The sequence below is a fragment of the Maribacter taeanensis genome, assembly GCF_047345145.1.
Lineage (GTDB): Bacteria > Bacteroidota > Bacteroidia > Flavobacteriales > Flavobacteriaceae > Maribacter_C.
On record NZ_JBLFER010000001.1, the window covers coordinates 1 to 57671 of the forward strand.

At 37.6% G+C, this 57671-nt stretch carries 60 protein-coding genes (1 of these 60 running past the window's edge); 27 read left to right on the top strand and 33 right to left on the bottom strand.

The features are described 5' to 3' along the window. Positions 1-546 precede the first annotated feature (546 nt). Positions 547-1203 carry a class I SAM-dependent methyltransferase gene (locus ACKWCD_RS00005; protein ID WP_413981866.1) on the bottom strand — a complete coding sequence of 219 codons (657 nt, stop codon included), beginning with the start codon at positions 1201-1203 and terminating at the stop codon, positions 547-549. A gap of 337 nt (positions 1204-1540) precedes the next feature. Between ACKWCD_RS00005 and ACKWCD_RS00010 the strand changes: the two genes are divergently transcribed. The 10 genes from ACKWCD_RS00010 to ACKWCD_RS00055 all read left to right on the top strand — a co-directional run bounded on the left by ACKWCD_RS00010 (position 1541) and on the right by ACKWCD_RS00055 (position 13666). After that, entirely contained in the window at positions 1541-1969 is a 429-nt protein-coding gene (locus tag ACKWCD_RS00010) for an HYC_CC_PP family protein (protein ID WP_413981867.1), read from the top strand. A gap of 116 nt (positions 1970-2085) precedes the next feature. Continuing rightward, positions 2086-5844, top strand: a complete 3759-nt coding sequence (locus tag ACKWCD_RS00015; RefSeq protein WP_413981868.1) for an efflux RND transporter permease subunit — start codon at positions 2086-2088, stop codon at positions 5842-5844. After that, positions 5844-7064, top strand: a complete 1221-nt coding sequence (locus tag ACKWCD_RS00020; RefSeq protein WP_413981869.1) for a TolC family protein — start codon at positions 5844-5846, stop codon at positions 7062-7064. Before ACKWCD_RS00015 ends, ACKWCD_RS00020 begins: the two co-directional genes overlap by 1 nt. 10 nt (positions 7065-7074) lie before the next feature. Then, positions 7075-7299 (top strand): heavy metal-binding domain-containing protein, encoded by a 225-nt coding sequence (locus tag ACKWCD_RS00025; RefSeq protein WP_413981870.1) that lies wholly within the window; start codon positions 7075-7077, stop codon positions 7297-7299. 80 nt (positions 7300-7379) lie between these two features. After that, positions 7380-8108, top strand: a complete 729-nt coding sequence (locus ACKWCD_RS00030; protein WP_413981871.1) for an acetolactate decarboxylase — start codon at positions 7380-7382, stop codon at positions 8106-8108. A 108-nt stretch (positions 8109-8216) separates the two neighbouring features. After that, positions 8217-9989, top strand: coding sequence for an efflux RND transporter periplasmic adaptor subunit (locus tag ACKWCD_RS00035; RefSeq protein ID WP_413981872.1), 1773 nt, complete (start codon positions 8217-8219; stop codon positions 9987-9989). Positions 9990-10021: 32 nt separating this feature from the next. After that, the gene (locus tag ACKWCD_RS00040) at positions 10022-10891 is read left to right on the top strand and encodes a class I SAM-dependent methyltransferase (RefSeq protein ID WP_413981873.1); all 870 of its coding nucleotides are present in this window, start codon (positions 10022-10024) and stop codon (positions 10889-10891) included. Positions 10892-10973: 82 nt separating this feature from the next. Beyond that, on the top strand, positions 10974-11996 hold the full coding sequence (locus ACKWCD_RS00045; protein ID WP_413981874.1) for a sulfotransferase: 1023 nt from the start codon (positions 10974-10976) through the stop codon (positions 11994-11996). After that, entirely contained in the window at positions 11993-13264 is a 1272-nt protein-coding gene (locus ACKWCD_RS00050) for an ArnT family glycosyltransferase (RefSeq protein ID WP_413981875.1), read from the top strand. Before ACKWCD_RS00045 ends, ACKWCD_RS00050 begins: the two co-directional genes overlap by 4 nt. Further along, positions 13265-13666, top strand: coding sequence for a GtrA family protein (locus tag ACKWCD_RS00055; protein ID WP_413981876.1), 402 nt, complete (start codon positions 13265-13267; stop codon positions 13664-13666). 321 nt (positions 13667-13987) lie between these two features. Here ACKWCD_RS00055 and ACKWCD_RS00060 read toward each other — a convergent pair whose 3' ends face one another. The 3 genes from ACKWCD_RS00060 to ACKWCD_RS00070 are packed head-to-tail and all read right to left on the bottom strand — an operon-like array spanning position 13988 to position 15158. Beyond that, positions 13988-14197, bottom strand: coding sequence for a GDCCVxC domain-containing (seleno)protein (locus ACKWCD_RS00060; protein ID WP_413981877.1), 210 nt, complete (start codon positions 14195-14197; stop codon positions 13988-13990). Continuing rightward, entirely contained in the window at positions 14197-14793 is a 597-nt protein-coding gene (merTP, locus tag ACKWCD_RS00065) for a mercuric transport protein MerTP (protein WP_413981878.1), read from the bottom strand. The genes ACKWCD_RS00060 and merTP overlap by 1 nt, the downstream gene beginning before the upstream one ends. Beyond that, positions 14790-15158: an ArsR/SmtB family transcription factor gene (locus ACKWCD_RS00070; RefSeq protein ID WP_413981879.1), complete on the bottom strand. Its 369-nt coding sequence runs from the start codon at positions 15156-15158 to the stop codon at positions 14790-14792. The genes merTP and ACKWCD_RS00070 overlap by 4 nt, the downstream gene beginning before the upstream one ends. Before the next feature lie 191 nt (positions 15159-15349). Here ACKWCD_RS00070 and ACKWCD_RS00075 point away from each other — a divergent pair, with 191 nt between their 5' ends. From ACKWCD_RS00075 to cls, 6 genes are all read left to right on the top strand, one after another. Next, positions 15350-15667 carry a DUF6660 family protein gene (locus ACKWCD_RS00075; RefSeq protein ID WP_413981880.1) on the top strand — a complete coding sequence of 106 codons (318 nt, stop codon included), beginning with the start codon at positions 15350-15352 and terminating at the stop codon, positions 15665-15667. A gap of 61 nt (positions 15668-15728) precedes the next feature. Further along, positions 15729-17909, top strand: coding sequence for a TonB-dependent receptor (locus ACKWCD_RS00080; protein ID WP_413981881.1), 2181 nt, complete (start codon positions 15729-15731; stop codon positions 17907-17909). 11 nt (positions 17910-17920) lie between these two features. After that, positions 17921-18337: a Fur family transcriptional regulator gene (locus ACKWCD_RS00085; RefSeq protein WP_153755334.1), complete on the top strand. Its 417-nt coding sequence runs from the start codon at positions 17921-17923 to the stop codon at positions 18335-18337. Between the two features lie 56 nt (positions 18338-18393). Continuing rightward, on the top strand, positions 18394-18765 hold the full coding sequence (locus ACKWCD_RS00090) for a DUF3703 domain-containing protein (protein ID WP_413981882.1): 372 nt from the start codon (positions 18394-18396) through the stop codon (positions 18763-18765). Further along, positions 18765-20732, top strand: a complete 1968-nt coding sequence (locus ACKWCD_RS00095; RefSeq protein WP_413982996.1) for a heavy metal translocating P-type ATPase — start codon at positions 18765-18767, stop codon at positions 20730-20732. The genes ACKWCD_RS00090 and ACKWCD_RS00095 overlap by 1 nt, the downstream gene beginning before the upstream one ends. Positions 20733-21205: 473 nt before the next feature. Beyond that, on the top strand, positions 21206-22612 hold the full coding sequence (cls, locus tag ACKWCD_RS00100; protein ID WP_413981883.1) for a cardiolipin synthase: 1407 nt from the start codon (positions 21206-21208) through the stop codon (positions 22610-22612). On the opposite strand, the gene ACKWCD_RS00105 is transcribed toward cls, so the two are convergent. The 10 genes from ACKWCD_RS00105 to ACKWCD_RS00150 form a co-directional block, all read right to left on the bottom strand. After that, a complete protein-coding gene (locus tag ACKWCD_RS00105; RefSeq protein WP_413981884.1) occupies positions 22607-23614 on the bottom strand; it encodes a 2-hydroxyacid dehydrogenase in 1008 nt (335 codons plus the stop codon). The genes cls and ACKWCD_RS00105 overlap by 6 nt on opposite strands. Beyond that, a complete protein-coding gene (locus tag ACKWCD_RS00110) occupies positions 23595-24251 on the bottom strand; it encodes a hypothetical protein (RefSeq protein ID WP_413981885.1) in 657 nt (218 codons plus the stop codon). The genes ACKWCD_RS00105 and ACKWCD_RS00110 overlap by 20 nt, the downstream gene beginning before the upstream one ends. A 10-nt stretch (positions 24252-24261) precedes the next feature. After that, a complete protein-coding gene (locus ACKWCD_RS00115; RefSeq protein ID WP_413981886.1) occupies positions 24262-24693 on the bottom strand; it encodes a hypothetical protein in 432 nt (143 codons plus the stop codon). 73 nt (positions 24694-24766) lie between these two features. Continuing rightward, complete coding sequence (locus tag ACKWCD_RS00120; protein WP_413981887.1) at positions 24767-25207, bottom strand: Hsp20/alpha crystallin family protein; 441 nt, start codon at positions 25205-25207, stop codon at positions 24767-24769. 102 nt (positions 25208-25309) lie between these two features. After that, positions 25310-25741, bottom strand: coding sequence for a hypothetical protein (locus ACKWCD_RS00125; RefSeq protein WP_413981888.1), 432 nt, complete (start codon positions 25739-25741; stop codon positions 25310-25312). Positions 25742-25745: 4 nt separating this feature from the next. Next, positions 25746-26150, bottom strand: a complete 405-nt coding sequence (locus tag ACKWCD_RS00130) for a hypothetical protein (protein ID WP_413981889.1) — start codon at positions 26148-26150, stop codon at positions 25746-25748. Between the two features lie 12 nt (positions 26151-26162). After that, complete coding sequence (locus ACKWCD_RS00135) at positions 26163-27011, bottom strand: universal stress protein (protein WP_413981890.1); 849 nt, start codon at positions 27009-27011, stop codon at positions 26163-26165. 64 nt (positions 27012-27075) lie between these two features. After that, positions 27076-27912, bottom strand: a complete 837-nt coding sequence (locus ACKWCD_RS00140; RefSeq protein WP_413981891.1) for a universal stress protein — start codon at positions 27910-27912, stop codon at positions 27076-27078. A gap of 3 nt (positions 27913-27915) precedes the next feature. After that, a complete protein-coding gene (locus ACKWCD_RS00145) occupies positions 27916-28764 on the bottom strand; it encodes a universal stress protein (protein WP_413981892.1) in 849 nt (282 codons plus the stop codon). Positions 28765-28858: 94 nt separating this feature from the next. Further along, a complete protein-coding gene (locus tag ACKWCD_RS00150) occupies positions 28859-29704 on the bottom strand; it encodes a universal stress protein (RefSeq protein ID WP_413981893.1) in 846 nt (281 codons plus the stop codon). A gap of 110 nt (positions 29705-29814) precedes the next feature. On the opposite strand from ACKWCD_RS00150, the gene trxA reads away from it, so the two are divergent. Next, positions 29815-30114, top strand: a complete 300-nt coding sequence (gene trxA, locus ACKWCD_RS00155; protein WP_413981894.1) for a thioredoxin — start codon at positions 29815-29817, stop codon at positions 30112-30114. Positions 30115-30123: 9 nt separating this feature from the next. Here trxA and ACKWCD_RS00160 read toward each other — a convergent pair whose 3' ends face one another. From ACKWCD_RS00160 to ACKWCD_RS00175, 4 genes are all read right to left on the bottom strand, one after another. Next, complete coding sequence (locus ACKWCD_RS00160; protein WP_413981895.1) at positions 30124-30627, bottom strand: ClbS/DfsB family four-helix bundle protein; 504 nt, start codon at positions 30625-30627, stop codon at positions 30124-30126. Between the two features lie 152 nt (positions 30628-30779). Then, positions 30780-31619: a universal stress protein gene (locus ACKWCD_RS00165; protein WP_413981896.1), complete on the bottom strand. Its 840-nt coding sequence runs from the start codon at positions 31617-31619 to the stop codon at positions 30780-30782. A gap of 80 nt (positions 31620-31699) precedes the next feature. Further along, positions 31700-32752 (bottom strand): response regulator, encoded by a 1053-nt coding sequence (locus tag ACKWCD_RS00170; protein WP_413981897.1) that lies wholly within the window; start codon positions 32750-32752, stop codon positions 31700-31702. A 43-nt stretch (positions 32753-32795) separates the two neighbouring features. After that, the gene (locus tag ACKWCD_RS00175; RefSeq protein ID WP_413981898.1) at positions 32796-34031 is read right to left on the bottom strand and encodes a PAS domain-containing sensor histidine kinase; all 1236 of its coding nucleotides are present in this window, start codon (positions 34029-34031) and stop codon (positions 32796-32798) included. A gap of 231 nt (positions 34032-34262) precedes the next feature. On the opposite strand from ACKWCD_RS00175, the gene ACKWCD_RS00180 reads away from it, so the two are divergent. Beyond that, positions 34263-34529, top strand: a complete 267-nt coding sequence (locus ACKWCD_RS00180; RefSeq protein WP_413981899.1) for a hypothetical protein — start codon at positions 34263-34265, stop codon at positions 34527-34529. A 10-nt stretch (positions 34530-34539) separates the two neighbouring features. Further along, positions 34540-34944 carry a hypothetical protein gene (locus ACKWCD_RS00185; RefSeq protein WP_413981900.1) on the top strand — a complete coding sequence of 135 codons (405 nt, stop codon included), beginning with the start codon at positions 34540-34542 and terminating at the stop codon, positions 34942-34944. An 80-nt stretch (positions 34945-35024) separates the two neighbouring features. On the opposite strand, the gene hpf is transcribed toward ACKWCD_RS00185, so the two are convergent. Then, entirely contained in the window at positions 35025-35324 is a 300-nt protein-coding gene (hpf, locus tag ACKWCD_RS00190; RefSeq protein WP_413981901.1) for a ribosome hibernation-promoting factor, HPF/YfiA family, read from the bottom strand. 125 nt (positions 35325-35449) lie between these two features. On the opposite strand from hpf, the gene ACKWCD_RS00195 reads away from it, so the two are divergent. After that, positions 35450-36073 carry a WG repeat-containing protein gene (locus ACKWCD_RS00195; RefSeq protein WP_413981902.1) on the top strand — a complete coding sequence of 208 codons (624 nt, stop codon included), beginning with the start codon at positions 35450-35452 and terminating at the stop codon, positions 36071-36073. A gap of 145 nt (positions 36074-36218) precedes the next feature. Here the strand turns inward: ACKWCD_RS00195 and ACKWCD_RS00200 are convergent, their stop codons facing one another. The 3 genes from ACKWCD_RS00200 to ACKWCD_RS00210 all read right to left on the bottom strand — a co-directional run bounded on the left by ACKWCD_RS00200 (position 36219) and on the right by ACKWCD_RS00210 (position 38135). Continuing rightward, positions 36219-36581, bottom strand: coding sequence for a hypothetical protein (locus ACKWCD_RS00200; RefSeq protein ID WP_413981903.1), 363 nt, complete (start codon positions 36579-36581; stop codon positions 36219-36221). Between the two features lie 41 nt (positions 36582-36622). Further along, complete coding sequence (locus ACKWCD_RS00205; protein WP_413981904.1) at positions 36623-37024, bottom strand: DUF302 domain-containing protein; 402 nt, start codon at positions 37022-37024, stop codon at positions 36623-36625. Between the two features lie 316 nt (positions 37025-37340). Then, complete coding sequence (locus tag ACKWCD_RS00210; RefSeq protein WP_413981905.1) at positions 37341-38135, bottom strand: DUF6544 family protein; 795 nt, start codon at positions 38133-38135, stop codon at positions 37341-37343. Between the two features lie 169 nt (positions 38136-38304). Here ACKWCD_RS00210 and hemN point away from each other — a divergent pair, with 169 nt between their 5' ends. Together hemN and ACKWCD_RS00220 are read left to right on the top strand one after the other, a co-directional pair. Continuing rightward, a complete protein-coding gene (gene hemN / locus ACKWCD_RS00215; protein WP_413981906.1) occupies positions 38305-39666 on the top strand; it encodes an oxygen-independent coproporphyrinogen III oxidase in 1362 nt (453 codons plus the stop codon). Positions 39667-39726: 60 nt separating this feature from the next. Continuing rightward, positions 39727-40551, top strand: coding sequence for a universal stress protein (locus ACKWCD_RS00220; protein WP_413981907.1), 825 nt, complete (start codon positions 39727-39729; stop codon positions 40549-40551). Between the two features lie 77 nt (positions 40552-40628). On the opposite strand, the gene ACKWCD_RS00225 is transcribed toward ACKWCD_RS00220, so the two are convergent. From ACKWCD_RS00225 to ACKWCD_RS00265, 9 genes are all read right to left on the bottom strand, one after another. Then, a complete protein-coding gene (locus tag ACKWCD_RS00225) occupies positions 40629-41120 on the bottom strand; it encodes a GTP-binding protein (RefSeq protein ID WP_413981908.1) in 492 nt (163 codons plus the stop codon). Positions 41121-41138: 18 nt separating this feature from the next. Next, positions 41139-41843, bottom strand: coding sequence for a sulfite exporter TauE/SafE family protein (locus tag ACKWCD_RS00230; protein WP_413981909.1), 705 nt, complete (start codon positions 41841-41843; stop codon positions 41139-41141). A 1-nt stretch (position 41844) separates the two neighbouring features. Next, positions 41845-42291, bottom strand: a complete 447-nt coding sequence (locus ACKWCD_RS00235; RefSeq protein WP_413981910.1) for a FixH family protein — start codon at positions 42289-42291, stop codon at positions 41845-41847. Positions 42292-42390: 99 nt separating this feature from the next. Beyond that, complete coding sequence (gene ccoG / locus ACKWCD_RS00240) at positions 42391-43809, bottom strand: cytochrome c oxidase accessory protein CcoG (protein WP_413981911.1); 1419 nt, start codon at positions 43807-43809, stop codon at positions 42391-42393. Between the two features lie 129 nt (positions 43810-43938). Then, positions 43939-44898 (bottom strand): cbb3-type cytochrome c oxidase N-terminal domain-containing protein, encoded by a 960-nt coding sequence (locus ACKWCD_RS00245; protein WP_413981912.1) that lies wholly within the window; start codon positions 44896-44898, stop codon positions 43939-43941. After that, positions 44895-45086: a CcoQ/FixQ family Cbb3-type cytochrome c oxidase assembly chaperone gene (locus ACKWCD_RS00250; protein WP_413981913.1), complete on the bottom strand. Its 192-nt coding sequence runs from the start codon at positions 45084-45086 to the stop codon at positions 44895-44897. The genes ACKWCD_RS00245 and ACKWCD_RS00250 overlap by 4 nt, the downstream gene beginning before the upstream one ends. Before the next feature lie 90 nt (positions 45087-45176). Beyond that, a complete protein-coding gene (gene ccoN / locus ACKWCD_RS00255) occupies positions 45177-47372 on the bottom strand; it encodes a cytochrome-c oxidase, cbb3-type subunit I (protein WP_413981914.1) in 2196 nt (731 codons plus the stop codon). Between the two features lie 2 nt (positions 47373-47374). Then, positions 47375-47653, bottom strand: coding sequence for a cbb3-type cytochrome oxidase assembly protein CcoS (gene ccoS, locus ACKWCD_RS00260; protein WP_413981915.1), 279 nt, complete (start codon positions 47651-47653; stop codon positions 47375-47377). Between the two features lie 311 nt (positions 47654-47964). Continuing rightward, entirely contained in the window at positions 47965-50361 is a 2397-nt protein-coding gene (locus ACKWCD_RS00265) for a heavy metal translocating P-type ATPase (RefSeq protein WP_413981916.1), read from the bottom strand. Positions 50362-50485: 124 nt separating this feature from the next. On the opposite strand from ACKWCD_RS00265, the gene ACKWCD_RS00270 reads away from it, so the two are divergent. From ACKWCD_RS00270 to ACKWCD_RS00290, 5 genes are all read left to right on the top strand, one after another. Beyond that, a complete protein-coding gene (locus ACKWCD_RS00270; protein ID WP_413981917.1) occupies positions 50486-51175 on the top strand; it encodes a Crp/Fnr family transcriptional regulator in 690 nt (229 codons plus the stop codon). A gap of 69 nt (positions 51176-51244) precedes the next feature. Next, positions 51245-52165 (top strand): universal stress protein, encoded by a 921-nt coding sequence (locus ACKWCD_RS00275; RefSeq protein ID WP_413981918.1) that lies wholly within the window; start codon positions 51245-51247, stop codon positions 52163-52165. Positions 52166-52822: 657 nt separating this feature from the next. Further along, the gene (locus ACKWCD_RS00280; protein ID WP_413981919.1) at positions 52823-54544 is read left to right on the top strand and encodes a GMC family oxidoreductase; all 1722 of its coding nucleotides are present in this window, start codon (positions 52823-52825) and stop codon (positions 54542-54544) included. Positions 54545-54547: 3 nt separating this feature from the next. Then, entirely contained in the window at positions 54548-55261 is a 714-nt protein-coding gene (locus ACKWCD_RS00285) for a gluconate 2-dehydrogenase subunit 3 family protein (protein WP_413981920.1), read from the top strand. 7 nt (positions 55262-55268) lie between these two features. Next, complete coding sequence (locus tag ACKWCD_RS00290) at positions 55269-56090, top strand: sugar phosphate isomerase/epimerase family protein (RefSeq protein ID WP_413981921.1); 822 nt, start codon at positions 55269-55271, stop codon at positions 56088-56090. Positions 56091-56149: 59 nt separating this feature from the next. Here ACKWCD_RS00290 and ACKWCD_RS00295 read toward each other — a convergent pair whose 3' ends face one another. Beyond that, a complete protein-coding gene (locus ACKWCD_RS00295; protein WP_413981922.1) occupies positions 56150-57070 on the bottom strand; it encodes a glycoside hydrolase family 16 protein in 921 nt (306 codons plus the stop codon). Between the two features lie 35 nt (positions 57071-57105). Further along, positions 57106-57671 carry the 3' end of an arylsulfatase gene (locus tag ACKWCD_RS00300; RefSeq protein WP_413981923.1) on the bottom strand. The gene runs 1228 nt beyond the window's last position, so the window shows 566 of its 1794 coding nt (coding positions 1229-1794); its start codon lies beyond the right edge, outside the window; it ends in the stop codon at positions 57106-57108.

Below are 57671 nucleotides of genomic sequence, written 5' to 3' on the forward strand. Positions count from 1 at the left end.
GGTTCGCACCATCCTTTTGACTTATCAACAATATTCCAAGTTATGAGTCTCCCCCAGACCCCCTCTTTTCAACATCATCATCATAATAGATTTCATCTATGCAACAAAACTAAAGGCCGTCGCTGTTACCTTTTTTTGTTGCTTACTCAGTTACAATATTCAGGCTTGCTAAGACGTATAAAAAAGAGACCCCACTTTTGGTGGGGTCCTGGCTTTATGCCGTTGTGCAAGAATGGATGTTGTTTTTTCGCTGTCAAAAAAAGGTAGCAGTGGCGGTTCGGGTAGTAGGTCGAAAGCTTTGAAGTTGTGAAATTTTAAATCCTTTTGAATCTGAACAAAACGCTATATTTCAAATTCAGGTAGAATAGAATTTCAATACGTTTTAATCTGGTAATGATGGACCGATAAAACTAGTTGTATGTCAAGTAAATAGTTACACAATAAGGTTAAAAGTATTCTCCAAGAATTAAGAATCCTATCCTAATACTGTTAAATCCGTTTCTATTTTCATGATTATTAATAGAACAGTTTTCATTTAGTTGAGAATCAAACATCCTTTGGTTTTAATTCCAAGCCTGTGTACAGTTTTAGTATTGAAGAACCGTATTTGGGGAATGACAGTTCTTGTTTTACTTCAAAGTGTTTGAATAACATTGGCAGAACAATCTCACGTCTGTCCTCGAAATCCTTTTTAGCACTTTTCCCTGTCAATAGGTTAAAACCAAAATCAAGAATAGGTGATTTGCCTGGTGTTACTAACATAAAACTGCCGTTTGGCCTTAGAGTTCTTTTGACTTCCAAACATACTGCCTCTAAATCAGAAACAAATTCTAAAGCGCTAACTGCTACAATACTATCAAATGAATTGTCTTCCCATATCATCTTTTCCGCTCCACCAGAAACGAGTTCCGCTTTTACATTATATTCAAGGAGCTTTTCTGCCACTTCATTATGTTTGTCATGAATATCAATTCCATAAATATTATGGGCGTGTTTTGCTAGTTCAGGTAAAAAAACTCCACTTCCATATCCGATTTCAAGCAAATGTCCCTTACTCTTTTTAGCGAGCATTCTAATAATTAGGCGAAACCTTGCCTTCATAATAATTCCCAGGAATGGTTTGAAATTCCAATCACCATGATCGACATCACCTGTTTTTATTAAATATTTTTCGGGAAGTAAATTTAATTTTGTCGAACGCATTTCTTTAAAGAGATTTAGTCAAACCGAGGCGTTCAATTGAAGGGTGGGGGCACTTCAAATATATTTTAAATAATAATGTTTCGCTAATTAGTCTTGGCAAAAGAAGACAATTTTACATTTGTCGGATAAAAATAACGATTTGACTGATTTCAAAAGAGAATATTAGCTCCACAAAAAATCTACAAGAATTAACACAACAACCATAATGTTCAAAATTATAAAATTTAAAAAAACACTTTAAAGAACTCGTATTCAGTGTTTTAATATAAATGAGAAGTGAAATAATTTTAGTTAAAAAACCCAGATAATCGAATTATTTACTAGTTTTGTTTAACGAATGAAAGAAACGCTACATAAAATAACCGCTACTCTAATGGCACTTATTGTGCTATTATCCACAATGTCTTTCTCTTTGGATATGCATTACTGTGGCGACCGTTTGGTAGATTTTAGTATGTTCGATAAGGTAGATACTTGCATGATGAAAGCAGAAAAGTCGAAAGACTCTAGTGTCTGTGAAGTTATGGAAATGGAGACGAAGACAGGCTGTTGTTCTGATTTAGAAGTTACAATAGAGGGTCAAGATGATTTAAAAATCTCATTCGACAAACTTACCTTTGAACAGCAACAATTTGTTTTTTCTTTTACGTATTCCTTTATTAATCTCTACAAAGAGGCAGACGAAAATAAAGTTCCTTTCAGAGATTACGTACCACCTCCCTTACTTCGGGATGTTCAAATTTTAGACCAGACTTTCCTTATTTGATTATTAGACAGAATTAAGTACGCCCTGCGATAGCTATCGTTTAGGGCTCAGTTTGTATTTGTTTTTCTGAATATCAGAATATCAAATCTTTCATACCTGTTTAATTATTAAATCACATGCTTAATAAAGCTATCAAATTCCTTATCGAGAACAAGTTAGTTGCAGTACTAATGCTCGTCTTATTTGTAGGTTGGGGTATCGTAAATGCACCGTTTGGTTGGAATACAGGCTTTCTGCCTTCAAACCCGGTAGCAGTAGATGCTATTCCTGATATAGGCGAAAACCAACAAATTGTTTTTACCAAATGGGAAGGTCGTTCTCCACAAGATATTGAGGATCAAATTACGTATCCACTAACTACTTCATTGCTTGGTATACCAGGGGTAAAAACGATTCGTAGTTCTTCTATGTTCGGTTTTTCGAGCATCTATATCATTTTTGATGAGGACATCGAGTTCTATTGGTCGCGTAGTCGGATTTTAGAAAAGCTAAATTCATTGCCGGCTAATCTATTGCCAGAAGGTTTAAAACCAGCTCTAGGGCCTGATGCTACTGGATTGGGTCAAATCTATTGGTATACTTTAGAAGGACGTGACGAAAGGGGTAATGTAACTGGTGGATGGGACTTACAGGAACTGCGCAGTATTCAAGACTATTATGTGAAATATGCACTTTCAGGTGCTAGTGGAGTATCAGAGGTCGCTTCTATTGGTGGTTATGTACAGGAATATCAAGTTGACGTGAATCCTGAGAAAATTCGCCAATATAAAATAAGCCTTAGCCAAATTGTAAAGGCAGTAAAGGAGAGCAATCAGGATATAGGAGCGCAGACATTAGAAATAAACCAAGCTGAATACCTTGTTCGCGGCTTGGGCTATATCAAGACCATTGCGGATTTAGAGAATGCGGTTGTTTCTTCTGAAAATTTCACATCACTTCGAATTAAGGATGTAGCCAACGTAAGTCTTGGGCCAGCAACTAGACGTGGTATTCTGGATAAGGGAGGAGCGGAAGTCGTCGGTGGTGTCGTTGTTGCCCGTTATGGTGCAAACCCTATGGAAGTCATCACGAATGTAAAAGCCCAAATCGATGAACTTAAAGATGGACTACCCTCAAAAGTATTGGCAGATGGCCGTACCTCTCAATTGACCATAGTTCCTTTTTACGACCGTACAGAGCTGATTGAAGAAACCCTCGATACCCTCAATGAAGCATTGACGTTAGAAATACTAATTACCATTTTGGTAATTATCATAATGGTCTTCAATTTAAGGGCGTCTATTTTAATTTCTGGACTATTACCAGTTGCTGTTTTGATGGTTTTTGTTGCCATGAAAATCTTTAATGTAGATGCCAATATAGTTGCGCTTTCAGGTATCGCCATTGCTATTGGCACCATGGTCGATGTTGGTGTTATTCTAGCCGAAAATATGATACGGCATATGGATGATAAAAAATTACGCTTTAGTGAAAGCGGCATGGCATACTCTACAAATGAAATCATCTATAATGCCACCTCTGAGGTTTCTGGAGCAATCTTAACGGCAGTCCTAACTACCATTATAAGCTTTGTACCTGTATTTACTATGATTGGTGCAGAAGGAAAGCTATTCCGTCCCCTTGCATTCACAAAAACAATGGCCCTGACGGCTTCATTGGTTATTGCCTTATTCATAATCCCACCATTGGCGGCATATTTATTTAGAAAGAAGAACCTAAAAGCTTCGTTTAGCTATGTACTTCAAATTTCGCTTTTAGTATTGGGAGCAATTACTATGATTTCAGGCTATTGGTTAGGGATTGTTTTGATTGCTTTTGGAGTAACGGGACTTTTAGATTTAAGAGGTAATCTTGACAAGAAAAAAGTAAATCTCATTAATATTATTATATCCTCAGCTGCTATCATTTTTCTGCTAGCAGAATATTGGAGACCCTTAGGCTTTGATAGAAGCGTATTTGTCAACTTGATTTTTGTAGCACTAATTTGCTTCGGAGTTTTAGGGATATTTTCTGTACTGAGAAGGTATTATGGTCAGATTTTGGAATGGGCATTAGCTAATAAACTCTTCTTCCTAATCATTCCTGCAATGGTTCTTATTTCTGGTGTCTGGATTATGAACAACACTGGAAAGGAATTTATGCCATCCCTGAACGAAGGCTCGTTCCTTTTAATGCCCACCTCTTTACCGCATGCAGGTGTGGAAGAAAACAAAAGGGTATTGCAACAATTGGATATGGCAGTCGCTACCATTCCCGAAATAGAGACGGTGGTCGGAAAATCAGGAAGAACAGAATCTGCGCTCGACCCGGCACCGTTATCCATGTATGAAAATATGATTCAGTACAAATCTGAATACATGCATAATGAGAAGGGTAAAAAGCAACGCTACAAAGTAAATGAGGATGGGCTTTATATACTTAAAGATGGTACTCTAGTAATCAATCCAAATACGGATATAGATAGTGAAAATTCGAATTACGACGCATCGAAATTAAAAGACCCATTTGCTATTCATTCGAAACATTTAGTTGAAGATAGCAATGGCGAATTCTACCGGAACTGGCGACCAAAAATTAAAAACCCAGATGATATATGGAATGAAATCGTTAAGGCGACAAGATTACCAGGGGTAACTTCCGCACCGAAATTACAACCCATTGAAACCCGACTGGTCATGCTGCAAACAGGAATGAGGGCACCCATGGGAATCAAGGTAAAAGGACAGGATTTATTGCAAATAGAAGCCTTTGGCTTACAGTTAGAAGGTATTCTGAAACAAGCCGATGGTGTCAAGGAGCAGGCTGTTTTTGCAGACCGAATTGTGGGTAAGCCTTACTTGTTAATCGATATCAAACGAGAGCAACTGGCGCGATATGGAATATCGATTATTGATGTTCAGCAAGTTCTAAAAGTAGCTGTTGGCGGAATGCCTTTGACGCAGACCGTTGAAGGTCGTGAGCGTTATGGTGTTCGCGTGCGCTACCCGAGAGAATTACGCGGCAATGAAGAAGACCTTAAAAAGATTTATGTCCCAGTTGAAAAGGGAAGTCCCGTCCCATTGGGCGAACTTGTTGACATACGCTACGAACAAGGTCCACAAGTGATTAAAAGTGAAGATACCTTCCTAATCGGATACGTACTATTCGATAAGCTTGATGGTTTTGCCGAAGTAGATGTCGTAGAAAATGCTCAGGCTTTAATAAAAGAAAAAATAGCAACTGGGGAATTAACTATTCCTAAAGGAATCAGTTATCAATTTACTGGAACCTATGAAAACCAGTTGCGAGCAGAGAAAACACTTTCTGTTGTGGTTCCGTTGGCACTAGCAATAATTTTCTTGATTTTGTATTTCCAGTTCAAATCTGTTTCTACTTCACTTATGGTCTTTACAGGAATCACAGTGGCTTTTGCAGGTGGTTTCATTATGATTTGGTTGTATGGTCAAGACTGGTTCTTCAATTTCAATCTGTTCGGAGAGAACATGCGTGACCTATTCAATATGAAAACCATCAATCTGAGTGTGGCAGTATGGGTCGGGTTCATTGCACTTTTTGGTATTGCTACCGATGACGGAGTAGTAATGGCAACCTATCTCACGCAAACCTTTGACCGTGACAAACCAACAGATGAAAAGGGTATTAGACATTCAGCATTAGAAGCTGCGAAAAAACGAATACGTCCTTGTCTGATGACTACGGTAACTACAATTCTTGCTTTACTTCCTGTATTGACATCTACAGGAAAGGGAAGTGATATTATGATGCCAATGGCCATCCCAATTTTTGGGGGAATGGTGATTGATATTACCTCCTATTTTATTGTACCGGTATTGTACAGTTGGAGAGAAGAATTAAAACTAAAAAGAGCAAACTAATGAGAACTATAAATATTGTTATCTGTTTTTTGCTTGTTTCCGCTTTTTCGAGCGCTCAACAATTACAATCATTTATTAGCGAGGCACTAGATAATAGTCCAGAGATTCAGGCGTATAATCTTCGTCACAACATAGCTGAAGAAAAAGTAAACGAAGCTGATTGGATTCCCAATACAGAATTCAGCGCAGGGTATTTTGTGAGTGAACCTGAAACTAGAACTGGTTCGCAACGTGCTCGATTTTCGGCGAGACAAATGTTGCCATGGTTCGGTACGATTACGGCTAGAGAAAATTACGCAAGCGCAATGGCAGATTCAGAATATGTAGAAATCGTGATTGCAAAACGTAAACTGGCACTTTCGGTTTCTCAATCCTATTATAGACTCTATAGCATAAAGGAAAAACAAAAAGTACTTGATGAGAATATTCAGTTATTGAAAACCTATGAAAAATTAGCACTTACCTCTGTGGAAGTTGGAAAAGCATCTGCAGTAGACGTATTGAAATTGCAGATTAGACAAAATGAGTTGCAGCAGCAAAAAGAAGTTTTAGATGAGGGGTATTCAGGCGAGCAAACAATCCTTAATAAATTGCTTAATCGAGATGGGGAAACAGAAGTAACTGTTCTTGAAAACTTAATGCCCCCAGATGAAGATAGCGTGTTCGCTGAGGATGCTTTAATGCTAAATCCAGAATTGCTCAAATATGACAAACTCTATGAATCCGTAGTACAATCAGAAGAATTAAATCAAGCAGAGCGCAATCCTATGATTGGTTTTGGATTGGATTATATGCCAGTTTCTGAGCGACCTGATATGAGTTTTAGTGATAATGGTAAGGATATTTTTATGCCGATGGTTTCTGTTTCTGTGCCTCTTTTTAATAATAAGTACAAGTCTACTTCAAAACAGAACGAACTAAAACAGCTTGAAATTAGAGCTCAAAAAGACAGTCGCCTAAATGATTTGGAGTCTGCTTTTGCTCAAGCGATATCATCGCGCAATCAAGCTAGAATTAAATACAATACACTCGAGAAAAACTTGAAGCAAGCTAATGATGCGGAAGAAATCCTTCTTAAAAATTATGAAACGGGAACTATTGATTTTAATGATGTACTCGATATTCAAGAGCTACAATTAAAGTTTCAAATCAATCAAATAAGTGCAGTCGAAACTTATTATGCGCATAGCGCAATAATCAATTATTTAATAACTCAATAAATACAAAATAATGAAAAAGCTTATAGTAACTCTAGTAGGGATAATAGTCTTTACAACGATTTCAGTAGTCTCATGTAAGGAAGATAAAGCAGCAAGAGATAAGAAATACAATACTGCTTATGTATGCCCTATGCATTGCGATGATAGTGGTAGAGACGAAGAAGGCACATGTGTCGTGTGTGGAATGACTCTTGTAAAAAATGAGGAGCATTACGAAGACGGACACACTCACTAGGAAAAATTATAAAGTCAATGGATCAGGTTTGTTGAGAGAGAATACTAAGCCTCTTTGCGTTGCTAAACAAATAGAAGAAAATGAATATTAATAATCACACCTATTACCAATTACTTGGAGTGGCACTGTTGAGTTTTTTAATTATGTCTTGCACTAAAATATCTACCAATGTGAAAGTTAAGCATTCGGGAGCTTTGCGAAACATAATGTCAGGAAATATAGAGGCTACAATTTCATTAGATACCCTATCACAAAAAGAACATTTTTATGCTCTTGGCGCAGTAGCAGATTTAAAAGGTGAAATACAAATATTTGACAGCCAACCACATAATAGTGTTGTAATTGATAATAATATCAGTATCACCGATTCTTATGCCATGAAAGCTGCTTTACTGGTTTATGCGGAAGTTGAAACATGGAATGGTTTTAATATTGAGAATGTCAAAACGAAAGTTGATCTAGAAAAGAGAATTTTTGAAACTGCGAAATCCAATGGTATTAATGTGCAAGAACCTTTTCCTTTCTTGTTAGAAGGCGAAGTCTCTTCTTTAGATTGGCATGTGATAAATTGGAAAGATGGGGATACAGACCATAATCACGACAAGCATAAGCAATCGGGATTGAACGGAAGTCTGGACAACAGCGCGGTAGAAATCATAGGCTTCTATTCTACAAAACACAAGGCCGTCTTCACACATCATTCCACCAATATACATATGCACTTTAAAACAGAAGACAATAAATTATCAGGACATGTTGACGATTTGATTTTAAATAAAAAAATGTCATTAAAACTACCAAAAAGATGAAACAGCTTTTAGATTTTAAAGATCGTAATAAAAATAGATTTCCATCAAATAGTCTTCTTTCTGCGATAATTATGCACGAACCGTCGGAAATAATTAAAACTATTTAACATGAAAAAAAACATCTTGTACTTCGGTATTGCGGTAATGATTGGACTACTTGGGGGTTACTTAATATTTGGTGCTAGTGCCGATAGTGCTAATAAAACGGTAGATAATCACGACCATTCAGAAACATCGGCTAATCAAATGTGGACATGCTCAATGCATCCGCAGATTATGCAACCGGAACCCGGAGATTGCCCAATTTGTGGTATGGAATTGATTCCTGCAGAAGCAAGTTCTGAAGGCTTAGCTGCAAATCAAATCAAGATGACCGAAAACGCATTGGCATTAGCAAATATTGAAACCACCATTGTCGGTAATCTTAAGGAAAGTAATGATGATGGGGTAATTTCACTGTCTGGTAAAATAGCTGCAAATGAGGAAAACAATGCTATTCAAGCAAGTTATTTTGATGGTCGCTTGGAGAGATTAAATGTAAGTTTTGAAGGGCAAGAAGTAAAAAGAGGGCAATTATTAGCAACAATTTACTCACCAAATCTTGTAGCTGCTCAACAGGAATTAATTACAGCGACTTCTTTAAAACAATTTCAACCGGCTTTATATAAAGCTGTTCGTAATAAGTTGAAACTATGGAAACTTTCTGAAAGTCAAATCGACAATATAGAGTCGACAGGAGAAGTGCGTGAAAACTTTCCATTATACGCAACGGTTTCAGGAACAGTAGCGATGGTAATGGCAGCAGAAGGTGATTATTTAAAACAAGGTCAGCCTATCCTAAAAGTAAGTAACCTCAATTCAGTTTGGGCAGAATTTGATGCTTATGAAAATCAAATTTCACAGTTTAAAAAAGGACAGAAAATAAAGGTTACCACGAGCGCATATCCTAAAAAGGAATTTGATGCAGTCATATCATTTATTGACCCTGTGTTGAATAGTAGTACAAGAACTGTGACGGTGCGCACAACCTTAAAAAACAATGAAAATTTGTTCAAGCCTGGAATGTTTGTTTCCGGAAAAATAAAAGGCACAGCCAAAGCTGTGGAAGAGTCATTGAATATTCCAGCAAGTGCTGTTTTATGGACAGGAGAACGCTCTTTGGTATATGTAAAACTAAATCCAAATGAGCCTGTTTTTGAAATGCGAGAAGTTACTGTAGGCCTTCGTAACGGAGATAATTTTACAGTTACTTCAGGATTAGAAAATGGAGAAGAAATTGTGACCAATGGCACTTTTACAGTAGATGCAGCGGCCCAATTACAAGGCAAGAAGTCAATGATGAACAAGTCTGGTAGGAAAACAATGACAGGTCATGAAGGCCATTCGGGAATGCGAGGTGGTTCAGAATTTAAATCCAATACGATTCCAACAATGAAGATGAAATTACCAAAGGCATTTCAAACAGCTTTTCAAGCTGCGTTAAAATCTTATTTTAAAATGAAAGATGCCTTTGTTGCTAGTGATGAGAATCAGGTATCTGCTTTGGCAAAAACGACATTTGAAAAAATGAAAGCCATAGAAATAGAAGGTTTGGGCAAAATGGAAAAATCGCATCTATCCAAGAGTATTGAAATGTTTAGTGCTATCTCATCAAATTCAGACTTAAAAACCCAAAGAGCTCAATTGGTTGTTTTAAATGAAAATATTGTGGCCCTTGCAATGAATATCAAATCGCCATTAGAAACATTGTATTTACAAAAATGTCCTATGGCCAATAATGGCCATGGAGCAATTTGGTTAAGCACGCAAAGCGATATTAAGAACCCCTATTATGGTGAAGCCATGCTGACATGTGGGAGTGTGATTAAGACCATTGAATAAAAGTTGTCATATCTAAAGACACGAAATATATTATGAGAAAAATCTGTAAGTCCATAAGCGATTGCCCAGATGAAAAGAAAATATTTCTGAATAAAAACGGATATGAAATATTTGAATGTACAACCTGCGGTCATAGATTTCACCGTGTAGATGATTCTGAAATACACCTTGAAAAAGTATACTCCGATAGTTATTTCTTCGAGGGTAAATCTGGGTATCCCAATTATTTGGATGAAAAGGAAATCCTGATAAAACACGGCAATCGCTATGCTAAATTAATGTCAAAATATATTGACAAACCAGGTAAAGTATTGGATGTAGGCAGTGCAGCGGGCTTTATACTTAAAGGGTTCGAGAACGAGGGTTGGACTTGTTATGGTGTAGAGCCAAATAAAACAATGGCGGAATATGGTAAAGATGAATTTGGCTTCGACATACAAGTTGGGGATCTAGAGTCTTATGAAACCAATCAAAAATTTGATTTGATAACATTAATCGAAGTGATTGGTCACTTTAACGACCTTGATATAGCTCTACAGAAGGCTCATAGCTTTTTAAGACCCAATGGTATTATTCTAGTTGAATCATGGAACCGAGAAAGTCTGATTGTGAAATTAATTGGTAAACACTGGCATGCATACTGTCCACCAAGTGTTGTTCATTGGTTTTCTGACAAAACGATAACTGAACTTTTTGATTTTTATGGTTTTGATCGCATAAAAAAAGGATTCCCCTTCAAACGAATAAAATTAAAGCATGGGATTGCTCTAATCGATACCAATACACCAAATTTTTTTCTAAAACAACGTATTATCAAATTACTAACAAATTCATTTGGAAAACTAAAATTGATTTATCCGCCAATAGATGTCAAATGGTACGTGTTCCAAAAACGGAATTGAACTTTAATGAAAACAACAATAAAACCAATATTCAAATAATCAACCTAAAGGAGCTTCATTGCTCTCGATAATAAACAGTATTATGAGCTATTCTAATTTCAAAGACCCGGTCGGTTTACTTAAACGCATGCTTCTTTCAGGAAACAAAACCGCTTATTCAATCTTATTCAGGGAGTTTTTCACCAAACTGGTTATCCCGGTTGATTTGCTATTACGAAATTCAGAGAAAAGAAAATTAAAAAATTCCAAAGATTCATCACTTCCGATTATATTGGTTCTAGGTGGTTCAAGAAGTGGAACTACACTGCTATATCAAACCTTGGAGCGATACTTGCCCGTAAGTTATATCAGTAATTTTATTGCCTCTTTTGTTAATTCCCCGATAAGCGCATATAAATTGTTCCGCAGATTGATTCCTAAATCTGTCAAGGGTTATCAAAGTTATTTTGGCAGTGTTCAAGGCTTTGGCGGACCTAACGACGCCTTTTTCCTCTGGAATAGATGGCTAGGCGAGGATAGAAACCATGCACCTGAGGAAATAAGCGAAGAATCAAAGATGGAAATGAGGACCTTTTTCAATACTTGGTTAAAAACGACGAAAAAACCATTTCTAAATAAGAACAATCGAAATTCACTTTGTGCACCTATGTTTGACAAAATATTTCCAAATATCTTCTTTGTTGAAATTTATAGAGATCCGGTTTTTGTTGCTCAGTCCATTATTTTGTCCCGTAGAACTGTTCAAGGTAGTGATAAGATTGCGTGGGGTCTGCTCAGTAAGGACTCGGAAAACAATATAGACCCATTGGCCTATATAGATGACATTTGTCGGCAAGTGTTTGAAGTTAATCAGATAATTGCCTTAAACAGGGCTAAAATCGATTCGAAAAAATATTTTAGGGTTTCGTATGAAGATTTTTGTGAAAACCCTGGTGAGATAATTAAATTGGTCGGTATTCAAGCTCTTGACCGCACCATAGATGATACAACCCTTGCTGGCCTAAAATTTTCAAAGGCTTCTAATGGACAACGATTAACGGACGAGGAGTTTAACCGCATCAAAAACTGTTTAAAGGACCTTCAGAATAAAAACGGGCTAGCATGAAAACATATATAATGAGGAAAAACTATATTTGGTTAATTCTTTTGTTGGTCATTTATTTGATTGCAGTAATTCTAATGAATAAGCCCCTTAAAGGAGATGAACTTAGATACCTTGCCTATGCGGAAAATTTGACACAGGGGTTTTATACAGATTCTGAAAACCCTGACTTATCTAACGGTCCGGGTTATCCGATTGTACTTTTACCGTTTGTTGTCATTGGTAGTAATCTATTGTTCGCTAAACTTTTAAACGCAATTTTTGTTTTCATTGGAATTTGTTTTCTCTATGAAACCCTCTTGTTTTATACCAATCAAAAATACGCTTTGCTCATTGTTTTACTTGTTGGACTTTACCCTCCTTTACTACGGTGGATGCCAGTACTATATTCGGAGTCATTATCATTTTTATTGGTTTGTGGTTTTCTATTTTATTTTTGTTCGCTTTATAGAATAAAGAAAAATTGGAAGTCGGTAATTTTGGCCTCCTTATGTCTTGGTTTTCTTGTACTTACGAAAGTTGTATTTTTCCATGTAATCGTGGTAAGTATCATCGCTCTAACAATTTTGCTCTTAGTTAAAAGGAAAAAAAGCCCTAAATGGGCATTGTATGTAGCGATCGGCGCGTTCATTGTCACCAGTCCGTTTCTTATTTATGCCTATTCCGTAACAGGCAAAATATTTTACCTAGGTACACGCGGGGGGGAAATACTCTATCATCGAGCTACACCATTTGAAAACGAATATGGCAACTGGTTTTCACCTGATAAAATTTTGGGACTTGATAATGATCCAAGCAATGAAAATTTAAAACTGTTAATTTCAAATCATAAAGAATTCTATTCGCAAGTCATGCCCCTCAGTAATATGCAAAGAGATAGTGTGTTCAAGACCAAAGCTATCGAAAACATGAAAGCATATCCAACTAAATATTTTAAAAATACTATAGCTAATGCCAGCCGATTCTTGTTCAATGGACCCAATTCATATCAGTCGGAAGACCTAAATGATTTCGGTTATATTATTCCCAACGGGGTTATCATGGTTCTTTCTGTATTATTGGTTTGGCCTGCCTTCCTATCAAGAAAAAAAATACCGTTTGAGGTAAAAGCTGCACTATGGTTTAGCCTTATCTATGGTACAGGTATGATTTTATTACTTGGAAAACCAAGGTATTTTATAATGATGGTACCTCCACTAGTTCTTTTTCTAGTTTATGGATATAGTCATATTTTAAAAATTTCTGGTGTGAGAGAAAAGCAAAAATCGTAGATGACCAAGCACAGCTTAAGAAGTCCGATAGTTCAACAAATCCTTTTGTTTCTTATAGTTGGAGGTGTTTGTTATGTTGTTGGAATAGCTTTGTTGATGCTCTTCGTCGAAATTGCACATATCGAAGTTAATCTTGCCAATTTTTTAGCATCATTCATTACCATATTCGTCTGCTATTTACTAAATGCCAAATTTGTGTTCAAAAGTGGGCGCTATTCAAGACAAAAAGAAGTAATGGCATTTTTTTCATTTTCAATAATAGGACTTGCTCTAAACGTAATATTGATGTATATAATGACCAGATACACACCAATATGGTATGTAATTTCAAAAACCTTGATTACTATATTTATTGCGGTGTTTAATTTTATTGTTCGCAAAAAGCTGATTTTTCTAGACTAACCCAAAAAGAATCATTTATCCGATTATCGGTTAATCATTTGGTGTAATAATCATATTCTTATTTCAATCAAATGTTTTTGCTACGGTTTAGAAACCTTTTTATTCAATATTAGGTCGGCCCTCTTAGTAGGACAGATGTGTTGTATATAGAAAAAAATGATGAAGATGGACAAACATACAAACTTGGTCTGAATAGTCTTAAAAAACGAACCTTTTTTTAGACTTTTAACCAATTTTTAAAGTTCAATTATGGGTGGGATTAATTAAACCTGCGATTTTTAAGCGTTGCCCCATAAAACGTTCGTTTTTCGAAACTCAACACTAAGAGCAACAATTTGAACCTTCTTGTATTGGTGGGCAGGCTACAGTCCCATAGGAACAATAAACACAACAATCGCCTTCTTTTGGCTTCAACAGACTCTTACAATTATCACATTCATAGAAGAATTGACAGGCCGTGGTAGGCATTTCTTCCTCTTTTTGAAAACTGCACTTTGGACAGGTAATAGTAGATTTTAATATCGTTTCCATTATTTGATTATTTTGTATCCTGTGCTTAATATGGCAGTTTCTATCTTTTGAAGGTCGACCTTGGTTTCATCATATTTTACCGTTGTATTCGCCGCTTCGTAATCCGCATCGACTTTTAGTATGCCATCAAGTTTGTTTACTTCGCTTTCGATATGTGCTTCGCAACCCGAGCAGGTCATCCCTTCTATGTCTACCCTAATTTCCTTTACATTTGATTGCTCCACATACACTACTTCATTACCCACGTTTGGTGTGGAATAAAAAACATGGGCGTAATGGGGAAAGGCCAACATGGCTCCGGCAAATAGCGTTATCAAAAACAAAAAACCCTTGGAGTTGATAAACTTGGGCTTTTCAACATCACATTCACAATCAATTTCCTCTTGGGTTTTGCGTTTGAATTTTTGATACCATGCAAATGCTAGCACCAAAACCGTAAAACCGATTAAATATGGTCTAAAAGGTTCTATCCATGAAAAGGTAGAGGCTAAACCAGTAGTTCCTGCCAGTACTGCGAGTACAGGTGTAATACAACATATAGATGCAGCAAGGGCAGTTAGAACCGACGTTCCAATCAATTTTTTATTTCCAATCATAACACTATGCTTTCCTTTTTCAATAAATTGAGAATAGGGCTCAATGTCGCCATCTTGTTCTTGTTGAGCGCATAAAAAATGGTCTGAGCTTCTTTTGTAGCGTAGATTAAATCTCTATCCTTTAGTTTTCTTAGGTGTTGTGAAATTGCCGATACGTTCATTTCCAGTATATCGCTTAAATCACAAACACAGAGTCTTTCTTCTCTTTGTAACAAAAAAAGAATCTTAAGGCGAACTTTATTTCCTGCTAGGTTAAGAACCTCGGAAACAAAACTCAATGGATTATCCAGCTCCTCAATTGAAGCCCGACAGTCCATTATCTGTATTGCGTCTGCTGCCAATCTTATGCAAATTTGCTTTCCCATAAAACAAAGATATGTATTTTAGCATTTGCTTAAATACAAGAATACGTTAAATTAGTAGTTCTATTAAACGGCAGTTTAAAGAATCTGGTTTAGAAAATCTATGGAGTCTTATAAATTGTTCCTTCTACAAAACTGTTGGCATAGATGAGCTTTGCAACACAGTTGCATGCATTTCTTGCTATCTTTGCAAAGTGAAAACATTCGCAGTCATACTATCCTTATATTTTTTGGCACTCAACTTAGTGCCTTGTGGCGATGATGCTCAAATTTCCGATTCAGCAACAACCGAGTTTCAAGTGGGTTCGGACCATAATCAAAATCACGGCGATTGCGAACTTTGCTCACCTTTTTGTCAATGCCATTGCTGTCATTCGCACACCATTGTTTTTGATTTGGACATCTTTGAGCCTATCGAACCTAAGGTTATACAAGAAAGTTTTTCCCATTTTGAAAGCGTAAGCGAAGATCCGGTATTTACCCTCTTTCAACCTCCCAAGAGTATTGGCTAATTACATATGCGATGACATCATCGCCCTCCAAAAAAAATTAGTCAATTAAATTCAAATTACTATGAATAAATATGCAATAAGCATTTGGCTTATGCTCATTTGCTGTGCATTCGGTTATGCGCAGAATACGCTGAAAATCAATATTTTTACAGCAGAAGAAAAAGAACCTTTATTCGGGGCGACCATTTTCATTGAGAGTCTGAATAAGGGAGTGACCACCGATTTTGATGGTATAGCCTTATTGGAGGATGTACCCGATGGTCAATACAATCTCCAAATCTCGTACTTGGGCTTCGAGACTTTGGAAACCAATATTGTTGTACCTACAGGAGACGATTTAGTATTTTATTTGAAGGAAAGTGCAAACGCCTTAGATGAAGTTATAGTACAGTCCTCAAGAAGCACCCGAACCATACAAAGGATACCGACCCGAATAGAGTATATCGGAGTTGAGGAATTAGGGGAAAAAGCGATAATGAACCCAACGAATATTTCCATGGTACTCCGTGAAAGTACGGGAATCCAGATGCAACAGACCTCGTTGAGTAGTGCCAATACCAATATTCGGATACAGGGTTTGGACGGTCGTTACACCCAACTCCTACGAGATGGTTTTCCCCTCTACGGTGGTTTTTCGAGCGGTTTGAGTATCCTACAAATACCACCGTTAGATTTAAGACAGTTTGAAATTACAAAGGGAAGTTCTTCCACATTGTACGGTGGTGGAGCCATTGCAGGTTTGGTCAATATGGTGTCCAAGACTCCAAACGAAGAACCTGAACTGGATATCATGCTTACCCAGACCCAAGCTTTGGGAAGTACGGCCAATGTCTTTTATAGCGAACGTAACGAAAAATGGGGATGGACACTTTACGGCTCTGGTCATTTACAAAAAGCTTTTGACCCTGAAGATGATGGATTTAGTAACCTTCCTCGTACGCGTTCCTTAAGTTTCAATCCAAAATTGTTTTATTATCCTTCTGAAAAAACTACGGTGTGGTTTGGTGTCAACGGAACCTACGATGATAGAAAAGGAGGTGATATTACTAAGATTGAAGAGGGTGAAAATGGAATTCATCAGTATACCGAAGAAAACCTGTCAAAGCGAATCAGCACACAAGCTGTTTTCGAAACCCATATGGATTCGACCCAATCCATTTCGGTCAAGAACAGCGTTGCGTTTTTTGATAGAAGTCTTGAAATCCCTGACCTTTCTTTCAAAGGAACGCAATGGAACACTTTTTCGGAGGCCACATATCAGAAACAGGGCTTAACATCAGATTGGGTCTTGGGAGCCAACCTTTACACTACTTCTTTTGATGAAATGGAGAATCCCGTTGAACGTGATCAACGCGATATTACATACGGACTATTCGTAAATAGCATCCATGACCTTTCGGACCGATGGATTCTTGAAACAGGTGTTCGAACGGATTATGCTGAGGATTGGGGATTCTTTCCACTCCCAAGGGTCTCCTTGCTTTACAAATCAAACACTAGTTTTTCAAGTAGGCTCGGTGGTGGAGTAGGGTATAAAATCCCTGATATTTTTACGGAAGAAGCCGAGTTCATTAATTTCAAGGATGTACTTCCCATTGATAGGGAAACTATGAAAGTCGAACGGTCGTACGGTCTGAATCTTGATTTTAATTATCAAACGAGATTATCTGACGAGCTGGGCTTTTCGTTCAATCAATTATTTTATTTGACCGCTATCAGAAATGGCCTATTGCTCAACTCTTTGGATAATGGCCTATTCCAGTTTGAAAATGCAACTGGGGAAATCTTGAGCAAAGGCTCAGAGACGAATATCAAATTCAATTTCAGGGATTTTCGATGGTTTTTAAATTACGCGCTTATCGACGCGAGATTGAATTATTTACCTGGCAATCCTCAAAAACCTTTGACCGCCAAGCATAATGCGGGAAGTATTTTAATGTATGAATCCGAAAAATGGCGTATTGGGTATGAGACCTATTATACAGGAAAACAATTACTATCAAATGGAACGGAAACTACTGATTTCGTAACCATGGGGCTCTTGTTGATGCGCAACTTTAAATGGGGAAGCACATTCATTAATTTTGAAAATTTCACGGACAGGAGGCAGAGCCGTTTCTCTCCTTTGGTATTGCCCCCACACGAAAATCCTACCTTTCCGGAAATCTATGCCCCCACGGACGGATTTATCTTTAGCGTAGGCCTTATTTTTAAACCATTTGGAAACGAAGACAACGATTAACTGACAATACAATGATACAAGCAGATAAATTTATGGAAGAAAAAGGGGTTCGCCCTACGGCAATGCGTTTGTTGGTCTTCCGGTTCTTGGCGGAAAGCAAAGCTGCGAAAACGCTATCGGATATCGAAAACACATTTGCAAAGGCGGATAGGACCACTTTGTACAGAACCCTCAAAACCTTTGAGGATAAAGCGATAGTACATCAGATAGATGATGGCACGGGCATTACCAAGTATGCATTGTGTGAGGAAGGCTGCAATTGCGAACTCGAACAGGATTTGCACCTTCATTTCCATTGTAACAACTGTAAGGAGACGGTCTGTCTTACGGAACATAAAATTCCATATATCAATCTTCCGGACGGTTACGTTGCAGAAGATGCGAATTTGGTATTGAAGGGAATCTGTGACAAATGTAGCGGACAATAAATGCACTTCTGTTGCATGATTCCATAATGTACCTTGCATTAAAAAAGTAGTAATCCATGAAATTCAACACAACTATCCCTCACGGACTAAAAGGACATTACTTAAAAGAGATTGAACAGTATCGTTCATACCTTCAAAAGAATGATTTAACAAGGGCATGGCATCATCTTGAACGTTCGCATGTATTGGGGCAATCTTTTCCTTTGGAGCATACATATTCCCATTGGCTGATGCTTAAATTTGGTTTCAGACAGAGAAACCTAAAAGAAGTCTTGGGACAACTACTTCGGTTGCTCGTTGGCGGTTGGAAATCGTTCATTGACCATGTGCCAATCGGAAACACAGGCGGCTCTAATGTCCCGCCTTTAAGAAGAATGGAACTTCCGGTTGAATTGGAAGAAATTCTAAGGCAGTACGAAACTCGATGATGAAAAAGAAAAAAGTAAACTTACACGATATAGACCCAACGGAACACCAGGGCGAGCATTCACACGATTATGGACATAATCACAGTAGTCCAGAAGAAGCATCCAATTTTAGAACCTACCTACCTGCGATATTCAGCTTTGTAATGCTGATAGCGGGTATTGCCATTGATTATTTTGATGCCGTTCCTTTCTTTAAGGAATGGGTAAGAATCGTTTGGTACACGGTAGCCTATATTCCCGTAGGTTTTCCTGTTATTAAGGAAGGTTGGAATAGTATTCTAAAAGGCGATTTCTTTACGGAGTTTTTCTTGATGTCCATTGCAACTTTGGGGGCGTTTGCCATAGGGGAATATCCGGAAGGTGTGGCCGTAATGTTGTTCTATGCCGTAGGCGAATTATTCCAACAAGCAGCAGTTAATCGAGCAAAAGGAAACATCAAGGCTTTGCTGGATGTACGACCTAATGAAGCTCTGGTATCCCGTAATGGCGACTTCATTTCTGTTCATCCTGAAACTGTAGTGATAGGCGAAAAAATTCAAGTACGGGTGGGCGAGAAAGTACCTCTCGATGGAGTTCTACTTTCAGATAAAGGTTCTTTTAATACCGCAGCCCTAACGGGAGAAAGCAAACCCGATACCCTCCAGAAAGGCGCATCTGTGTTTGCTGGAAGTATTAATCTCGATGGGGTAATAGAAGTGGAAACTTCGAAAGAGTTCAAGGACAGTTCCATTGCGCGTATTCTCGATATGGTTCAAAATGCAACAGCCCGCAAATCTAAAACCGAACTTTTCATTAGAAAATTTGCTCGTGTTTATACACCTATCGTTGTTTTTCTCGCTATAGGTCTAACGTTGCTTCCCTATTTCTTTGTTGATGATTATGTATTTAGAGATTGGCTTTATAGGGCTTTGATATTCCTTGTGATTTCCTGTCCCTGTGCATTGGTCATCTCTATTCCATTGGGTTATTTCGGTGGTCTTGGTGCAGCATCGCGAAACGGGATTCTGTTCAAGGGTGCATCCTTTTTGGATGCCATGACCAAGGTAAATACAGTTGTAATGGACAAAACTGGAACAGTAACCAAAGGAGTATTTAAAATCAAGGAAGTGGTAACCATCTCGGTGTTTACCGAAGCAGAATTTATGCAGTACCTGATGGCGATGGAAGAGCAATCCACCCATCCGATTGCAAAAGCCATTTTGGAATACAAGGCAGATGGTGCGGATTTTGAAGCGACCGAAGTTTCCGAAGTCGCTGGAAAGGGACTAAAAGGAACGGTCAACGGAAAAACTGTTTTGGTCGGAAACAAGGCCTTAATGACCTCCAACGAAATAGAAGTATCTACTGAAACGGATAGTATCGTAGAATCAATTGTAATGGTAGCCGTTGACGGAAAATTTGCAGGCTACGTGACCATTGCCGATGAACTAAAGGAAGATGCCCATCAAGCCATAAAACAAATTAGGGATTCGGGGATTTCCAAAATCATCATGCTTTCTGGGGATAAAGATTCCATTACCCAAAAAGTCGCCAAAGAATTAGGTATCGATTGGGCAAAGGGTGGCTTATTACCTGAAGATAAACTCAATGAAGTAGAAAAGCTCAAAGAGCAAACAGATACAAAGGTTGCCTTTATAGGCGATGGTATCAACGATGCTCCCGTTTTAGCGGCAAGCGGCGTAGGTATAGCAATGGGGGGCTTAGGTAGTGATGTCGCAATCGAGACTGCTGATGTCATTATCCAGAACGACCAACCTAGTAAGATTGCACGTGCCATTCAAATAGGTCGCTCAACAAGAAGTATCGTATGGCAGAATATTGCCTTAGCTTTTGGAGTTAAAATCATAGTACTCATTTTGGGTGCAGGTGGCCTCGCAACAATGTGGGAAGCTGTTTTTGCCGATGTGGGGGTGGCATTACTTGCAATTCTCAACGCGGTACGATTGCAGAAGATGAAGTGGGGGTAGTAATTAGAAATAAAAAAATATAAATTTCAGTCTCATAAAATGGTCTTTTTTAGAGACACCTTTTCAAAACATGAACATTGTACCAAGGGAGTCCTATTCTTTATTGCTTTTAGTGGTATTATTAATTGACATTCTCTGAGACACTTAGAGTTTACTTCAACCATTAATTAAATTTGGATTGATTTGTAATAGTATGGCACAACTTTTTTATCTTTAAAGTACGAAAGCGTCAAAACGCTGCTATAGGTGTCCTTTTAGGTGTCCTATTTTGAAAATCAGATTGTAAAATATTGATTTATAAAGGAGTAGGGTGGGATTTCAGATCCTGCCACCCCGACAAAAGCCAGTTCATTTTTTGAGCTGGCTTTTTTTATTTTCAAAATGTATTCCTATAAAATTTACATGATGATTGTCATACCTTTTCCATCTAGGTTTTAATAGATTCGGAGCTGTTATTAATACCTTAAAACCATATGATAATAACTCTTCTGATTATTTTATATGTGTTGAGTGCAGCAGGCATAGTAATTAGCCTATTGATAAACGGAGTGCGTCCTTCCAAAACTTTGGCCTGGCTCCTGGCGATTTTTACGATTCCTGTGGGAGGTGTTTTATTGTACTTGTTGGTTGGTAGAAACCGACGAAAAAACAAGCTACTTCAACTTAAAGGAAATGGCGCAAGTATGGATACGCTATCAATACCGTCAGATGAGCTAAATGTGTCTGAGCGATACCAAAAAATAATCAGACTTATTCAAAAGAACAATAATTTTAATGCCTCCGTGGGGAATGATGTTGTATTCCTGAAGGATGGTGGGGCTACGTTTAAAGGGATTTTTGATGCCTTAGATAACGCGACTGATTTCATTCATCTTCAGTACTACATTTTTGAGGAGGGTGAATTGGCGAACAGGCTGCTAGAAGTATTCCAAAAAAAAACAGGGGAGGGCATAAAAATACGACTCATTTATGATGGTATAGGTAGTTTTTCGCTAAGTAAATCGTATTTGAAAAATTTGAAAGAAATAGGCGTTGAGGTATTTCCCTTTTTACCATTTCGATTTGGTCGCTTTCTACGATCTGTTAATTATCGAAATCATAGGAAGATTATTGTAATCGACGGGAAAGTGGCTTTTACTGGTGGGATTAATATATCGGATAAATACCTAAAAGGTGACGAGACTTTGGGGAATTGGCACGATATGCATCTAAGAATTGAAGGTCCGGCCGTCAAAGATCTTGACCTTGTATTTTTAGAAGATTGGCAGTTGGTAAGTGGACAAGAAATCCTCCCTGTAAAAAGGACAAGCTCGAATAACGGAAATAGCAATTCATCAATCGTTCAAATCGTATCCACCGGACCTGACGATGATTTTCCGGCCATTGAGCAGACTTATTTTTCTATAATCAATAGTGCTAAAAATTATCTATATATCGTCAATCCATATATCATTCCAGGGCCTGCAATACTTACCGCTTTGGACACAGCGGCAATGAGCGGAGTTGATGTTCGGTTACTGGTTTCTGAAAATAACGATAGCCAATTGGTGAATTGGAGTGTTCGTTCTTACTTCGAGAATTTGCTAAGGGCTGGAGTGAAAATCTATCTTTTCCCTGAAGGATTCCTTCATAGTAAGATAATAATCAGTGATGACGAAATCGCTTCTGTCGGCACCGCGAACATTGATATCAGAAGTTTTGAGCAGAACTACGAAGTAAATGCCATTGTATATGACTCGGAGTTTGTAAAAGCACTTAAAGAAGACTTTCTAGCGGATTGCAACCTAAGTAATGAACTTACTTTTGAAGCGCATATGAAACGTCCATTATGGGACAAACTCAAAGAAGGCTTCGCAAAAATATTTAGTCCTGTTTTATGAGATAATCCGTTCGTATCCCAATTCATTTTTGCATTCTCTGTCTTCGGCCCAATCATCAATATTTTCAAAGGTAGTTGTGGCTATATTGGATAATGCCTCGGGAGTCATAAATGCCTGATGAGGTGTCATTAGCACGTTGGGTAAGGAAAGCAACTTCTTTAATTGTTCGTCTTCAATACCACTTCTCGAATGATCCTTGAAAAATGTGCTTTTTTCTTTTTCATAAACATCGGTGCAATATCCTTCAATGTACTTTTTCTCCAGAGTATCAATTAAGGCCTTGGTTTCGACAATGGCGCCTCGTGATGTATTGATTAAAATCGCGTTCCGTTTCATCAAGGCCAACTTTTTCTTGTTTATCAAATAATAATTGTCGTAGGATAGTGGAACATGGATACTTAATATATCGGACTTTTTTAAAACTTGATCTAGGGTACCATAGGTTACATCACAAAGTGCGACAAGGTCGTGATCAGGTTCTAAATCACAAGCAAGAATTTTACATCCGAAGCCGTACATTATTTTGACCATGATACTTCCGATTCGTCCAGTTCCAATAATTCCGACGGTCTTACTGTGTAGATTGAATCCCATTAACCCCTCCTGTGAAAAGTTATAATTATGAACTTGTGAGTTGGCCAATACTATTTTTCGATTAAAGGCAAGTAATAGTGCGGTAGCATGTTCGGCAATCGCATGTGGAGAATATTCGGGTACATTGGCTACCTTGAATCCGAAACGTTTTGCAGCCTTGATATGAATGTTATTATAACCTGCGGAACGAAGAGTTATATAGCGAACACCTAAGTCCCAAAGTTTTTCAAGAACGATTAAAGAAGCGTCATCACCTGAGAATATAGAAATGGCTTTGTGTCCCATAGCCTGAATTGCAGTATTGGTATCCAGGGCGTCTTTGGTATAGGTAATCTTATGCCGGTTTAAATTCGCCTTGCCTAGGAAGGGAATCTCATAATCCTTTGCACTATAAATTAGTAACTTCATTTTTTTCTTCCTTTCTGAAAATCAAATCTTGCTCTTCCATGGCTACAACTATCAGCCGCACGTAATCCTTGATTGTTTTATTGACATTATCTGGGTCCAAAATATCGATGTTGCCCCTCCAGATTAACGAACGTTCTTTTCCCACACAAATGCAGTATAGTGAAGTCTCGGCATTGTATACGGTATAAGTGTCGTAATACTCATCTTCATAGTAAATATCTTGATATCTTCTGTAGTCTTCGTTGAATCCTTCTCGACTCTTATAGAGGTCATTTACAGATTTTCGAAAAGATTGCCTGCTTTCCGAACCGATGATTTTAGTCAGTAATATGGCGTCAAAATCCTTGTCCAATAGACTTTGCTCCAAGTCATCAAGTTCTTTTTCGGTTCTTTTGGAATCTGTGAATTTGACATCGAAAACATCAAGACTTCGTACAGCTTCAACATTACGTGCTTCAAATTCCTTTTGTAGCTTGGTTTCAAAATTTGTTCTTGCCTCTTCATCATTGCTCATACCAACCAAGAGTACTTTGTTTGCATCGAAGATTACGATATCAGGATTTTTCCAATTCTCGACCATTTCGGTCGAGGAGCACCCCATAAGCGCTATCACGAATATCAGAAGTAGTTTTTTCATCTTTTTATATTTAGTTCAGCAGTCTTTTTTGCTTGTCTTTTTTCATAATTACAGTGAGCAGCTTAAAAAGTTGCTCTTTGATTTCCCGATATTTTTGGGTGTAATCATTCATGTCTATTTTCAGTTCTTCATGAGTCTCTAAATAGGCCTTTTCCATTTTTAGTTGATCTACATCATCCACAACAATTTCTAGCTGATTTTCATGAGCTTGAACCTTTTTGAAGAGGGGTGTAATGTCTTTTTCAGCTTGTTGTAAGCGTGCAATAACCGCTTTACTGTCCTCGTAAATTTTTGAATCCATCAATTGAAGTGTAAAGGACAGAACAAGGTTGTTTAGGAAAAACTGTTCGTCCCTAATGAACTTGAGTTCTGAGAACCAAATCGTGGAATCATCATGCATTTCTTCAGCGTTCAACCATTCTATGTATTTAAACTTTTTCATCGTTTTTAGCATTGAGTCATGTTTTGTAAAGAAGCGGCAAATGGGGCAGTATCCGTTCGCCGCTTAAGGTGTATCAAGCTACTTCGATTACGCGTTTGGACTTTTCCTTGGCTTCTTCTTTTTTCATTAGTTGAAGTTTTAGGATTCCGTTTTTATAGGTCGCTTTCACATCCTTGGAATCATCTACCGTTTTGGGTAATTGAAGTGACCTTCTGAACGAACGATAGTTAAACTCTTTTCGGGTATAATCGTCATCTTTCTCCTCTTCTTCCTTGCTTTTTTCTGCGGATACTTCAAGAATATCATCGTTCATAGTAATTTCGAAATCTTTTTTGTCGAAGCCAGGAGAGGCCAATTCGATTTCAAAATCATTTTCATGCTCTTTGACATTCATCGCTGGTACTGATTTTTCCATATTGAAAAAATCATCATTGAATAATGAATCGCGATCAAAAAAGTCGACCAGATTATTGTTCCATGGAAATCTGTTTTTGTTGAATTTAATAAGTGACATATTGTAAAATTTTAGGGTTACTACTTTGATTTAATTTTCTACTCTAATTTATTGGGGAAAATGAAGGTTTGAAATGATTTTAGTCAGTTTGAAATTTGAGTTTTATAGATTGGGTTTCCGTTTTTTTAGGATTCCGCCAGCATAGTTGAATATTTCTGATTTTAGCTCCTGAAAAGCTTGCATGCATTGCGTAATTTCAGCTTTCAAAGTGTCATGTCTTTGATAGTAAACCAAATCGCAGTTGCTGTCGGTGCATTCTAGCATACCCCCCAAATCGTTTTCATGCTTTTCAATTTGAGCGGTAAGCTTTACTCTTTTTAATTTCACATTTTTAAGGCGATATAAGTAATCTTGTATGCGCTCGAATAGGTTCGGGGTACTGGGTTGAAAAGCGTATGAATTTAGTAGGCGTTCAATGAACATCATTTCATCTTTCATAAAGTAAAGGTTTGATTGCCATTGTCTCAACTCAAGATGTAAGCGATCTACTTTTTTTGATTGTTCAGGCTTTGAGTATTCCTTTTGTGTTTCCATAGCACTATGTTTTATAGAAATCTCGCACAAGAGCGACTATTTGATTATGGGTCATGCTATCGACTTTAGTGACAGTTTTCACTTTTGAGGCAAGCCCTTTCTGATTTTTATTAAGTTCTTTTCTGAATTTTTCCGCAGTATCCGATGGCCCAAATAATGCAATGGAATCGGCATCCTTTATGAATTCTACTAGGTTTTTGAAATAGGAACGTATTTGATTTTTTTTGCGTTCCAAATACTTACTGTCTTGTACGACATCTTGTGGGCCACCTTTTAACCTGGTTCCAGAACCGCCTTTTGGGCGGTAATTTTCTACTTTCGAAAACAAAGTTCGAAGTTGCTCACTATCCTCTTTTAGCAATACCACATGGGCTTTTTCAACATCCATCCAAATACCTATCTTTTTCATGAGAGTTCTGTTTTAAGTTATATCGTGTAAAGTGAGTACCGGTATTTTTGAATGGTAGCCCATTTCTTTTACCAAAGGCTTTGATAGCATACTTCCGAAGAAATTATGTTTTCTATTTACAAAGGCTATCATATCACTTTCCCTACTTTCAATGAATGCGCTTATTCCTGATTGTACCTTTAAATCTTTTAGGGTATGGTAGCTATGCTCCGTTCCATCGAGAATAGATTCAAGTAGTTCTTTATTACTTTTTTGATCTCGACTTAAACTCACTTCTTTTTCGATATGTAAAACACGAATGGCTGCCTCATGATAGAGTGCTATTTCCATCAAGTAATTGAGTTCTTTACGCTTAAAATTCGTTTTGTAATCCGTGGGAAAAACAATTTCTTTGGGACTTGTAAAACGTACATTTTCTGGAATTGCCAGTACTGGACATTCCGTAACTTTCTCCATGGCATCCACCGTATTCGTTCCAAAAATTACGCTGTCAGCCCCAGTCATTCCCTTAGTCCCCATCACCACCATATCAATATCATGCTTTGCAATAGTGCTTTTTATGGCCTGTAACAAGGAATTAAAAGTGGAAATGGTATGATAAACATGTTTCGGATTGTGGTTATGCAACTCCAAAATATCCATAAGCTTTTCAAAGCCCTTATGCGATTCTAGCTTTGCCGTTTCAAAGGCTCTTTCACCGGGTTCAGGAACCATAAACGTATCAATGGAATATCCGTTAACCTGATACGCATTTAAAAAATAGAAATCGCAATTTTGATCTCGGTATAAATCCAGTGCATAGCGAATGGCGTTTAGTGCATTTTTCGAAAAATCTGTAGGTAATAAAATCCTCTTGTCCATGACATTATATTTTAGGTTATGATATAAAGTTATAATGCAGAACTAAGTCGTACTATGATAAAAATCAGTCTTGATACGGAATTACCAAAAAAGGAATATCCAAATCAAAAGCCACCCGTTTTATAACAGGTTCGTGACTAATACGCTCCAGAAAACTATGCTCATAATTTACCATAACGAGCATATCGATATTCAATTCTTCCAAAAAATTGTTTATGGTGGAAGCTTTGCTTTTGAATAAGGGCATCCAATTTAAACTATACTTAAAGTCGGATAAATATTCGAGTAAAACTCCCCGATTAATATGCTGTTTTTCACTCAAAGGTTCATCTTCGTTAATATGTAGAATGCGAATCTTGCTTTTGAATTTCCTCGCGATGAAACGGAGCGGTTGAAGAAGACCGGCGTCATATAAACTTTTATGGTCGGTAACAAAAGCAATTTCCTGAGGTGGTTTGAAATCCAACTGTTTTGGAATGGTCAAAATCGGACAGTCTTTTATATCCCTGATGGCTCTTAAAACATTGCTACCTAAAAAGATAGCCTCAATTTCTGAACAACCGCTATTTCCCATTACCACAAGGTCAATCTTCTTTTCTTTTATAGTCTTTGCAATGACATCCGTTAGCTCGCCTTTTTTTGAAATTGTCTTGAAAATATGTTTTGAATCGGGTTCATCAAGTTGTATTCTATGATAGGAGTGTATGAGTCCTTCATTCGATTCATCTGCTAACTGTTGTAATAGATTTTTTCCTCCACTGTTGCTTTTTAAGGGTGTATTTTCATTATACACATTAAGCAGGTAAAATTTGCCTGGTTTACCATTAAGTAGCTGAGTAGCATAAAAAATAGCGCTGTAGGCATTGAATGAGAAATCTGTTGCAATTAATATGTTTTTCATTTTTTAGGAATTAGTACTGTAGGGAATTACCATAAATGGAATCGTAATATGAAAACCAATTTTCTTAATGACCGGTTCGATGAACAAGCGTTCAAAAAAGGTGTGCTTATTTCGTATCATGACCAAAAGATTCATTCGTTTTTTCAATTGAAAATTATTGATAGCGTCGATGATTCCCTGACTAGGGAGGTCATGAAACAAATGAGCAGTTTTAGCAAACAGATAGTTTAATTTTTGTTTGTTTTCCAGTTGTTCATTGGTCAAATCGTAACCGGAAGAAACATGCATCACTTCAATACTTGAAATATGTTTTTGTGCAATATGTAAAAGCTGTTGTAGCTGCTCTTTTTCATAATCAACTTCATAATCCGTAGGAAATAAAATCTCTTTCGGGATTTCATATTCAAAAGCTGAGGGAACAGCAATAACAGGACAAGTAGCTTTTTTAATCAAATGCACCGTATGCGTACCCAATAAAATTTCTTTGGCCCCAGTGGCACCTTGGGTGCCCATAATTACTAAGTCCGCTTTTTCATTTTCAACAATTTTAAGCACTTCATCCACCAATGAATTGAAGGCGGCATGAGGAACGAATAAATGTTTTGGGTTATTGAATTGGGTAGTCAGTGTTGCCCTAAGTTCCTCCAATTGCATGAGGGCGTTCGCTTGGTATTCATCTCCCAGTCCAATCTGTCCGGGGTGCCCTAAAGTATATTCGGGCTGATAAACTGCTGGAGTATAGGTATGAAGTAGATAAAAGGCGCATTCTTCATCCTTGAATAATTTTACGGCATATTCAATTGCATTGTATGCATTGTTCGAAAAATCAGTGGGTACTATTATTTTTTTCATCGCAAAGTCATTTTATTGTCATTCCCGCAAAGACGTGAATCTGTTCTAACTATTTTATTTTTAATTCCCGTGGATATCGGAATCTGTTCAATTTTCAACGTGCTATATTCTGAAGCACTAGAAACGGAATTTTAAGATGCAATCCGATTTTGTCAATGGTTGACTGGTAAAGCATATCTTCCATATAAGAATGCCTTGAGTTGACTATTACTAGGAGGTCTATTTTTTTATGAATGACATACTTGGTAATAGCGATAGATTTATCTTTTTCGGATGTGGTCTCGAATGCTAATTCCGGTTTCATTAGACAGCCCTCTAAAAAATTTTTGTTGTCCTCTTGTCTTGCCGAGAGCTCTTTTAAAGGGTCTATGTATAGAAAATGAATTGTAGACCGAAAAGAACCACTCATCTCGCATAGTAACTTCAATTCCCGTCTTTTATAGGGAATCATGTAATTGGTTGGAAACAATATTTCTCTTGGCGCATTGTATTCGTAGCCTTCCGGAATCGCCATTACTGGGCAATGCACGTATTTAAGCACATGTAGGGTATTGCTTCCAAAGGAGATAGTCCGGTTGTTGGTCATTCCCCTTGTTCCCATTACGACAATGTCTATATTTTTATGGTTGACCCATTCGTTTATCACATCAACTAGGGAACCAAATACGGCTATAGTTTTATATTTATGCTTGGGGTTTGGAGCGTATAGTTTGATATCATGAAGTACTTTTTTTAGTTGATTTTCTGCGTATTGGGCGGTCGTTTCCTTCAGTTCTTCTATAAAACTTTGTTGCGATTTGATGTCTTGCTCGTACACTTCATCCGCATAGGCGTGTAAAATCAGAAATTCACTTTTTTCATATTTGAATACCTGACATGCATATTTCAATGCATTCATGGCGTTTTCCGAAAAATCTGTGGGAATCAAAACCTTTCTCATCGTATATTGATTTCTTTCAAAAATAAAAGTAGGCCAGACCAAAAACCATGATATTCGTCAGGTGCAAAAGGTCAAGGTTCCGTAATTTTGTTTTCTAATGATTTGCGGATATGAAAAGTAGTTTTGATAAGATTATAGATTCGGACACCCCAGTTTTAGTAGATTTTTTTGCTGATTGGTGTGGCCCATGTAAAATGCTGGCACCCATACTGAAACAAGTAAAAGATGAATTGGGTGAGGAAGTAAAGATTGTAAAGATTGATGTGGATAAGAATCAACCCTTGGCGCAAAAGTATCAAGTGAGGGGAGTACCGACCATGTTGTTATTTAAAGATGGAAAACAAGTCTGGCGACAATCTGGAGTGTTGCAGAAGAATGACATTGTAAGTACTATTCAATCCCATAGCTAGCAATAGTTTTTAACTACTCTTTCTACACTTTTTAATCAATTTTAACGCCCAATCATAGTGACTAGAAGTTGCTGAGATTATGTATGCAGCTAAAGAGGTACTGCCCGTCCAGTGGTATTTTTTCTTTTCAAAAAGGGCTGCCTCTGAATGGTTTTTGATGAGTTTTTGAACTGTAGTGTATGATTCATCAAGTATTTTCCTTGCTTCCGACAAATCTGTATTCTCATACTTTTCACGTATTTTGAGATTTAGTTCTGGCATTGTTTTCCAAGTGTATCCCTTAGCAGGCATATCAGGTTTTACTCCCGTCAATCCAACTTTATGCCATTCTAAGAGCATGAGATGCCAATGATGCAAATGCGCTATCACATCCCTTATGTTCCGATTAAGATATCCTTTAGGAAATTCATTTTGAAGGACATTCTTTGGAAGTAAATCAATATAATTGTTAAGCTTCGTATAATTATTCTGGCTTAAGAATAGTAGTTCTTCCTTGGTTTTAGGCCTTGACATTTTTATATAGTTTGAGTGGTTTCTAGTTTCAGGTTTATGTTGCCTTTGCATCAATCAAAGTGAATCTCAAATTCCCGATTGTTATTTTATTAAAATTAAAATAGTTCATTTTTTCAACCTTGAACATGAAACTTTGAACATGAAACTAATTTTTATTCATGCAATACCAAAAATGGGACTTCGGTATGATAGCTGATTTCTTCCACAGCGGGACGGAATAATATCCTCTGGAAAAAATTGAGATTTTTAGCTACCATGGCAATCATATCAATATCTCTGCTCTCTGTAAAACATTGTACTGCGGTTTCTAATTTTGTTCCTGTAAGCGAATGAAAGCTATGTTTGACATCAATCAGATAGTCATGCAAAAAATCTTTCTTTTTAAGTTGAGACTCGCTTAGTTCCTCACCTTTTTTTGAGATATGTAAAATACGGATAATCGCATCGTTCATGGTCGCCATTTGGATTAAGGTATCAAGTACTTTCACATCATAGCTTATATGGTAGTCCGTGGGGAAAGCAATTTCTCTAGGATTCGAATAGACAGCATCTTCTGGAACAGCCAACAGCGGCTGCTTTACTTTGGTGATGACATCGCCAGTATTACTTCCTATTGTGGCCTTTTTTAAACCGGAAGCTCCCTTGGTTCCCATAATGATGAGGTCTATTTTCTTGGCTTCGGCTTCCCTTTTTATGGCATCTACAAAGAAGTCGTGAATGGCATGCGTAACAAAAGTGTGTTTGGTATTCAAAGGAAGTTTTTCAATACGTTCTACAAGCTTCTTAAGCTCTTTTCGGCTATCCTCAAGAACATAATCTTCGAAATTTTCCGCAGCGGCGCGTATCGCCGTTCCTGCTCCCGAATAAGGCGGAATGGGATTGATATTGAGTAAATAAAAGGTGCATTTAGACTTTTTAAACAATTCAAGCCCGTATTTGATAGCGTTCCAAGAATTTTCTGAAAAATCTGTGGGAATAAGAATTTGATTCATGCCGGTTCGTTTATTGGTTCACGGCATAAAATTAAAGCCTTAACTAGCTACAGAAAATGACGATAATCATATTCGATATATCAGTTAACACGACTTAGGGCCTCCATATCCAAGATTTTGATATTTCGATTATCAATACTGATGAGTCCTTCTTTTTTGAAGCTTGAAAGGGTTCGGATTAAAGTTTCCGTAGCCATTCCAGCTACGCTAGCAAGGTCACTTCTTAAAATATGAAGGTTTCCTTTCGTATCCTTCTGAAGTTTTTCTGCAAATTTCAAAATGGTACTGGCTGTTTTTCTGCGAACGGAACCGTAGGCCATTTCTAAAAGCTGTTCTTTAGTTTCAGATAAATTTTCAGATAAGACCTGCATTAATTCCATAGTAAGTGCATGATTCTGTTCCAAAAGATTTTTGAGTTCTTGAGTTGAAATGGCAACAAGTTGGGTTTCCTCCATGGCCGTAGCATATTCCTGATGCGGTATGTTTTTGGTAAAAGAAGTAAAGCCGAAAAAGTCATCTGCCTTGTAAATTCCTGTTATGAGTTCTTTCCCCATTTCATCAAGCTTGTGCGTTTTGACAACTCCTTTAATCACTAAATAAGCGGTATTCGAATGCATACCTTCTCGATAAATTGTTTCTCCGGAATCGTAGCTATTCTCTTCACCATTATCATCAATAAAATTTTTAAGCTGATGAATCGTACGCAGTTCTTCGTCAGCATTTGAAGTTTCTAGTTCTGTTTCAATACCAGCCTCTTTTAGAATAGCCATTTTGGCTAATCGACTTTCAATAGCTCCTATCAATTCGTGTTCTTCAAAAGGTTTGGTGAGATAATCATCGGCACCGAGTTCCATCCCTTTACGAATATCTTTCCGTTCGGTTTTTGCGGATAGAAAAATAAATGGAATGCCCTTAGTATTTTCTTCCTGGGAAAGTGTTTGAAGTACGCCATAGCCATCCAGTTCTGGCATCATGATGTCACAAACAATAACTTCAGGTAAGTATTCTTTCGCAACCTGCACGCCACGTTTTCCATCAGATGCAGTTCGTACTTCATAGCCGGCGAGCTCCAACAACTCAGCTGTGGTCTCCCTTAAAATCGTATCATCTTCAATTAGTACTACTTTTTTCATTACCATTCATTTAGATAAACTCTGGGAAAGTTTTGATGATTTTTTAAGTATTATTTGAATATTCAATAGGAAGCGTAACTGTAAATGCGCTTCCTTCATTTTCCTTACTTTTAAAAGAAATGCTACCCTTTAGATTTTCTAAATGGCCTTTGATAATATGGAGTCCAATACCAGTACCACTATTTAACAATGCATTTTCGGCCCTGAAATAGCGTTCGAAAATATGTTTTTGGTCTTTCTCAGGAATTCCTATTCCCTCATCGATTACTTTGAAAACCACCTTATCTTCTACCAATTCAATTTGCAGGTCAATATCGGTGTCCTCGGATGAATATTTAACTGCATTATATAGCAAGTTTGTCAAAACTAAGGTTACGATTTTTTCATCTTGACGTATTATAATATCCTCAATATTTTGTGGGTAATTGATGTGCTGTCCGCTTTTCAAAAGCATGTTTGAGTTATACACAACTTCATTAACAACCTTACTCAATGAAAAATCTGAAAATTTGTAAAGTTCTTTCCCTTCCGCTAAGCGCTCAATGGAAAGAAAGTCGGTCAGAATATTGTTTAAACGCCGAACCTCTCCAATAATCGTTCTTAAATGCTTATCTCTTTTATCTTGCTGCTCTTCTTTTGGGTACTTGCCAACCAAGGTTGCAGAAGTTAATATTCCACTAAGCGGAGTTTTAAATTCGTGCGAAACTAAGGAGAGGAACTTTGTTTTCAAATCATTCAATTCCCTCTCTTTTTGGAGTGCGCTTGTTATTTTTTTCTCCGCAGAAACTCTAAGCTTAATTTCTTTTTTCAGTTGAGCGACCGTATCGCGAAGTTCCGTGGTTCTGGTTTTAATTTTTTTCTCTAGGTCTGCATTAAGTTCCCTAATTTCTTTTTCCTTCTCTTTTATATTGGTTACATCTATGATAAGTGCCATTACATAGTTGCTACCATATAATGAGAACGGATTGAGCCCTATTTCCAAAGGAAACTGTTCTTTATTTTTTCGCTGACCATACAATTCCCGTCCTTGAGCCATTCGCCTTTTGCTCTGCTCCTTATTGTACTTCGTAATATGCTTTTCATGGGATTTATGATAGGAAGCTGGAATCAAAATATCTAGCGGCTTACCCTTTAATTCATCTTCATCATAACCAAACATTTCATTGGTTCGGCTGTTAGTAGCAACAATGGTCTGTTCTTCATTAACAACTAAGATACCTTCTGAAACTGCTTCGGATAGTAGGTTGAAAATATTACTGTTCTTATCAAAAACTTGCATATTCTAAAGGTAGCTTTTTTACTTTTTTGTTTAAGAGGTGATGCATTTTGTTTTTTAAATTTTAACACTCTAAAAGTTTTGTATTCACTGTTTTTAATGGCATATCTAAAAATACGCAATCAAATAAATTTTGGTGGAAAGATTAAACAAAATACAAGGAAACGGTATGACAAATATCATTTTTAAAAAGGATTGTGACACTTAAATTTGATGTATCTAAAATTCAGAATTATGAAAGCAATAGCTACAATTGAAAACCTAAAATCACAAGATTCAAAATACTGTATTGTTCGTAATCTAAGTCGTATCCTTGACCTTCGCATATTGGACATTGATTTAGAAAAAAGAACTATCCATCTGATTTACGATAGTATCCTTGCTTTTGAAAAAGCCAAAAGAGAGCTTTTAAGCATTGGATATCCCATTACGTATTGTAAATACCAAGAACCAGACGCAACATGGCAACCGGTTAGAGTGAATAGCGTATTAACACTCTAAATCAACTCACATGATGTTACCAAGCGAAAAAATAGGAAATGAATTTTATCAAAGTTTAGGAAAGCTTTTTTACGCAGTTGCTATGGCCGACAAGAATGTTCGTCCTATAGAAATTGAAAGATTAAAGGAGGATGTTCAAAAGTATTGGTTGCCCGTAGATGCCATTGAAGATGAGTTTGGGACTGATGCAGGCTATCAAATAGAAATTGTATTTGATTGGCTGCAGCAAGAAGAGAAAGAAGGGAACACTTACTTTCAAGAGTTTGTTGACTTTTACAAAGAGCATCCTGGTAAATTCACTAAAGCAATCAAACAATTGATATTTAAAACTGCAGATGATATTGCTTCGTCTTTTGCAAATAAAAATAAGTCGGAATTGATTCTTTTGGCTAAACTGAAATTGCTAATGCAATAGTACCTTGGTTGGTTAATGAGGAAAATCCCCAAAGGTTATCTACTGGTTTACCCGAGGGGATTTTTTATTGATTGCTATTTTTAGTGATTTAGGAAAACCTCTTTTCGTTTTTTCAATTGTTTCTCCAAATCTTGAATCGATGAAATAGCAGCTTTCTCAAAATGTTCTTCATTTGATTTGGCAAAAATACGCGGTCCGGGTGCGCTTAATTCAATCTCACATATCTTGCCTTTTTTAGTAGGGTCATTCTCCAACTTAAAGTGAACTTGCGCCCGTATGACCCAATCGTATTTGCTGGCTAATTTATTCAGTTTTTTGGTTATAAAAGCGTTCATGCTCTCGCTTGTAGGCATCTGAACGTATTGAATGTCAATCTTCATATGAATAGGGTTTTAAGGGTTTATTCATGTAAAGGTATATTCAACTTTTTTCAATTTGCATGACAAATATCATTTTGAAAAATAAGGAGGAATACTATTTTCAAATTCAATTTAAAAATAGCGTCATGAAGAAAAATATATGGATTGTTCTGCTTTTGTTTTTTCCACTAATTGCCATTTCGCAACTTACAGAAATAGATGAAATAGCACCTTTTAGTGAAGAATTGGCAGCCGTTAGAAAAGGAAATCAATGGGGCTTTATTGATAAAGATGGAGTATTGGTAATTGACTTTAGAGATGATTTGGTTTGGAATGCAGAGGCCGATACTTCTGCTTATGGAATAAAAGGGATTCGTCAGCCTAGCTTTCAGAATGGGAGGTGTATGGTAAAAACGATTATTGAGGACATACCCGTTTATGGTTTTATAGATACAATGGGTAAATTGGTAGTCGAGCATAAATTCTTGAATGTGAATCCGTTTGATGATAAGTATACCACGGGTATTATTTACGAAAAGGTATTCCAGGGAAAAAATGAGATTAAATTAGATGTGTATAAGTATAAGTTCCATGAGGTCGTTATGGATACTTCGGGAGAAATTCACGAATATCTTCTGCAACCAGAAAACATTCAAATGCGTAAATCGCGATATGAACTCCCGTGGCTGCGAAGCAAATTGATTGCTAAAAACTTGATAGCTATACGAGGGAATGATAACCAACTTGAGATACATAAGCTAGATTTATAGAATTAGCTTGTGTCAATGGTTGCGGTGGATGTCGTATAAAACTTTTTTAAGTTTTTAACTTACATCAGGTTTTGAATGATTTTCTTTGGCAGTTCAACAATCAAAACTATTGAACTCATCCAATAGCTCCGACTCAACAAGGATATTACAACCTGCTTAGCTCACCTGATTTAAGTGCATTTTGAGCATCTGCCGTGACTTTGCCGTGACTATTAAAAAACTTTCCTCCATTGACCTTTTTTATTTCTATCTGTAATGTACCGTCTCTTTTTTCTTTTAAAGAAGTTACTATCACCTTGCTTCCCACAACTTTTTTGTAATTGACGATTCCTCCTCTCTTGATTATAAAATTAGGTCTTGGAAAATAAATGTATTTGTACTTTGACGCCTCAGCAGGACCTATTTTAAGTATATCACCTACTTCTATTTCAGTGTTGCGTTCTGCTTCTTGTGCATTAGAACCTATATAAATAAATACGAATAGAACTACTAGGAATACTCTTTTCATAACAGCATATTTAAAGTTTATAAATAATTTTCAATGAAGACTTAATGATTCATATGAATGTCTTCGATAACCCTTTTGAGTTTTTCGCTTACTTCATCCGCGATTCCCATAAGGTCTTGATTGATTACTGCTTGCATTGATGCAATGGGGTCTACCGCCGACACTTCAATAAAACCATCTTCTTTTTCTTGTACAATGACATTACAAGGCAACATGGTGCCAATGTTGTCTTCGGCCAATAAAGCCTTGTACGCAAAATCTGGATTGCAAGCTCCTAAGATTTTATAGTTATGGAAATCAACATCCAATTTCTTTTTTAAAATTGCCTTGATATCGATTTCGGTTAATACTCCAAATCCCCCTTTTTTCAAGGCTTCCGTAGTTTTTAAAATAGCTTCATTAAAAGAGAGACCGTCAAGTAATGTGTTATGATAATATGTCATACCGAATTGTATTTGAGAATGAGTTAAAATAGAAACAGGCATACTTGTGGTATGCCTGTTTCCTTTAGATGATAAACTACATCGTGGACGCTTTTCCTTGTATAAGCTAACACAAAACACAAAGAAGCTCAATGCTGTTTAACACCTCTGTTCCAAGATTTTTTTAGCCCCCACCAAGTAGAAATCTGGAACTCATATTTTCAAAGAACACTTTAATAGTTTAATACAGCAAAGGTATCATAGGTCTCAACTTTATAAAATGATATTTATCAGTTCAGCGATTTTTTCAGTAATTAAAATTCGCACATAGCTTATTTCATTCCAAAATATAATCTGTTATGGTTGACTGATAGTATTCGAACCCCCCATCTTTTAAATTCCAAATGGCTCTCATTTTTGTTGGGATTAAAAGCTCGTTCATTGTTTTATATTCTTCTGCAATTCCTGTAAAACCCTCTAAGGTTTCGTTCATATATCTTTTTGCTTCAAAACGAGATATGAGGCCTTCGTTGTTGAAGTAAAAGATTCCTTCTGCTTGTGTACCGTTTATTTTGACTTTTGCCTTTAAGCTGTTTTCATTTAGTACTTCCCAATTAATATCTTCACTTAAAAATCCAACAGGATAAAAAATCAATTCTCCTAAGCATCGGGCTAGTGCACTTTCATCGGTTTTAGAACCATCAGATATGGCAATATTCTTTAATCCAAAGAGATTTACTTTTACTTCTCCCTTTCCAGCAATGCTTTTATCCCTTATAAATAGAGGATAGGACTGGGCACTCCAAATAAAGCTGGGAGAACTAGCAGTCATATATTGTACGGCCCTAAAGTTGGTCCATCCTTTTTCTTGGGTTGTTTTTATTCTGCCTTGCTGTTTGAAGGTGACATGTCCGTTTTTGTTTTTTCCTAATACTCCAACTTTCTTTAAATAATTTTTCAAAGGACTGGGTAAATCCTTGAAATCATCCTCCGTAATTCTAATTTGGCTTTTTCCGTAATGTTTGAAAAGGGTATCTTTTTCTTTGGACACGGAATCTTGAAATCGATAAAATCCGAAGAAAAGTAGGAAAGCTAGAAAGACGATGATGAAAATGATGATATAGGTTTTCATGACTTTATATTGTAGATAACTCGTGAGTATAATTTATGGCTCAAATCTAGACGGAAACCTTAATTGGTAAAATGATAGATATCATTATGAATCGGTGATAGGATAACATGACATAAATCATATTCTAGGATTGCCAAGCACAATAGCTTTGTATGAAACCAGAATTTTTATGTGCAGTATTGTTCAAAAGTATAATGTTCCCGGACCACGATATACAAGTTATCCAACAGTTCCTTATTGGAATTTGGATACTTTTTCGGGTAAGAAATGGGAAGCCACGGTGAAGAAAAGCTTTAATTTTAGTAATTCCGTAGAAGGCATTAGTCTATATATTCATCTCCCTTTTTGCGAAAGCATGTGCACCTTTTGCGGTTGCCATAAGCGTATTACCAAACGACATGATGTTGAGCTGCCTTATTTGAGGTCTATTCTCAAAGAGTGGGAATTATATCGCAATCTTTTCATTGAAAAGCCTGTGATTAAAGAACTGCATCTTGGTGGAGGTACACCAACGTTTTTCTCTCCTGAGAACTTGAAGTTTTTAATTAATGGAATTCTGAGATGGGCTGACAAAGCCGAGGCTTATGAGTTTAGTTTTGAAGGGCATCCAAACAATACCACCTTCGAACATTTAAAAGCATTGTATGAAGTTGGTTTTAGGAGGGTCAGTTATGGAGTTCAGGATTACAATGAAACCGTTCAAAAAGCAATTCATCGTGTACAACCCTTTGAAAATGTAAAAAAAGTAACACAATGGGCTCGTGAAATCGGGTATACTTCCGTTGGACATGATATAATCTTCGGATTGCCTTTTCAGACTTTGACCCATGTTGAAGAAACCATTTTGAAGACCAAGGAACTGATGCCAGACCGACTAGCATTTTATAGTTACGCTCATGTTCCTTGGATAAAAGGTAACGGACAACGAGGATATAAAGATGCCGACTTACCATCCGCGGATGAAAAAAGGATGCAATACGAAAAGGGGAAGGCTTTACTTGCAGAAGTTGGCTACGAAGAAATCGGAATGGACCATTTCGCTCTTACAGCAGATAGCTTGTATAAATCGATGCAAGCTGGAACTCTGCACCGAAATTTTATGGGATACACTGCTTCAAAGACTCACCTGATGGTAGGTCTGGGAGCATCTAGTATAAGTGATAGCTGGTACGGTTTTGCCCAAAACGTGAAGAGTTTAGAAGAATATCAACACCTGGTTGAAAATGATATCATCCCAATTTTCAGAGGACATATATTGACGGAAGAAGACGAAATCATCCGCAGACATATTTTGAACTTGATGTGCAATTTTGAAACCTCATGGAGCAAGTGGAAATTGTATTTTCCAGAGATGGAACAAGTTATAGAACGCTTATATGAAATGGAATCTGATGGATTAGTTACAATAGCTCAGAACAAAATTAAAATAACTGAACAAGGGAAACCTTTCGTCCGTAATATCTGTATGGCATTTGATTTGTTATTGCAAAGAAAAGCCCCAGAAACAAAGTTGTTTTCAATGACCATTTAAAGAAGCTGTCGGTTTAACAGATTCCCGCCTTCGCGGGAATGACATTAAATATTTTTAATTATGAAAAAAATAATTGTACCCGTTGATTTTTCAGAACAATCAAAATTTGCCATAAAAGCTGCCTCAGCTCTAGCAAAGAAACATGATGCAGAAATTTTAGCATTGCATATGCTTGAATTGAACCAAGCCATGATTACCTCTACGGAAGGGTTTCATCCTGAGCAAACGGTTTTTTTAATCAAATTGGCAGAAAAGCGATTCAAGGAATTTTTAGATAGACCTTGTCTTGAGGGACTCAAAGTAACGCCAATCATTAAACATTATAAAGTCTTTAGCGAGGTCAACGAAGTAGCTAAACAAAATGGCGCGGATTTAATAGTAATGGGTTCGCATGGTACAGATGGACTCAAAGAAATATTCGTAGGCTCTAACGCTGAAAGAGTCGTAAGAAATGCAGATATACCTGTCATAGTAGTCAAAGAAGATTTAAAAGATTTTAAAGTGGAGCGGTTCGCGTTTGCTTGTGATTTCAAAGATGATAGTCTAATGGCTTTTCAGAAAGCAAAGAGTTTTGCTGAAATGTTGTCTGCCGAACTTGAATTAGTCTATATCAACACTCCAGGAGATAATTTCCTGAGCAATAAAGATGCTTACGAGCAAATCAACGATTTTTTGACTAAGGCGAACGCAGGTCAGCAGGTGGAGATTTACAATGATTATAGTGTCGAAAAAGGTATTTTAAATTATAGTGAAAGTATTTTGGTAGACATGATCGGTATACCTACTCATGGTCGAAAAGGACTATCTCATTTCTTTATGGGAAGTATAGGTGAAGATGTTGCTAATCATTCTAAAATACCTGTAGTGACTTTTAAAATCAGCTAGTGTTAAAAGTTGTTTCGGGGCTAAAAGGGAATCTTTGGGGGAAGATTCCCTTTCTTCTTTTGCATATAAATTGAAAGTTATTTGGTTAGCGTATCCATCATAAACCGATACAATTCTTGCATTTGGGGCTTTCCTTTTTGCTTACCGGCTCTTCCCAAGAAATAAAGAACAAACCACAAGAGTACTAAAAACCCCATCATTCCTAGTTGCAATCCATATGATTTGTCTAAAGCGGCACTTGAATAGGCCCAAATTCCTATAATGATGAATAGGGTTGCTACTCCGAAGTGCAAGAACATAAAAAACGTCCATAGGGTAGGGTTGGGACCGAAAACCCCATAAAGTTTGCTATTTGTCTTATCTACTTCATCAATTTCAAGATGCAACTGTGGTGACCAAAAATGGTTGTTCTCTTTGTTGAATTTGATAAAAATATGTTCGTCCAGTCGTTTGACCAAGAAAGGTTCTATCTGTGATTTTTCAAAGGATTCCAAAAGTTCCTCCTTGCTTTCTGACAGCTCCAATTGAAACCGAGGTCTTAAGACGATATCATTTGGTAGTGGTTTCATAAGAGGATAATCATTTGGTTAATTATGACATTCAATGTCACCAGAAACTACTTCAACAATAGGTTCGGGAGAAACATAGGGAATACCTAAGCCTAAACCTCGTAGTATAAAAAGAGCACCAATAAGAACTACAAAAACGGGAATCAATTTCTGTACTTTTTGGCGTACAGCCCCTTTTAAAATACCGCTGAAATAGATAGCCGTGGTCATTAACGGAACTGTTCCTAATCCGAAGAGAATCATATATAAGCTTCCTTCAGCTGCATTTCCCATGGCTACTGCTCCAAAAAGTGCCATGTAGACTAATCCACAAGGTAAAAACCCATTTAGGAAACCTATGGTCAAAAAAGTATCGGGTCTTTTCTTCTTTAACTCTTGACCTAAGCGATTCTTTACTCCTGAAATGACTTTGTACAATGGTTTCGACAGATTGTATTTGCTAAAAGTTTTATATGGGATAAGCACTAAAACAATCATCAAAATTCCAATGGCAATGGAAAGTTTTTGCTGCATTCCAAAGACATAGAGTCCTTTGCCTAGTAGGCCAAAAACAAGTCCAATCAATCCATAGGCTAATAACCTACCAAAATGATAAAGGAAGACCTGACCGAATTTCTTATACGAATTAGTTCTATCTACCGGAAGCATAAAAGCAATGGGTCCGCACATACCAACGCAGTGCAAACTTCCCATTAGACCTAATATGAGAGCAGATAAAAGCATGTTAATAGGTTATACTTTCTTTATGTAAATATTCTTGACCTTCGTATTCCCAAAAAACCTTAATATCCCAGCGACCATCCAACAAACGTTTGTCAGGTATGAGCAAATGTGCATTGGACAGATTTAACACTAAATCAAAGTCCAAGTGTTTGTTAGATGGTCTATATAGGGATATTTTTCCTTTCACTTTCTTAAAATCAACTTTTTCTGGAAACTCCACCTTTAAACCCTCTGCTGTTTTCTTTACTTGGAGTTTAACCAAATTTTCGTTCGCATTATTTTCTGCATCAATTTCTTTCTGATACCCCAATTCAGCTTTGTAATATTCTTCGATAACCAAATCGTGGTTGGAACGATTGCCTATGCTCATAAGCACCACGAAAACCAAAATAAAGCTGATAAATGTTATAAATGCGATTACGATTCCTGTTCCCCAGTTTATTTTCATCAATAATTATTTTAATGTCATTCCCGCGAAGGCGGGAATCTGTTTAATTTATGTTTAGCTCTTTCAGGTTAGGTCTCGACAGCGCTCGATCAGACAAAATTATTTATAACTTCTCGGTGCTAAAAAAGCAGTCCGTGTTGTTTCAATTAATTTATCGCCGCTATACACACCGATTTTTACTTTTTCTTTATCACTTTCAATGGCTGAATTATTGATTTCAATGAATAGAGTTCCTTCTGCCAAATCTTGCGCAGGTACTTTGAAATCTTGATTCCGGACTAATTTTACTAGTCCCTTGTGTGAGAGGAGTTTAAAGCTGACATCATTTACATCTTTGGTCGTTTTGTTGACTAATTTATAGGTGTAGACGTTGCTGATAATATTTCCTTCTTTGTGTTCATATAGTTGACCAGGCAGCCTTAATATATTAGCCTCTAAATCGTTTCTTAAAAACAACATTCCCACTAAAACTCCAGTCAGAATGGTTAGTACCGCGGTATATCCTTTTAAGCGTGGTGTGAATTTGAACTTCTCCTTTTTCGTGATTTCATCTTCGCTAGCATAGCGAATCAAACCTTTTGGGAGGTTTACCTTTTCCATAATGGTATCGCACTCATCAATACAGGCAGTGCAATTCACACATTCCAATTGTGTTCCGTTACGAATATCGATGCCAGTTGGGCATACATTTACGCATTGAAAGCAGTCGATACAGTCTCCATGACCCAAAGCTTCTCTATTTACATTTTTTCGAAACTTTTTTCTCCCTTTTTCCCCTTCCCCTCGTTTATGGTCATAAGCAACTACAATTGATTTATTATCAAGTAGTACACTTTGCATGCGTCCGTAAGGGCAGGCGATAATACAAACCTGTTCTCTAAACCATGCAAAAACAAAATAGAATACTGCCGTAAAAATAAGGAGGGATACTAATGTACTTATATGTTGTAAAGGCCCATCAGTTATATATTGGATTAGTCTGTCGCTTCCTATCAAATACGCTAAAAATACGTTTGCAATTAAAAAGGAAATGATGAAAAAGGCTATCCATTTGGTAACACGTTTTCGTATTTTTTCAGCATCCCACTTTTGTCTATCCAAACGAATTTGCGCACCGCGGTCTCCATCTATCCAGAATTCTATTCTTCTAAATACCATTTCCATAAAAATGGTTTGCGGGCACATCCATCCACAGAAAATACGTCCGAAAGCAACCGTAAACAAGGCTACAAAGATGACTCCGATAATCATTGAAATCACAAACAAATGAAAATCTTGAGGCCAAAAAGGGAAACCGAATATATTGAAACGACGCTCCAATACATTGAACATCAAAAACTGGTTGCCATTGATTTTGAGAAAAGGAGCTGAAATCAAAAAGGCCAATAAGAAATAACTCACATACGTACGATACTTCCAGAATTTACCACTGGGTTTTTTAGGAAATACCCAAGCACGTTTGCCTTCTTCATTGATGGTTCCGATGGTATCTCTAAAATTTTCTTGGTCTTGTGACATTAATTATGACCTAATTTTTCATTCCCGCGAAGGCAGGAATGCGTTTAGTGTTAGTTCCACGTTTACTATGGTTTGGGTTTTAACCCCTCCGCCTGTCGGCACCTCCCCTTGAAAAAAGGGGAGGACCATTTAATTCAATACTACAGTAGTTGAATCGGTTACTATTACCGTAGAATCTTTTTCTTGCTCAGGGGCCTCTTCTTTTACTGGGGCATCTGGGTCTACCCAAATTTCACCTTCCGCAGCTTTCGGATTCGCTGGAGTTTTGCCATTAATCTCAGTTAAAATATAGCTTGATACCTGCGCCATTTCCAAGGGTTTCAAAATCTGTTTCCATGCCACCATACCTTTGCCATCACGCCCACCTTCGGAAACTGTGGTAAATACATTTTTGATGCCTCCACCTAAAATCCAATAATCATCGGTCAGGTTTGGGCCAATTCCACCCCCTCCATCGGCCATGTGACATGCTACACAGTTCATTGTAAAAACCGTTTCACCCGCCTTCAGGTCAGCTGCATCAGTCAATAGCTCTACAGTGCTGGCATCTACCAAGTCTTTAGCAGTTTTTTTGTACGCTTCGATTTCAAGTTGGGCCTCTGCAACCTGCTGCTCGTACTCCATATCTTGAGTATAGTCATTGTAAATATGGAAGCGCACTAGATATATTACTGCAAATAGTATTGTAGCGTAGAACATATACACCCACCAAGGTGGGAGTTTATTATCCAATTCTTGAATTCCGTCATAATTGTGGTCTAGTATGATTTCTCCTTCCGCCTCTATAGGTTTTGAACCCAGAAGCTTTAGGTAGGTTTGTTTGCCCCATTTCCATTTCCATTCGCTCGATTTGTTGGCGAGATAACGTTCTTTAGCTTCCTCAGAAAGGGTTTGGAACATAACATTCTCCACTGACGCAAGTATCATTTCAACAGCAATAAGAAGAACCAGCACTAGCAACATGAATAAGGCCGCGATGGGATATTCTAAAAAAGCAGGTTTGTCTCCAGAGTCGACGAAAAACTCCATCAATCCGAAGATGAAAAAAAATAGTATTAGGACTCTTATCCATGAAATTGAACTCTTCATATCTCTAGATTTTGTTGGTTATCATTATCTAATGGCATTTCGCTCATTTCTTTTATATGTTCTTTGGATGCAGTAAACACCCACCAAAAAAGAATCACAAAAAACGCGAAGAAAATAAGCAGTGATATCATGGGATACGTCGCCACATCCTCAATACTTTCCATATAACCTTTTACGAATTTTAGCATGACTTAATTTTTTTAGAGAAGAGAGAATAGAAAAGAGAGAATAGATTTTAAAATCGTTTTTCTTTACTCTTTCATCTCTGTTCTATTTTCTTATTTTAAAACGGTTTCGTTTGTTTCTTTTACTTTGATATCAGTGCCTAAACGCTGCAGATAAGCTATTAGCGATACGATTTCTCTATCTCGCATTTCAACGAATTCTTCTCCGTTTTCCGCCGCGTATTTTTTATCGGCTTCATAGCTTTTAGCAAAGTCGGGGTCGGTGTACAAATTCTGCTCAATTTGTGTTGCCTGCTCATCCATATTAGCCATAGCATTTGCAATATCTTCTTCTGTGTATGGCACACCTAAGGTAACCATGGCTTCCATTTTACCCTGAATTCCGTTACGGTCATGTTCATTATGTATCAGCCATTGATATGCAGGCATTATTGAACCCGACGAAGTACTCTGTGGGTCATACATATGGTTCAAATGCCAATTGTCAGAGTATTTGCCACCAACTCTCAGCAAATCAGGACCTGTTCGTTTACTACCCCAAAGGAACGGATGGTCATATACAAACTCTCCTGCTTTGGAGTATTCCCCATAGCGTTCGACTTCGCTTCTAAACGGACGCACCATTTGCGAGTGACAGCCCACACAACCCTCACGGATGTAAAGGTCACGTCCCTCCAGCTCTAGAGGCGTATATGGTTTGACACTGGTTATGGTAGGAATGTTTGACTTCACCAGTATCGTTGGTACAATTTGTACAATACCCCCAATCAAAATAGCTACTGTAGCCAGAATAGTCAGTTGTATTGGCTTGCGTTCTAACCATGTATGGTAAGTTTCACCCGCTGTTCTCTTTTTGGACACTCGGGTTAGAGCAGCAGCTTCAGCCAACTCATCCTCCACTTTGCTACCCTGTCTTATGGTTACAATTACATTATACACCATGACACAAGCACCTATGATATACATGCTACCACCTATAGCTCGCATCCAGTACATGGGCATGATTTCGTTCACGGTTTCTAAGAAGTTACCGTAGACCAAAGTACCATCCGGATTGAAGTCTTTCCACATCAAGGCTTGAGTGAATCCGGCAACATACATGGGGAGTGCGTATAGAATAATTCCTAATGTGCCAATCCAAAAATGGAAATTGGCAAGACCTTTCGATGCTAGTTTGGTTTTAAACATTCTAGGCACCAACCAATATATCATCCCAAAGGCTAGAAAACCGTTCCATGCTAAGGCACCAACATGCACGTGTGCAATAATCCAATCGCTAAAGTGTGCAATAGCGTTTACATTTTTTAGGGACAACATCGGTCCTTCGAAGGTTGCCATTCCATATCCGGTAATGGCGACTACCATAAATTTTAAAGTTGGGTCCGTTCGTACTTTATCCCAAGCACCACGAAGGGTTAGAAGTCCGTTTATCATACCACCCCAAGAAGGAGCAATCAACATGATAGAAAAAGCAACACCCAAGTTTTGTGCCCAATCTGGCAAAGATGAATAGAGCAAGTGGTGCGGTCCGGCCCAGATGTATATAAATATCAATGACCAGAAGTGTACGATGGATAATTTATAAGAATATACAGGCCTGTTTGCCGCTTTAGGAACAAAGTAGTACATCAAACCTAAAAATGGAGTGGTCAAAAAGAAGGCCACCGCATTATGTCCGTACCACCATTGTACCAAAGCATCTTGAACGCCAGCATAAACAGAATAGCTTTTCAAGGCACTTACGGGTAGTTCTAAACTATTGAAAATATGAAGGACAGCAACAGTAACAAAAGTGCCCAAATAGAACCAAATGGCCACATACATATGGCGCTGTCTTCTTTTGATGATGGTTCCGATAAGGTTCACCCCGAAGGCTACCCAAACTAAAGCGATTGCTATATCGATAGGCCATTCTAGCTCGGCATATTCTTTTGATGTAGTATACCCTAAAGGAAGTGTAATAGCCGCAGCAACGATAATCGCTTGCCAACCCCAGAAATTAAATTTGCTCAATACATCGCTAAACATTCTCGCTTTTAGCAGTCGTTGGGTAGAGTAATACACCCCTGCAAAGATTGCATTCCCGACAAAGGCAAAAATCACCGCGTTGGTATGTAAAGGTCTTAAACGACCAAAACTCAACCAAGAAATACCATCGGTCAAGTTGGGAAACATAAACATAAAGGCCAATAAGAGACCAACGGACATTCCTACAATTCCCCAGAGCATTGTGGCATAGAGAAAGTTTTTTACGATTTTATTATCGTAATAGAACTGCTGTACTTCCATAGTTATTCTTGTTTATTTAGTTGGATTTTGTTGTTTGTCATTGCGAGCGCAGCGCGGCAATCTGTTTGTTTTGATTCAACAGTTTGCTTCGTGCCTCGCAAAGACGACTTTTGTTTTTCTTCAGAAGGTTTTTCGATGACTAGTTCATCTTCAAAAAGCATACGCACAGATGGCGTATATGAATCATCATATTGCCCTTGTTTAACCGAAACAATAAATGCTATGAAAAAGAGTATGGCAACCGCAATGCTGATTGCTAATAACACATATATAACACTCATACCTACCTGAATTATTTTGTAAAATTACGTTCGAGACTTTCTATTAAATATGACATTTATCATGTTTGGTTTTTTCTTTTTTTTCAGCTCCTTCCCCAGAAAGGGGAAGGTGGCATCTATCCGCCAGCTGGCGGAGAAGATGACGGAAGGGGTTAAATCCCGAACCAACATCGTTTTTCCTGAACCTTTACTTTCAATACTTAACTTCAGAGCAAATCACTACGGCATATCTTTGCGGGTTACCCCTTCCGAGCCTCGCCTTCGGCTGGCCCACCTTCCCCTTTCTGGGGAAGGAGCTTTTAGCATTCAATTCACTTCAACTTCCTCCCCAAAACATTCGTCATCGCCGTAGCAAATGCCACCACACTTATTGAACTCAACGGCATTAAAATGGCAGCGATAACCGGTTCTAAGTGACCTGTGACGGCGAAATAGAGTCCGACAACATTATATAATAAGGATAGGACAAAACTCAATTTGATGATGCCCATTGCCTTTTTTGAGGCAAGGATATATTGATACAATTGTTGGAATTTAGAAGCATCCAAAATACCATCACAAGCAGGGGAAAACACATTTACATTTTCTGATATGGCGATACCAACGTTGCTCTGTGCAAGAGCCCCTGCATCATTTAATCCATCACCAACCATTAGTACTTTTTTGTCTTGCTCCTGTAGCGACTTTATGAACTCCAATTTATGCTCTGGTTTTTGATTGAAATAGAGTGATGTCAGTTTTGGCAATAGTTTTTCCAATCTAAATTTTTCACCTTCATTGTCACCTGAGAGGATGGCCAGCTTTATGGTTTTCGACATTTCATTGAAAAGTGCACTAACCCCATCACGATACTCATTATGAAAGACATATTTGCCTTTATATATAGCGTTACTGCTGATATGAACTGTAGTGTTTAAGTTTTCTTCGGATTGCTGTTCCCCCACAAAATTTGCGGAACCCACTTTGATATGATTGTTGTCTTTGGTGCCTTCTATTCCCTTGCCGAGATGTTCTTCATACTCGTCTAAAGTGATAATATTCTGTTCGGAAAGCATTTCATAAAGAGAGCGACTTAAGGGGTGGTTAGAGGCGCGAATGGTATTTTTCAAGAGGGATTCTTCTTCTTGTGTCAAAGGCATTCCTTCGTAGGTGGCTACACTTTTTTGGGAAGTAGTTATCGTTCCGGTTTTATCAAAAATAGCCGTGTTAATTTGAGCCAATTGTTCAATGGTTTGGGTGTCTTTCAAATAGAATTTTTTGCGCCCGAAAATTCGCAGCATATTCCCTAGGGTAAAGGGAGCGGCCAAAGAAATGGCACAAGGACAAGCTATAATCAGTACTGCTGTAAAGACGTTCATAGCTTTGCTTGGGTCGTAATACAACCAAAACGCTGTTGCTATTGTTGCAATGGATAATACAGTAATCGTAAATCGTTTTCCGATGCTGTCCGTCAAGGTTTGGAATTGGGTGGATTTATCCTCTTGAAAAACAGAATTACTCCATAGTTGTGTCAAATAACTTTGGGAAACCGATTTTAAGGTTTCAATTTCTATGGCGCTTTGCAATTGCTTCCCACCAGCAAATACTTTATCGCCTGACTCTTTTCGGACAGCTTCTGATTCTCCAGTTACAAAACTGTAATCAATTCTTGCATTTCCGTTGATAAGAATTCCGTCCACTGGAATCAATTCCTCATTTCGAATCAATAATCTATCACCTCTTTTAATATCATGGACTTGGGTGGTTTCTTCTTTTCCTTCGGATGTTATCCGTGTAACCGCAATCGGGAAATACGATTTATAATCCCGTTCAAAAGAGAGAAAGCAGTAGGTTTTCTGTTGGAAGAATTTCCCTAGTAATAGAAAGAATATCAATCCCGTTAGGGAATCAAAAAAACCGGCCCCTAAATCAAAAGTAATGTCAATGGTACTTCTGAGAAATAGGACGACAATTCCTAAGGCAATTGGAACGTCTATATTAAGTATGTTGGAACGGAGTCCTTTATAAGCAGATACAAAATAATCCCTTCCTGCATAAAACACTACAGGAAGAGAAAAACTGAACATCAACCACCGAAACAAGGTTTGGTATTCGTTTAACCAAAATTCTCCGCCCGAGGATGCGCTCGAAGACAAATCAAAATAATCCGGAAAGGAAAGAAACATCACATTCCCAAAAGCAAAACCCGCGACGCCTAGTTTATAAATCAAACTCCGGTCGACGGACTTCTTTTTATTATCGTAATCGTCTAAGGAAATATAGGGTTCGTAACCAATTCGACCTAAAAGAAGTACCAATTCCTTTAAGGAAAGAGAACTACTATTGTAAGTAATACGTGCTGTTTTCTTTGGAAAATCAACCTGTGAATTGCTAACGAAAGGATTCAATTTATTCAGGTTTTCTAAAACCCAAATACAAGAACTACAGTGAATATGTGGAATGTAAAGGTTAACAATCTGAAGGTCTCCATCATTGAATTCTGTCAGTCTTTCAGCAATAGCAGGAGTATCGAGAAAATCGTATTTTCCTTCAATCGTTTTTGGAGTGGCTCCAGCAGCCGATTGTAAGTCATAATAATAGGATAAATCGTTACTAACAAAAATTTCATAGACGGTTTTGCATCCATTACAACAGAAGTTTTTTTCATCGAACGGGATGACTTTTTTTTCGCAGTCATCACCACAATGGTAACATTGGTTACGCGTCATAATTACATTTGCTTATACCTTCGACAAAGTTGAGTACAGATGATTTCTTAAAACATGATATTTATCAGGTTTTAATTAATTGACCCATACTACCTTTACAACATCAGGTATAAAAAGCAAAATCATGGAAAGCAGATGTGAAAATTGTATCGTTCGGCAGTTCAATTCGTTACGGGCCATGAATAAAGAGGAATTGAAAAAAGTTTCCGATTCAAAAGTGTACAAGAAAATCAAAAAGGGAGAAGCTCTTTTTCAAGAAGGGGAGAAGCTCGATGGTATTTTTTGTGTGCGTGATGGTGTTTCAAAACTATCAAAACTTAGTGCCAATGGTAAGGACCAGATTGTAAAACTTGCCAGTAAAGGGGAAGTCATAGGACAACGTTCGGTAATAGCCGAAGAATCTACAAACCTCAGTGCAGTTGCGGTTAATGATATGGAAGTATGTTTTATTCCGAAAGATATTATTTCAAATACGCTGAATACGAATCCGAATTTTGCTGTTGAGGTACTTCGCCATATGGCCCATGACCTTAAAGAAGCTGACGACGTCATTGTAAACATGTCTCAAAAAACGGTAAAACAACGTATGGCCGAGGCTTTCTTATATTTAAAAAATAACTACGGGGAAACCGAAGACGGATTTCTTACTCTTACCCTTTCCCGTGAGGACTATGCAAATGTGGTAGGTACTGCCACGGAATCTTGCATTCGTATTATCTCCGAATTCAAGAAAAAAGGATTTATCAAAACTTCAGGCAAGCAAATAGGAGTTACCAACGAGAAACAGCTTCAAGATTTGATAGACGGATTTTAAATTTTAGATCCTTTCCAAAAGCTGACAAATGTCATAGTCTGCCCTGCACTATCCTTTTACTTTTACTTCATGGATTACAATAAAAAGTGGATGAAGAATATACTCATACCTACGGACTTTTCAGAGAATGCATGGAATGCAACGAAATATGCACTTGAACTCTTCAAAAACGAAGAATGCGTTTTTCATCTGTTAAACACGTACACACCGGCGATTGCAAGTAGTCGCTTTATGGCCGCAACCATTGATGGTGGTTCGATTGAAAATGGAGCTCACCTTCAATCAAAAAGAGGTCTGCAAAATTGGTTGGAACGCATTGGTAAAACAGTTAAAAACCCAAAACATAGTTTTAAGACTATTTCTTCTTTTAGCTTTCTGGTAGACGAAATCAAGGAAACAATTGAAGAAATAGGTATTGATTTGGTTATTACGGGCACGAAAGGAGCTTCTGGTATGGAAGAAGTTTTTATGGGAAGTAACACCGTACGAATTATTAAGAGTGTGAAGAATTGTCCAGTTTTAGCCATTCCGAGGGATTTTGAGTTCGCCACGCCCAAAGAAATTGCATTTGCAACTGATTTCAATCGGTTCTACACCACATCAGAATTGCAACCGCTTATTGAAATGGCAAAGGCATTTGATGCCGTAATACGTATTGTTTATGTACAATATAAAATCGAGGCCCTGACTGAATTACAGCAATTCAATCTGAACATGTTACGAAAATATCTTAAAGAAGTAGAGCATTATGTACATACGGTATCAGAATTGAATTCCGTTTCAAAAACCTTGGAGGTTTTTAGCGAGGAACTCGACATTCATCTGCTGGCAATGCTTAATTATCAGCACAGTTATATGGAACGGATGACCCGTGAACCCGTTATAAAAAGAGTTGCGTTTCATACGCAAGTGCCTTTGTTGGTGATTCCTGAATTGGGAATGTCAAAGATTACGAAACGGGATGATGAGGTTTCTATTTCTTCTATTTGATGATAAGCTGTTAAGGGAGCACCCTAAGCAAAGAAATAATTTTATTTAAGAAAGATTGATTTCAAATAGATATTTACCTATATTTAATTCAATAAAACTACATCATTTTGTGCTTATTTGACACATAAATTACAATTAGGTGTAAAGCTTTAAATAATAAATTTTAAAACATTGAAAGTCAAATTAGTAGGCTATTTTATTTTAGTCTTCCACCCCGACTTAAGCCAGTTCATTTATGAGCTGGCTTTTTTGTTCTCTAAATTTAGAAATTTAGAATGTTTTTTTTAGAGGTATAGCAGGTTCCTCAGAAGTTTCGGAGCTGCCACCCGTACAAAGAGCTGTTTAGAAATGAATTGTTTACAGGAAATTCATCAGACTTGATTTACCATTTGCCAATTGCAATATTGTAGTACTTATAATTGACTTGAAACTTTAGAGAACTTCGAAAAGCTGAATATCCAGTTGACATAAACTCGATGAAAACCTCTGAATAAATCTATTCTATAATACGTCGAAGTTACCTTTTCATTTCATGTCTTGTTTTTTAATGTTTGTATGGTATTCTATGTTTATTAATAACAATTCCTTAGTTGTTGGTATAAATTGTTGCAGCTTATTTTAAAAAAATCTTAAATTACCATACATAAACATATAGCTATGCAAATTAAAGAATCATCAGAAATTTATGATGTAATAATTGTAGGTTCAGGTGCTGGTGGCGGAATGGCCACGAAACAGTTAGCGGATGCAGGTTTCAATGTGGCTGTTGTAGAGGCGGGTCCGTTTTTTGATCCGGCAGATCCTGTTACAATGACCCAATTAAAATGGCCTTACGAATCACCAAGAAGAGGTGCCGGTACTGATAGGGCTTTTGGAGAATGGGATATGTCATGGGGAGATTGGGAAGTTGAAGGAGAGCCTTATACTCAAGAAGAGGGAACGAATTTTATGTGGTGGCGTGCTAGAATGCTAGGCGGTAGAACCAATCACTGGGGACGTATTTCTTTACGTTTCGGCCCAAAAGATTTTAAAGGAAAAGATCGTGATGGTCATGGTGATAACTGGCCTATTGGTTATGATGATGTTAAGCCTTATTACGATAAGTTAGATCAACTAATAGGTGTTTTTGGCACCAATGAAGGTCTAGAAGATGACCCTGACGGATTTTTTCTTCCTCCGCCAAAACCGAGATTACACGAATTGTTTTATATAAATGGAGCCAAGAAAACAGGGATTCCTGTTTTGCCTAGTAGGATGTCAATGTTGACTAAAAAAATCAACAAGGACCGTGGTGTTTGCTTTTATTGTGGACAATGTGGGCGTTCCTGTTCGGTATATGCTGATTTTTCTGCAGGGAGTTGTTTGATTTTTCCAGCTCAGAAGAGCGGCGGAAAAGTAAAGATATTTGTTAACTCTATGGTCCGGGAAGTAACTACAAATGAAGAAGGAAGGGCTACAGGAGTGTCCTATATTAGTAAAGACGACAGAAAAGAATACAAACTTCGAGGCAAAGTGGTAATACTAGCCGCTTCGGCTTGTAGTTCAGCCCGTATACTTTTGAACTCAAAAAGTAAAGCACATCCTAATGGGCTGGGCAATAGTAGCGATCTGGTGGGTAAATATCTACATGATTCTACCGGCGCGAGCGCCGCTGGAGTTATACCTGGTTTGATGAATAGAAAGACCTCTTATAACGAAGATGGGGTAGGAGGTATGCATGTCTATTCACCGTGGTGGGGTGATAATTCCAAACTTAATTTTCCGCGTGGCTATCATATTGAAGTTTGGGGCGGTATGGGACAGCCCAATTATGGTTTCGGCTGGGATCCTAACGGAATGAACAAATACTTCGGACAGAAAGTCGGCGGATATGGTGAGAGCCTCCGTGACGATGTAAAAAAATACTATGGCTCCGTCGTAGGTTTTGGTGGTCGTGGAGAAGCGATTGCACGCAAAGAAAACTATTGTGAAATTGACCCAACTACAGTTGATCAATTTGGTATTCCCGTATTGAAGTTTAATTATCAATGGTCAGATTTTGAAATAAATCAGGCCAAACATATGCAAGATACTTTCGAAGAATTAATACACAATATGGGCGGTATTCCCCTAAGTGAAAAACCTGGCAAAGACCAAAATTATGGGTTGCATAATCCGGGTCAAATTATTCATGAAGTTGGTACCACTAGAATGGGAGATGATCCAAAAACATCGGTAACCAATAAGTTTAATCAGTTGCATGATGCTGATAATGTTTTCATAGTGGATGCTGGAGTATTTGTGTCCCAAGCAGATAAAAATTGCACATGGACCATTATGGCGCTCTCATGGAGGGCTTCGGACTATATTATTGAACAACTTAAAGCACAGAATATATAAGTTATGGATAGAAGAAAGAGTTTACAAACCATGATTCTTGGAGGTGCTGCGGCCAGTACGGGTTTAGTGTTTAACTCCTGCAAGACAGAAACTATTGATGAAGCCGTTGCTGAAACCAGTGCAAAGTATTTTGGTAGGACTCCTAAGGAGTTAGAACGTATAGAGAAATTGAATGCGGAGCAATTGTTCAACGAGCATGAGATGGAAACTATTGCCGCTTTAAGTGTGGTAATTCTTCCTCCAAAAGAACCGCATGGTGGGCCAATCGAAGCTGGTGTTCCTGAACTTGTTGAATTTATGGGGAAGGATATTCCAGAGATGGAACCAACGCTTTTAGGTGGTTTAATGTGGCTAGATCATAAAAGCAATACAGAGTTTGGAACGGAATTCAAATCTGCTACTCTGGAACAGAAAAAACAAATTTGTGATGAAATTTGCTGGCATGATACCGAGGTTTCTCTAGATAAGCAGCCTTTGGAGATTCAATTTTTCTATATGATGCGAGGCCTTACGGTTACTGGATACTATACTTCAAAAGTTGGTATTGCTGATTTAGGTTACAAAGGAAACCAACCCAATGTTTGGGACGGTGTTCCACAGGATGTTTTAGATCAACATGGTGTTGCTTATGACCCGGAGTGGATTGCCAAATGCATAGATCAAAGCACCCGAGGAACTATTGCGACTTGGGATGAAAATGGAAATTTATTGACATAAGAAAACGATGAAAAAAGTACTTTCTATACTATTACTATTAGGTTTTATTGCACCAATGACTGCTCAAGAAGTAGGTTTGCAATTGTATAGCCTGCGGAATCAATTTAAAAACGATGTGCCTGGCACTTTAGATTTAATTCAATCTTGGGGTATTACTAATTTGGAAGGGGGTGATTCTTATGGGGTTCCCTTGGAAGAATTCAAGAGCATGCTCGCTGAACGCAACTTTAAAATGATTAGTGTTCAGGGCGGTTACATGGACTTAAAAAATGATGTAAATAAGGTAATCGAAAGCGCAAAGGCATATGGAGCTACTTATGTAATGTGCGCATGGATAGATCATAAAGGAGATGATTTTGATATTACGAATACCAAAGAAGCCGTAGACGTGTTCAATTCTGCTGGAAAACAATTAAGTGAAGCTGGATTACAGTTAGTGTATCATCCGCACGGATATGAGTTTCGCCCTCATGAAGATGGAACCCTTTTCGATTATATGGCGAAGAATGCGGAGCATTTTGCTTTTGAAATGGATGTATATTGGGTAAAACATGGTGGAGCAGACCCAATGACCGTTTTGAACAAATATCCTAAGAAGTTCCTTCTTATGCATTTAAAAGATATGCAAAAAGGTACTGAAAGCAATAATACGGGCCATTCAGATGTGGAGACTAATGTTGTTTTAGGTACAGGACAGATAGAGATGGCTGCCTTGGTTAAGAGAGCCAAGGAATTGGGAATTGAATATATGTTTATTGAAGATGAGTCGTCTAAAGTTGTGAAACAAGTTCCTCAAAGTCTGGAATTTTTGAAAAGCTTAAAGAAATAACCAGTAAAATTGAAGTATAGAAAAGCCCGTTCTCATTTCTAGAACGGGCTTTTTTAATTCTATTGCTTGTAAATTTTTACCCAGTCAACGATGAGGTACGATTTATCTGGTATTTCAGCTGCATTTAGATTCATACCGTTAAAAAAAGCGCCGCCCACGGCTAGGTTAAGTACAACTTTTTCATTTTTATTAAAAAGGTCATCAATATATTGAAATTCATCAGTAGTAAAAGTTCTGATTTCAACCCCATCTAATGAAACTACTAGACTGTTTTGTGACCAAACCATATCAAATACATGAAACTCTGTTGTTAGGTCAATACCGGCATCATGGGTATAGGTGGTGATAGATGAATTTGTTAAAGGAGTATTGGCTTGAGTACCATAAAAGAAATTAGTAACTAGTTCGTTTGTTTTTCCACCACGGAATTCCACGATATCAATTTCACCTTGAGTTGGCCAAGGATCTCCATAGCTCCAGAATGCAGGCCAAAGCCCTTCTCCCGCTGGCAATTTTATTCTTGCTGCGATTCTCAACGTACCTTGTAGCGAAGGGTTGTATAATTCTTTGGTTTCAATTCTTCCACTTGTGAAATTGAAAGATTTATTAGCGGTGTCGAAAGGGTTAGTGGCACCACTTGCCATTTCGCGTAGTTGTTCTATAAACAAATAGCCCTTGTCTACATAAAGATTATCCTCCCGGTATAATTGCAACTCCTCATTAAACGCACCACCTTCCCAAACGTTCCAATCTGATAATCCTTCATTAAAATTATCTTCCCAGACCAATTCCCATCCTTCAATATCGGTTGCACTAAAGTCAAAACCGATGTTTGAAACATCGGGCAGTACCGTTTCTTCTTCAAGAGGAGGGTCTTGAGAATCGGGCGTAGTATCTATAGGTGGTGTAGATGAATAGCCGTCATCGCTGTTAGAACAGGAGAATAGAATGAAGGCACAGAGTAATAAAAAATTTTTCATGTTTTTTAAGTGTAGAAGTTACAAAAAATCAACAGTTAATCAATGCGAGAAAATAAAAGTAGTCGAACGTCCATTGCTGATTTGCCAGGAATTCGTGGAGCTTTTAGTGTCATTGTTCTCCTTCCATTTTGCAGAAAGATTTCGCCTAAGCGCTTCGATTTAAAATCTTTCACATAAGATTCTTCACGAGGGTCACGATCGTTTTCCATACCTGAAAGAGGTGGGTTATGCGCTTCAGTTATTCTAGTGACCAACATGCTTTTTCCGTTTATCAATTGAACAGCAACACCAGTATCTTCTTCGGCAAGTGTATAATATAGTTTCACCTCAAATTTACCTTTTTCTAATACATCAATATCCCATGTAATTGAGTCTTTTTCACTTTTCCAATTGGTAAAAAAGGTATTGTTCGGATAACGATTACTCCGCTTAATATTTCCGTGGGGAACACCATCACGAGCCGGAATTTGTGTAAACTTAAAATCCGGATGTCCAAGAGTTATGGGTCGGTCATCTGTTTCCGAAGTCATTGGTTTGATTTTGGTGAGCCAATCAATTTTGGACTTTCTAAGAGAATCAACAATTTTTGGAAACTGCTCGG

Bases quoted from the DNA above. Each gene is read 5' to 3' on its own strand.
- ACKWCD_RS00005 (WP_413981866.1), bottom strand. From the start codon at position 1,203: ATGCGTTCGACAAAATTAAATTTACTTCCCGAAAAATATTTAATAAAA.
- ACKWCD_RS00010 (WP_413981867.1), top strand. From the start codon at position 1,541: ATGAAAGAAACGCTACATAAAATAACCGCTACTCTAATGGCACTTATT.
- ACKWCD_RS00015 (WP_413981868.1), top strand. From the start codon at position 2,086: ATGCTTAATAAAGCTATCAAATTCCTTATCGAGAACAAGTTAGTTGCA.
- ACKWCD_RS00020 (WP_413981869.1), top strand. From the start codon at position 5,844: ATGAGAACTATAAATATTGTTATCTGTTTTTTGCTTGTTTCCGCTTTT.
- ACKWCD_RS00025 (WP_413981870.1), top strand. From the start codon at position 7,075: ATGAAAAAGCTTATAGTAACTCTAGTAGGGATAATAGTCTTTACAACG.
- ACKWCD_RS00030 (WP_413981871.1), top strand. From the start codon at position 7,380: ATGAATATTAATAATCACACCTATTACCAATTACTTGGAGTGGCACTG.
- ACKWCD_RS00035 (WP_413981872.1), top strand. From the start codon at position 8,217: ATGAAAAAAAACATCTTGTACTTCGGTATTGCGGTAATGATTGGACTA.
- ACKWCD_RS00040 (WP_413981873.1), top strand. From the start codon at position 10,022: ATGAGAAAAATCTGTAAGTCCATAAGCGATTGCCCAGATGAAAAGAAA.
- ACKWCD_RS00045 (WP_413981874.1), top strand. From the start codon at position 10,974: ATGAGCTATTCTAATTTCAAAGACCCGGTCGGTTTACTTAAACGCATG.
- ACKWCD_RS00050 (WP_413981875.1), top strand. From the start codon at position 11,993: ATGAAAACATATATAATGAGGAAAAACTATATTTGGTTAATTCTTTTG.
- ACKWCD_RS00055 (WP_413981876.1), top strand. From the start codon at position 13,265: ATGACCAAGCACAGCTTAAGAAGTCCGATAGTTCAACAAATCCTTTTG.
- ACKWCD_RS00060 (WP_413981877.1), bottom strand. From the start codon at position 14,197: ATGGAAACGATATTAAAATCTACTATTACCTGTCCAAAGTGCAGTTTT.
- merTP (WP_413981878.1), bottom strand. From the start codon at position 14,793: ATGATTGGAAATAAAAAATTGATTGGAACGTCGGTTCTAACTGCCCTT.
- ACKWCD_RS00070 (WP_413981879.1), bottom strand. From the start codon at position 15,158: ATGGGAAAGCAAATTTGCATAAGATTGGCAGCAGACGCAATACAGATA.
- ACKWCD_RS00080 (WP_413981881.1), top strand. From the start codon at position 15,729: ATGAATAAATATGCAATAAGCATTTGGCTTATGCTCATTTGCTGTGCA.
- ACKWCD_RS00085 (WP_153755334.1), top strand. From the start codon at position 17,921: ATGATACAAGCAGATAAATTTATGGAAGAAAAAGGGGTTCGCCCTACG.
- ACKWCD_RS00090 (WP_413981882.1), top strand. From the start codon at position 18,394: ATGAAATTCAACACAACTATCCCTCACGGACTAAAAGGACATTACTTA.
- ACKWCD_RS00095 (WP_413982996.1), top strand. From the start codon at position 18,765: ATGAAAAAGAAAAAAGTAAACTTACACGATATAGACCCAACGGAACAC.
- cls (WP_413981883.1), top strand. From the start codon at position 21,206: ATGATAATAACTCTTCTGATTATTTTATATGTGTTGAGTGCAGCAGGC.
- ACKWCD_RS00105 (WP_413981884.1), bottom strand. From the start codon at position 23,614: ATGAAGTTACTAATTTATAGTGCAAAGGATTATGAGATTCCCTTCCTA.
- ACKWCD_RS00110 (WP_413981885.1), bottom strand. From the start codon at position 24,251: ATGAAAAAACTACTTCTGATATTCGTGATAGCGCTTATGGGGTGCTCC.
- ACKWCD_RS00115 (WP_413981886.1), bottom strand. From the start codon at position 24,693: ATGAAAAAGTTTAAATACATAGAATGGTTGAACGCTGAAGAAATGCAT.
- ACKWCD_RS00120 (WP_413981887.1), bottom strand. From the start codon at position 25,207: ATGTCACTTATTAAATTCAACAAAAACAGATTTCCATGGAACAATAAT.
- ACKWCD_RS00125 (WP_413981888.1), bottom strand. From the start codon at position 25,741: ATGGAAACACAAAAGGAATACTCAAAGCCTGAACAATCAAAAAAAGTA.
- ACKWCD_RS00130 (WP_413981889.1), bottom strand. From the start codon at position 26,150: ATGAAAAAGATAGGTATTTGGATGGATGTTGAAAAAGCCCATGTGGTA.
- ACKWCD_RS00135 (WP_413981890.1), bottom strand. From the start codon at position 27,011: ATGGACAAGAGGATTTTATTACCTACAGATTTTTCGAAAAATGCACTA.
- ACKWCD_RS00140 (WP_413981891.1), bottom strand. From the start codon at position 27,912: ATGAAAAACATATTAATTGCAACAGATTTCTCATTCAATGCCTACAGC.
- ACKWCD_RS00145 (WP_413981892.1), bottom strand. From the start codon at position 28,764: ATGAAAAAAATAATAGTACCCACTGATTTTTCGAACAATGCATACAAT.
- ACKWCD_RS00150 (WP_413981893.1), bottom strand. From the start codon at position 29,704: ATGAGAAAGGTTTTGATTCCCACAGATTTTTCGGAAAACGCCATGAAT.
- trxA (WP_413981894.1), top strand. From the start codon at position 29,815: ATGAAAAGTAGTTTTGATAAGATTATAGATTCGGACACCCCAGTTTTA.
- ACKWCD_RS00160 (WP_413981895.1), bottom strand. From the start codon at position 30,627: ATGTCAAGGCCTAAAACCAAGGAAGAACTACTATTCTTAAGCCAGAAT.
- ACKWCD_RS00165 (WP_413981896.1), bottom strand. From the start codon at position 31,619: ATGAATCAAATTCTTATTCCCACAGATTTTTCAGAAAATTCTTGGAAC.
- ACKWCD_RS00170 (WP_413981897.1), bottom strand. From the start codon at position 32,752: ATGAAAAAAGTAGTACTAATTGAAGATGATACGATTTTAAGGGAGACC.
- ACKWCD_RS00175 (WP_413981898.1), bottom strand. From the start codon at position 34,031: ATGCAAGTTTTTGATAAGAACAGTAATATTTTCAACCTACTATCCGAA.
- ACKWCD_RS00180 (WP_413981899.1), top strand. From the start codon at position 34,263: ATGAAAGCAATAGCTACAATTGAAAACCTAAAATCACAAGATTCAAAA.
- ACKWCD_RS00185 (WP_413981900.1), top strand. From the start codon at position 34,540: ATGATGTTACCAAGCGAAAAAATAGGAAATGAATTTTATCAAAGTTTA.
- hpf (WP_413981901.1), bottom strand. From the start codon at position 35,324: ATGAAGATTGACATTCAATACGTTCAGATGCCTACAAGCGAGAGCATG.
- ACKWCD_RS00195 (WP_413981902.1), top strand. From the start codon at position 35,450: ATGAAGAAAAATATATGGATTGTTCTGCTTTTGTTTTTTCCACTAATT.
- ACKWCD_RS00200 (WP_413981903.1), bottom strand. From the start codon at position 36,581: ATGAAAAGAGTATTCCTAGTAGTTCTATTCGTATTTATTTATATAGGT.
- ACKWCD_RS00205 (WP_413981904.1), bottom strand. From the start codon at position 37,024: ATGACATATTATCATAACACATTACTTGACGGTCTCTCTTTTAATGAA.
- ACKWCD_RS00210 (WP_413981905.1), bottom strand. From the start codon at position 38,135: ATGAAAACCTATATCATCATTTTCATCATCGTCTTTCTAGCTTTCCTA.
- hemN (WP_413981906.1), top strand. From the start codon at position 38,305: ATGTGCAGTATTGTTCAAAAGTATAATGTTCCCGGACCACGATATACA.
- ACKWCD_RS00220 (WP_413981907.1), top strand. From the start codon at position 39,727: ATGAAAAAAATAATTGTACCCGTTGATTTTTCAGAACAATCAAAATTT.
- ACKWCD_RS00225 (WP_413981908.1), bottom strand. From the start codon at position 41,120: ATGAAACCACTACCAAATGATATCGTCTTAAGACCTCGGTTTCAATTG.
- ACKWCD_RS00230 (WP_413981909.1), bottom strand. From the start codon at position 41,843: ATGCTTTTATCTGCTCTCATATTAGGTCTAATGGGAAGTTTGCACTGC.
- ACKWCD_RS00235 (WP_413981910.1), bottom strand. From the start codon at position 42,291: ATGAAAATAAACTGGGGAACAGGAATCGTAATCGCATTTATAACATTT.
- ccoG (WP_413981911.1), bottom strand. From the start codon at position 43,809: ATGTCACAAGACCAAGAAAATTTTAGAGATACCATCGGAACCATCAAT.
- ACKWCD_RS00245 (WP_413981912.1), bottom strand. From the start codon at position 44,898: ATGAAGAGTTCAATTTCATGGATAAGAGTCCTAATACTATTTTTTTTC.
- ACKWCD_RS00250 (WP_413981913.1), bottom strand. From the start codon at position 45,086: ATGCTAAAATTCGTAAAAGGTTATATGGAAAGTATTGAGGATGTGGCG.
- ccoN (WP_413981914.1), bottom strand. From the start codon at position 47,372: ATGGAAGTACAGCAGTTCTATTACGATAATAAAATCGTAAAAAACTTT.
- ccoS (WP_413981915.1), bottom strand. From the start codon at position 47,653: ATGAGTGTTATATATGTGTTATTAGCAATCAGCATTGCGGTTGCCATA.
- ACKWCD_RS00265 (WP_413981916.1), bottom strand. From the start codon at position 50,361: ATGACGCGTAACCAATGTTACCATTGTGGTGATGACTGCGAAAAAAAA.
- ACKWCD_RS00270 (WP_413981917.1), top strand. From the start codon at position 50,486: ATGGAAAGCAGATGTGAAAATTGTATCGTTCGGCAGTTCAATTCGTTA.
- ACKWCD_RS00275 (WP_413981918.1), top strand. From the start codon at position 51,245: ATGGATTACAATAAAAAGTGGATGAAGAATATACTCATACCTACGGAC.
- ACKWCD_RS00280 (WP_413981919.1), top strand. From the start codon at position 52,823: ATGCAAATTAAAGAATCATCAGAAATTTATGATGTAATAATTGTAGGT.
- ACKWCD_RS00285 (WP_413981920.1), top strand. From the start codon at position 54,548: ATGGATAGAAGAAAGAGTTTACAAACCATGATTCTTGGAGGTGCTGCG.
- ACKWCD_RS00290 (WP_413981921.1), top strand. From the start codon at position 55,269: ATGAAAAAAGTACTTTCTATACTATTACTATTAGGTTTTATTGCACCA.
- ACKWCD_RS00295 (WP_413981922.1), bottom strand. From the start codon at position 57,070: ATGAAAAATTTTTTATTACTCTGTGCCTTCATTCTATTCTCCTGTTCT.